This is a genomic window from Haemophilus parainfluenzae (assembly GCF_003252755.1).
Lineage (GTDB): Bacteria > Pseudomonadota > Gammaproteobacteria > Enterobacterales > Pasteurellaceae > Haemophilus_D > Haemophilus_D parainfluenzae_N.
This window is the reverse complement of the sequence record NZ_QEPT01000007.1, coordinates 57672-103296: the sequence shown is the minus strand read 5'-3', so window position 1 is coordinate 103296 and position 45625 is coordinate 57672. Positions and strand designations below refer to the sequence as shown.

Sequence of the window (45625 nt, the reverse complement as noted above, 5' to 3'; positions counted from 1 at the left end):
GGACCGGAGTGGACGCACCACTGGTGTTCCGGTTGTGTCGCCAGACGCATTGCCGGGTAGCTAAGTGCGGAAGAGATAAGTGCTGAAAGCATCTAAGCACGAAACTTGCCAAGAGATGAGTTCTCCCTGTCTTTAAGACAGTAAGGGTTGTTTAAGACTAAGACGTAGATAGGCATGGTGTGTAAGCGGTGCGAGCCGTTGAGCTAACATGTACTAATTGCCCGAGAGGCTTAACTATACAACGCTCAAGGGTTTTGGGTGTTGAGAAGACGAAACAAACTCAGAGACGAAAGAGAAGAAGAAAGTTTTGAAGGTTATCAGCTTGTTTGGTTGTGAGCGCTAGAGATAGTGTGAGAGCAGAAAGAGAGAAAAGTTATTAAAGGAATAATCCTGGCGGCGATAGAGCGGTGGTCCCACCTGACCCCATACCGAACTCAGAAGTGAAACGCCGATGCGCCGATGGTAGTGTGGGGCTTCCCCATGTGAGAGTAGGACACCGCCAGGTACTTTTTATTTCGTTAGTTTATTTTAAGAGTAAATTAACAAAATAAAAATTTTGGCAGCAACAGTGCAATGGTCCCACCTGAATCCATATCGAACTCAGAAGTGAAACATTGTTACGCCGATGGTAGTGTGGGGTTTCCCCATGTGAGAGTAGGTCACTGCCAATTATACCTTATTTAGCGGAGTGGTAGTTCAGCTGGTTAGAATACCTGCCTGTCACGCAGGGGGTCGCGGGTTCGAGTCCCGTCCATTCCGCCAATTCTTAATACCAATAGGGGCGTAGTTCAATTGGTAGAGCACCGGTCTCCAAAACCGGGTGTTGGGAGTTCGAGCCTCTCCGCCCCTGCCATTATTCCATATCAATTTATCTTTAATTTTTTATAAGAATATTGTCTATTTTGTTATTCGTTTTATACTAATTGCATTTTAGTGTTTCAGAGATATTCTTATGCGTTATTCTATTCAAGATTTTATTCAATTAATTGCACAATTACGTAATCCTAATGGCGGTTGTCCTTGGGACCTTAAACAAAATTATGACTCCATGATTCCTTGTTTAACTGAAGAAACTTATGAAGTCATTGATGCTATCCAAAAGAAAGATATTGCTAATTTAAAAGAAGAGCTTGGTGATCTTTTATTACAGGTGGTGTTTTTCAGTCAGCTTGCTTCAGAGGATGGTTATTTCACATTCGATGATGTCCTTAATGATGTTTCTGAAAAGATTGTACGTCGTCATCCTCATGTATTTGGTGATGCAACAGCAGGAAATGAAGAAGAAGCGTTAGCCCGTTGGAACAGTATCAAAGCACAAGAAAAATCAGCTCAAAAACAACAGTCTATTTTAGATAATGTTCCGAATGCTTTTCCTGCGTTGTTAAGAGCACAGAAAATGCAAAAACAGTGCTCAAAGATTGGGTTTGATTGGAATGAACTTGAGCCTGTATTTGCTAAAGTTGAAGAAGAATTGAAGGAAGTACGAGATGAGGTCAACCAAACACCTCGCAATCAAGAAAGAATAGAAGAGGAAATTGGGGATTTATTTTTTGCGACAGCCAATTTATCTCGTCACCTTAAATGTAACGCAGAAGAGGCTTTACGTAAGGCGAATAATAAATTTGAACAACGTTTTCGCAAAGTTGAAGGAAAGGCCTTAGAACGAGGCGTATCACTTAAAGATCTTTCTTTAATCGAAATGGATATTCTGTGGGATGAAGTGAAAAAAGAAGAAAAATAACCAAAATGGCAGAGGGCGTTTTCCTCTGCCATTTTTATTTTATGGAATGGATAAGTAACATATAAGCGCTGATTACTAATAAAATAATGCCTAATAGTTTTTTGACTAAGTGCGGTGATAATTTACCTCGGATTTTCATTGAAAAAAATCCGGTTACAAAAGCACTTAGCACAACAATAATCACAATCGAAAAATTGACATAACCGATTTGCCAACCAAAGCGATAAGTTGAGTTTTTTGAAAGATAGCCATAAAGGCTACCTAGCCCCCCAATAAACATCATCGCATTGGTATAAGGTGCAATTTGATGGGCTTTAACGGATTTTAATTGTCCAATTAAAGGTGCCATAATTGAGCCACCTCCAATGCCAGTCATGCCAGCAATAAATCCACCTATAGTTGAAAGACCTATCCCTTTAATCGTTTCATCCGCTGTAGATTGCTGAATTATTGCGGTTTCTTTACTAAAAATAGTACGAATTGCTAATAGGGAAAGTGTGATAACAAACACACTGATGATGGCAATATCGGGTACATAAAAACTGGATTCGAATCCTAGCTGCACACCAATAATCATACCCACAGACCAAATGAACATCGCTTTGTAATTAATCGATACTTTTTGTTTGTAAAAATAAATCAAGTTAATAAAGGATGATCCCATAACAATCGTCAATGATGTTGCGGCAATCATTTGTAAAGGAAACTGTGGGAATAAAGTGTAGAGAATAGGTACCATCAATACGCCGCCACCAATGCCAAAAATAGCGGACATTATATTTGTCATTACACCACATAAAATTAAAATAAAAATTAACTGTAAACTCATTTCAAACTCCTTTTTTGTGGGAGTACGGCATTATTATTCTTTTGGATAAATAAATAATTTATGATCTTGCTCATAATTATCTATAAAAACAGACTTTATTTTAATTTTGTGATCCCTCTCACACAATCAGTATGACAATTATCATATGCTCTTTATACACCTAGCAGTAGTCTATAAATGGAATTTAATAATGGCTTCTACAAGGAGGAGCGTATGCTATTAACGGTTTCGAGTTTCCTCATCGTAACGGCTTTAGTGGCCTATGTTTCATGGCTACGGACTAAAAACGATGATTTAACCACCTCGAAAGGTTATTTCTTAGCGGGACGAGGATTAAGCGGTATTGTGATTGGTTGCTCAATGGTTTTAACTTCACTTTCTACTGAGCAATTGATTGGCGTAAATGCCGTTTCTTATCAAAACAACTTTTCTATTATTGCGTGGACAGTGCCAACGGTGATTCCGCTTTGTTTCTTGGCGCTTTATATGTTACCGAAATATTTGCGTAACGGTTATACCACCATTCCAGAATTCTTTGAAAATCGTTTTGACCGACAAACTCGTTTGATTATGTCAGGGTTATTCTTAGTCTTCTATCTTTTAATCGTTATTCCGACCGCACTTTATACCGGAGCGATTGCATTTAATAAAATCTTCAATCTAGAAACTATTTTCGGATTAAGTTATGCGCAAGCAATTGTCTATACTGTAATTGCTATCGGTGTAGTGGGTGCGATTTATGCGATTTTTGGTGGGTTAAAAGCGGTAGCCGTTTCTGATACCATCAATGCCGTGATCTTAGTGATTGGTGCGTTGCTTGTACCTGTATTTGCATTGCTTTATTTAGGTAATGGCAGCATTTCAGAAGGCTTGAATATTATCACTACCACCCACGTTGAAAAATGGAACGCCATTGGTAGCTCAACAGATTCTACTCCTTGGCCGACAATTTTTACCGGTATTATGGTTGTTCACTTCTTCTATTGGACAACGAACCAAGCCATCGTACAACGTTGTTTAGGGGCGAAGGATTTAGCATCAGGTCAAAAAGGGATTTTAATTGCAGCGCTTTTCCTACTCACATTACCGATTATTCTTAATTTACCGGGTTTATTGAGTTTCCATATTTTAGGTGAAGGCTTAAATCCAATTGATACCTCTTATCCATTATTGGTCAATAAAGTGATGCCGACTGCATTACAAGGCTTTTTTATTGCCGCACTTTTCGGTGCAATTTTAAGTACCTTTAACTCATTCTTAAACTCTGCAGCGACCATTTATTGTAAAGACTTATTACCATCTATCAGTAAAAAACAACGTACCGATCAAGAGTTGATCGTCTATGCGAAAAAAGTCTCAACCATTATGGCGATTGTGACCATGATTATTGGCCCACTTTTGATGTTCGGTACAGATGGTATTTTCTTAATCACTAAACGCTTTGCTGGTTTTGTGAATATTCCAATCGTGGCGTTATTTGCTGTGGGTTTATTTAATAAAACTGTTTCTGGCTTGGCTGCACGTATTGCTTTACTTGTACACGTAGTACTTTATTTCAGTATTGTTTGGGTGTTCAATGTGAAAATCAATTTCGTGTATGTGATGGGCGGATTATTCGTATTTGATGTTGTTTTCATGTTGATTCTAGGTCAATTCTTAAAACGTGAACCTTATGTGGAAAATACCATCAATAAAGGCGATGTAGACTTGACCAATTGGAAATACATTAAAGTAACATCTGTTTCATTAATTCTTGGTTTAATTGCGCTTTATGCATTCTTATCACCAATTGGTATTGCTTCTCCAGATGGTAATCCAATGTTAGTGTTGGAAGTGTATGCGGTATTACAACTCATCGTATTGATTGTCTTTAGACCAAAAAATGAAAAAACAGAACATCAATTACATCTTTCTAACCAACATTAAGCAGTCGGGCGTACATCACGTACGCCCTTAAACCTTAAAATAGATAAGGATTGTGTATGAACATTATCTATATTTTACTCGACCAAGTGCGTAAAGATATGCTGGGGGCTTATGGTCACCAGATCGTTAAAACCCCGAATATTGACCGTCTAGCTAAAGATGGGGTGCGTTTTAATAACGCATTTACGCCTGCTTCAGTTTGTGGACCCGCACGGACTTCACTTTTTACCGGTTTAATGCCGTCCACTCATGGCATCATTCGTAATGGTGAAAAAGGCGGTACAGGTGAAGTGAGCGAAGCCGCCCCAAATATTGGTAAACTAGACGGCTATAACACCTATGTTGTGGGGAAATGGCACGTGGGTACAAAATCCGTACCGGAAGATTATGGCATTAAAGGGCATAACTTTGATGGCTATGGTTATCCGGGCAGTGGCGTGTATAAAAATTTAGTGTTCAACCAACCGCCGACACATTCCAATCGTTATAAAGAATGGTTAGATGAAAAAGGCTATGAAATTCCAGAAGTGAGTCGTGCTTATTTCGGGGATAACCCTCATTTACGCGTGCAAGAGCTTTGCGGTTTGCTTTCAGGCACAAAAGAACAAACCATCCCGTATTTCATCATTGATGAAGCGAAAAGCTATATTAGTGAATCACTTGCTGAAAATAAACCGTTCTTTACATGGATTAATTTCTGGGGACCGCATACGCCTTGTATCGTGCCAGAACCTTATTATTCTATGTATCGAAAAGAAGATGTGGTGCTAGATGAAAGCTTCTTCAAGCCACTAGAAGGCAAACCAGGACACTATCGTACCATCTCTAAAATGTGGGGAATGTGGGAAGCGAGTGAAGATCATTGGAAAGAGGTTATCACAAAATTCTGGGGCTACATTACTTTGATTGATGATGCGATTGGTGAGCTGTTTACTTTCTTAGAAAACAACGGCATTTATGACCGCACTTTTATTGTGGCAACCGCTGACCATGGGGATGCGATGGGTGCTCATCGAATGATTGAGAAAGGAGAGTTCATGTTTGATACCACCTACAATATTCCGATGATTATCAAAGATCCAAATTCAAACCGCGTTAATCAACAAGATGATAACCTCGTCTATTTACATGATTTAACTTCAACCGTTTATGATCTGGCTAATCAGCCGATTCCCCAAGCCTTTGAAGGGGAAAGTATTTTACCAATCGTTCGTCAACATCAAGATAATCAACGCAAAGGGATATTGGCACAGTTAGCGGGGCATTTCGTTTACTTTGAACAACGCATGTGGCACCGTAAAGACTATAAATTAGTATTTAATGCTTCGGATATTTGTGAGCTTTATGATGTGAAAAACGATCCGGCTGAAATGCATAATTTGTTCTACAAGCCAGAATATGAAGCGGTCAAAAAAGAGATGCTAGAAGAAATGCGTCAAGAAATGAAGCGCTTAAATGATCCATTAGAAAATTGGGTATATCGGATTATAAACGAAGTGTAAAACTAATAGAAAATTGACCGCACTTTTAAGGACGATTATGGAAAATTGCTCAATCAAGCCTACTGAATTGTCACATTGTCAGTTTACTGAGCTGCATCATTTGCCAAAAGGTTCCTTCTTGTATCAGCAAGGTGAGTCTGCACATGAATTTTATTATGTGCAAGCAGGCTTGGTTGGCTTATTTCATACCCTTGAAAATGGCAAGGAAAGCTTAGTGCGATTATATTCCAAGGGCGATTATTTTGGTTTTCGAACTTTGTTTTCGATGGCGGATAAACATTATCATTGCAATGCAAAAGTCTTAATTGATGCGGAGATTACTCGCATCAAACCTAATGTAGTGAGCGAATTTTTCACGCACAATACAGTAATGAGCCAATGTTTATTACAGATCTTGGCAGATGAATTACGCGAAGCAGAGGAACGTTTGGCAAAAAGTGCCTATTTGCGTACTTTAGATCGCGTGATGGATAGTTTGTATTTTCTCAAACAACATTTTCCTGATTATAATTGGACATATCGCGAAATTGCAGAATATGCCGGCTGTGAAACCGAAACAGCCATTCGCATTGCAAAAGAACTCAAACAAAATGGCGCATTAGACCGAATATCAGGTCATAAATAATGTTGTAACAAAGGATGGTTGATGTCTGTTTTTCCACCACAAGCTCATTTTCACTTAATGGCAAAACCAAGCAGTTTTCACTGTAACATTCAGTGTGAATATTGCTTTTATTTGGAAAAATCAGAACAGTTTGGGCAACATGCGCCTTTTATGTCGAAAGACACCTTAAAACATTATGTCAAAAACTATATCCAATCTCATGCTGGTAATGTGGTTGAATTTGCTTGGCAAGGGGGGGAGCCGGCTCTCTTAGGCTTAGATTTTTATAAACAAGCCGTTGAATATCAGCAGGAATTTGCCCAAGGCAAACAGATCACAAACGCCTTTCAAACCAATGGCATTGCTCTTAATCAGCAATGGGCTGCATTTTTCAAACAACATCATTTTCTCATTGGGCTTTCTATTGACGGTTTAAGTGCTGTGCATAATCGTTATCGTATTTCGGGTAACGGTAATCCCACTTTTGAAAAAGTCGTAAAAGCGTTAAATCTGCTACAAGAATATGGCGTGGAATTTAATACCTTAACCGTCATTAACGATCAAAACTGGCAAAAAGGAAGAGAAACCTATTTAGCACTCAAACAGCTTGGTTCGACTTATATGCAGTTTATTCCTATCGTTGAACGTCATGTCCAAATACAATCAGTAACCGATTTCTCGGTACCATCAGAAGGCTACGGGCAATTTCTCGTGGATGTCTTTCATGAATGGTATGCTCATGATGTGGGAAAAGTTTATGTGTCGCAGTTTGATAATTTACTAGGACAATGGCTCGGTTATCCTTCTACAACTTGTGTTCATCAACCCACTTGCGGTCAATCTCTTGTGGCAGAAGCCAATGGTGATGTGTATGCTTGTGACCATTTTGTGTATCCCGAATACAAGATGGGGAATTTAACTCAGCAACCTTTAACGGAGATTGTGCTTTCCAGTAAACAGCAACAATTCGGTTTAGAAAAATCACAAAAATTGACCGCACTTTGCCGTCATTGTGAGTTTCGTAAACTCTGTTATGGTGGCTGCCCGAAACATCGTTTTGTTTCTCTCGAAAATGAACCCAATCCACATAATTATTTATGTGCCTCTTACCGTTATTTCTTTGAACAAACGGCACTCTATATGCAAGCCATGGCTCGTCAAATTCGGTTACATCCATCCGCCGCTTAAGGTAGAATGGTGTTTTCTACTTTACGTTTTGATTGATATGAATCCTTGGATATTACTCGCTATTTCTATTTGTCTTGAAATTGTGGCAACAAATTTATTAAAAGTCAGTGATGGCTTTACCAAACTTTTACCCACCGTTGGTTCATTAGCGCTATATGCCATTTCGTTTTATTTTGTCTCCATTGTTTTCCGAACGCTTTCTGTGGGCTTGGTTTACGCCATTTGGTCGGGCGTTGGCATTGTTTTGACGGCCATTGTGGCGTATTTCGCTTTTGGTCAGAAAATCGATACCGCTGGGCTGATTGGTATGGCATTGATTATCAGCGGTGTTTTAGTGATTAACTTGTTTTCTCAAACAGGGCATTAATCCTCCAAATGAAATGTGGTCAAGCTCACAAATTTTATTTTTCTTCAAAATAAAATTATGTTGGTAATCAATTCATCGCTATAATTCTCCAGCATTTTTAACCGCACTTTGTGCAACTTTAAAGGAAATTCTATGAAAAAATTACTTTGCTCATTATTTGCGCTTTCTGCTGTGAGTACAGCAATGGCACAAGAAGTAAATATTAAAATATTGGGTACCTCTGATATTCATGGTCGCGTTGTACCTTGGAGCTATGGCGCAGACGTAGAAGACAAATCTGGTTCTTATGCGCAAATCGCAACTTATGTGAAAGATGTGCGTAAAAACAACAAAAACGTGGTGTTAGTGGATGTGGGCGATGCGATCCAAGATAACCAAGTTGATGTGTTCGCAAAAGATAAAAAATATTACAAAGATCACCCAATTCCAAAAGTATTAAACGAAATGAAATACGATGTTTTCGTACTTGGTAACCACGAGTTTAACTTTGGGATGAAAGCATTAGATGAAATCTTAAAAGACATCAAAGCGAAAAAATTAACGGCAAATTTCTATTATAAGAAAAACGATAAACGTTATATTGATGCAACAACCATCATCGAAAAAGATGGCGTGAAGCTAGGGATTATCGGTTTAAGTACCCCAATGTCAGCAAAATTTGAAGAAGACACGGGCAACTTAAAAGACATGAAATTTACTTCACCAACGGAAGAAGCACGTACACAAGTTGAGAAGTTAAAAGCGAAAGGTGTCGATGCAATTATTGTGATCGCTCACATGGGTATCGACAATGAAAACAAGATTCCAGACACAGGTATGCGTGATGTCATCAATGCAGTAGACGGCATTGATGTGGTAATCGCAGGCCACATGCACAAAGATGTACCAAGTGAAACTATTAAAAATACACTAATCACTGAACCACACCGTTACGGTACCGTGGTATCTGAAGTGGATCTCACTTTTGATATCAACGATAAAAAAGAAGTGAAATTGGTGAAGAAAGAATCCAAAACTGTTCCAGTTAAAGAACTTGAAGCGGATAAGAAAATTGCGGAAATCTACAAACCTTATCACGAGAAATTACGTGAATTAAACAACGTGGTGATTGGCCAAACCGAAAACGAAATGGTGCCACAAGAGACCAAACACGGTGTGTCTGCTGCATTCTCAAAAGATACTGGATTGTCTTCATTCATTAATGATGTTGAACAACATTACAGTGGTGCAGATGTGGTAACTTTCTCTTTCGACCACCAAAAAGCACGTATGAATAAAGGTGATATCAAGAAAAAAGACATCATCTTTAACTATCGTTATGCAGGTGGTGATGTCACCGTTTATGAACTGACCGGTAAACAATTGAAAGAATATATGGAATGGTCTGCGAACTACTTCGATACCATCCAACCAGGTGACACCGAATATCGTTACAATGCGGAACGTAAAAAATCAAAATATGTGACTTACGACATTTTCGGTGGCGTAAATTACAAAATTGACTTACGTAATCCACAAGGTAGCAAAATCGTTGATTTAACCCTTGCTGACGGCAAACCGGTAACTGATGACATGAAATTAAAAGTGGGTATGAACTCATATCGTTTCGCTCAGTTAAACGGTAAAGGTGGTATTTGGGAAGGCCAACAAATTCCTGTACTTTGGGAATCTAAAGTGGCAATGGGCCGTGAAAAAGGCACGATCCAAAATATGATGATCGATTACATCACCAACGTGAAGAAAGGTAAAATCGATGGTCAATCTCACAACCGTTGGGAAATCATTGGATTAAACTAATCGATCCTTTTAAAATACAATAAAAACCAACCGCACTTTGAGACAATTGAATCAAGTGCGGTTATTTTTTCTTTGTTTTCAGCTAAAACTTGTAAATAATCAAGGTAAAATTGAGCTCAACGTAGTAAACTACAACCACTTTTATCCTTTAGGAGATGACAAATGAAACCTTATTTAATCGCCCCTTCTATCCTTTCTGCAGATCTTGCTCGTCTTGGTGATGATGTGCAAAACGTATTGAATGCCGGTGCGGATGTAATTCATTTTGATGTAATGGATAATCACTATGTGCCGAATTTAACCTTTGGCCCCGCCGTGTGTAAAGCTTTGCGTGATTATGGCATTAAAGCACCTATTGATGTGCATTTAATGGTGAAACCGGTCGATCGTATCATTCCTGATTTTGCCAAAGCCGGTGCGGATTATATTACATTTCATCCTGAAGCCAGTGAACATATTGACCGCTCTTTACAGCTCATTCGTGATCACGGTTGTAAATCAGGTTTAGTGTTTAATCCAGCGACGCCATTAAGTTATTTGGATTATGTATTAGATAAAGTGGATGTGATCTTGTTAATGTCCGTGAATCCAGGATTTGGTGGGCAATCCTTCTTACCTTCCACATTGAAAAAATTACAACAAGCACGTCGTCTGATTGATGAAAGCGGTTTAGATATCCGTTTAGAAGTTGATGGTGGGGTAAAAGTGGATAATATTGCAGAAATCGCCGTAGCCGGTGCAGATATGTTCGTGGCAGGCTCAGCGATTTTTGGCAAACTAGATTATAAACAAATCATTGATCAAATGCGTGAGCAGTTAGCTTCAGTTAAATAGATGGTAGAGAGAATGAAGACTCAATTTAAAGTTATCGGTTTTGATTTAGATGGTACGCTTGTGAATAGCTTGCCGGATTTAGCGTTATCTGTGAATTCTGCTTTAGCAGACTTTGATTTACCCCAAGCACCAGAAGAGTTAGTGTTAACTTGGATTGGTAATGGGGCGCCTGTATTGATTGCTCGCGCTTTAGAATGGGCAAAAGTACAAACAGGTAAAGACTTTTCAGATGCAGAAATGGAGCAAGTGAAAGAGCGTTTTAATGTGTATTACGCGGAGAATCTTTGCAATGTGAGTCGTTTATATCCAAATGTGAAAGAAACATTGGAAACTTTGAAAGCTCGTGGTTATACCTTAGCCGTGGTAACGAACAAACCAACTCGCCATGTTCAGCCAGTATTGGCGGCATTTGGCATCGATCATTTATTCAGTGAAATGCTTGGTGGGCAATCATTACCCGCGATTAAACCACATCCAGGCCCATTGTATTATTTATGTGGTAAATTTGGCGTAGAACCTCGTCAAGTGTTGTTTGTAGGTGACTCTCGAAATGATATTCTCGCAGCACATTCAGCAGGTTGTCCTGCTGTGGGTTTAACTTACGGATACAACTACAACATTCCAATTGCTGAATCAAACCCAGATTGGGTGTTTGATGACTTTGCGAAGTTATTAGAGATTCTTTAATCTATCTAAAAGCGTAAAATGCGGTCAAAAATGACCGCTTTTTTTCTTAAACCTCCCACCAAATTAACGCCCATTTACGTTGTCCGTGTTTTATTGGGTCGTTATTAGTTTGTTTTTGTTGATAGAATTGAGCCAAATCTTGTTTTTCTTTTTCAGTGAGATTACCGAGAGAAAACTCCACAGAATTTAATAAATCCTCAAAGGTGTCGCCTTGGAAATGGCCTGATTCAGTTTCAATAAAACTCACATTCGCGTGAATGCCTTTTTGGTAAAGGCGATTAACTAAATAAATATAAGTTGGAAAGCCCACATCATCACGACCAATGGCTTCAAATACGCCTTCATCGAGAAAATGGCGTTGTGTCACCGAGGTTAAAAAGACCCGTTTTTTCGCCTTACTTTGCAGTTTTTCAATCATGTCATCCAAATCATCCACAAGTGTCGAGCGAGAGGCGAGTATTACATCTGCTTGAGGTACATCATCCCAGTTATCCGACCATGATTTATGTAGAAGCGTAATATTATTCAGTTGATACTTTTCTTTATATTGCTGAACCATCTCTAACATGCCTTGGCTGTAATCGAGGGCATACACAGCTTGGCATTGTTGGGCTAAAGGAATCACAGAGGTGCCGGGGCCACAGCCGATATCTAACACGGTTTCATTGGGTTGCACATTCATGGCTTTAAGTAAGATCTCGTTATAACGGCTTGGTTTGCCCACTAAATTTTCGGCCATTTTAGGGGCTTTTTTATCCCATTTTGTTGGTGGAAGATTATAGTGATTACAGGCTTTCAGATGTTGTTGATAGAGATCGTTGAAATTGATGTCATTGATGATCATAGTAGCGCCCCAAAGTGCGGTTAGTTTTCGGATTGTTTTGAAATAGCTTGATGATTATATGCTTTCTCCCACTGAAAATCATTTGAAAATGATTGACGCAAACGTTTTCGTTTTGGCGTGTTTTCCTTTATAATAGCCCGCGATTTTCATCTCAAACACAACTCAAAGGTACCCGTATGTTTCAAACTTTTCGTGGCTCCCCCGCCCTTTCTGAATTCCGTATTCAAGGTCTAATGCAAAAATTCCAACAAAATCAATTACCGGTAAAATCGGTTTACGCGGAATACTTGCATTTTGTGGAATTAAATCGACCGCTTGTTAGCGAGCAGGAAGCAAAACTAAAAGCATTGTTACATTACGGCCCAACCTTGGCAGAACACGATGCTAAAGGTGAAACCTTTATCGTGATTCCTCGCGTTGGCACGATTTCTTCTTGGTCTTCTAAAGCGACGGATATCGCGCATAATTGCGGTTTAAATGAAGTAGAGCGCATTGAGCGTGGTTTGGCGTATTATTTTGAGTTAAGCCAACCGCTTGATGAAAAAACAACAGAAAAATTGACCGCACTTTTACATGACCGAATGATGGAAACCGTGGTGCGCAATCCGCAAGATGCAGAGATTTTATTCCGTCATCAAGATCCGAAACCGTTTAAAACCGTGGATATTTTGAAAGGCGGACGTGAAGCCTTAGTGACAGCCAATGTAGAATTAGGCTTGGCACTGGCAGAAGATGAAATTGATTATTTGGTGGAAAACTTTACCCAATTAGGGCGCAATCCACACGATATTGAACTTTATATGTTCGCGCAAGCCAACTCTGAGCACTGCCGCCATAAAATCTTTAATGCGGATTGGATTATTGACGGCAAAAAACAGGATAAATCCCTGTTTAAGATGATTAAAAATACCTTTGAGAAAACCCCTGATTTCGTGCTTTCAGCCTATAAAGATAATGCTGCGGTGATGGAAGGCTCAAAAGTCGGCCGTTTCTTTGCGGATCAAGATGGACAATATCGCTATCACAATGAAGATGCGCATATCTTAATGAAAGTGGAAACCCATAACCACCCAACCGCGATTTCGCCATTCCCTGGTGCTGCAACAGGTTCGGGCGGTGAGATTCGTGATGAAGGCGCAACGGGTCGTGGTGCAAAACCTAAAGCGGGTTTAACCGGTTTCTCCGTATCAAACCTCGTGATTCCTAACTTTGAACAACCTTGGGAAAATCCACTTTCTAAACCAAACCGTATTGCTTCAGCCTTAGATATTATGATTGAAGGCCCATTAGGTGGCGCAGCATTTAACAATGAATTTGGTCGTCCTGCGTTATTGGGTTATTTCCGTACCTATGAAGAGAAAGTCAACAGCTTCAACGGTGAAGAAGTGCGAGGTTATCATAAACCGATTATGTTAGCCGGCGGTATTGGTAATATTCGCGGCGAACACGTTCAAAAAGGTGAAATTCCAGTCGGTGCGAAATTGATCGTATTAGGCGGCCCAGCCATGAACATCGGCTTAGGCGGTGGGGCAGCGTCTTCGATGGACAGCGGGAAATCAAAAGAAGATTTAGATTTTGCCTCTGTTCAACGTGAAAACCCAGAAATGGAACGCCGTTGCCAAGAGGTGATTGATCGCTGCTGGCAATTAGGTGATGAAAACCCAATTCTCTTTATCCACGATGTGGGTGCGGGTGGTTTATCCAATGCAATGCCTGAATTAGTTCATGATGGCGAACGTGGCGGTAAATTTGACTTACGTTCCATCCTTTGTGATGAAAAAGGGATGTCGCCATTAGAAATTTGGTGTAACGAATCGCAAGAACGTTATGTATTAGCGGTTGCACCAGAAAAACTCGAATTATTTACCGCACTTTGTGAGCGTGAGCGTGCGCCGTTTGCGGTCATTGGTGAGGCAACGGAAGAGAAACATTTAACCTTGCACGATAGTCATTTTGATAATAATCCAATTGATTTGCCAATGAATGTGTTATTGGGCAAAACCCCGAAAATGACGCGCGAGGTTTCGTCAAAAACTGTCGAAAATCAACCGCTTGCAACAGAAAATATTCAATTAAAAGAAGCTTTTCATCGTGTATTACGTTTACCGGTGGTGGCAGAAAAAACGTTCTTAATCACCATTGGCGACCGTTCGGTAACAGGTATGGTAGCGCGTGATCAAATGGTAGGCCCATGGCAAATTCCGGTGTCTGATGTGGCCGTCACAACCGCTTCATTAGACAGCTATCACGGTGAAGCCATGGCAATGGGCGAGCGTGCACCTGTGGCATTATTAGACTTTGGTGCTTCTGCACGTTTATCGGTGGCTGAATCCATTACCAACATTGCGGGCACCAACATTGGCAATATTAAACGCATCAAACTGTCTGCAAACTGGATGTCTGCAGCAGGTCATGGTGGTGAAGACGCTGGCTTATATGAAGCGGTAAAAGCAGTGGGTGAAGAACTTTGCCCTGCATTAGGAATCACCATTCCAGTGGGTAAAGACTCCATGTCGATGAAAACCACCTGGGAAGAAAATGGCGAGAAAAAATCAGTAACAGCTCCGCTTTCTTTAGTGATTTCATCTTTTGCTCGCGTGGAAGATGTCCGCAAAACCGTGACACCTCAATTACGCACAGATAAAGGCGCAAGCCGTTTATTATTGATTGATTTAGGCGAAAGAAAAAATCGCCTAGGTGCGACCGCACTTGCGCAAGTGTATAAGCAATTAGGTGACAAACCGGCTGATGTGGTAAACGTAGCTAAACTGAAAAACTTCTTTGATGCAATGCAAGCACTAGTAGCAGAGCGCAAATTATTGGCTTACCACGACCGTTCAGACGGTGGTTTAATTACCACGCTTGCAGAAATGGCGTTTGCGGGTAACTGCGGTGTGGATGTGGATATTTCTGCATTAGGCGACAATGATTTAGCCGTGTTATTCAATGAAGAATTAGGCGCAGTGATCCAAGTATCAGAAAGTGAATTAAGCACCGTGCGTGAGGTATTAAAAGCCCATGACTTGCTTGGTTTAACTTATGAACTCGGTTCTGTAAGCTTAGAAGATCGTTTTGAAATCACACGCGGTAGCAAAAAATTATTAAGCGAAAAACGCTCTGAATTACGCAGTATTTGGGCAGAACTCACTCACCAAATGCAACGCTTACGTGATAACCCAGAATGTGCTGACCAAGAATTTGAAGCGAAAAAAGCAATAGACAACAAAGGTTTATCTGCTCACTTAACTTATGATGTGAATGAAGATATTGCTGCGCCTTACATCAGCAAAGGCGTGAAACCAAAAGTAGCGGTATTGCGTGAACAAGGCGTAAACAGCCATGTTGAAATGGCGGCGGCTTTTGACCGTGCAGGCTTTGCGGCGATTGATGTTCACATGAGTGATTTAATGGCAGGCCGTTACAACTTAAACGACTTCAACGCGATGGTGGCCTGTGGTGGCTTCTCTTACGGTGACGTATTAGGTGCAGGCGGCGGCTGGGCGAAATCTATTTTATTTAACCCACAATTACGCGATCAATTCAGCCAATTCTTCGCCAATGAAAACACCCTTTCATTAGGCGTATGTAACGGCTGTCAATTTATCTCCACCCTTGCGGAAATTATCCCTGGTGCAGAAAATTGGCCACGTTTTGTGCGTAATAAGTCAGAGCGTTTTGAAGCCCGTGCCGCGATGGTGAAAATCAACGACACCAACTCATTGTGGTTTAAAGGGATGGCGGGGTCACATATGCCGATTGCGGTTTCTCACGGTGAAGGTCGCGTAGAATTCAAAACACCTGAGAATTTGACCGCACTTCAAACCCAAAACTTGATTGTGGCGCAATATATCGACAGCCATTTAAATGTGACTGAAACCTATCCTGCTAACCCAAATGGTTCAGCATTAGGGATTACCGCAATTTCTAACGTGGACGGTCGTATTGCCGCGATGATGCCACACCCAGAACGTGTATTCCGTGCCGTGAGCAACTCATGGTATCCAGAAGATTGGTCTGAAGATGGCGCATGGATGAGAATTTTTAGAAATGCGAGAGTGAATTTCAAATAATGTGAAATCGATCACGGAAAATTAATTAAAAATAAGAGATACTAAGAAATTGGTATCTCTTTTTTTATTGCATAAATCTGATCAATAAAAAAACACCAACAATATTAGTGAGTAATATTGTTAATGATTTATATAAATATTTTATATAAAAATTCTTGGGCATTATGCCTGTAATATCAATTGAACTATATGAGGAGTTCTACATGAGTGCATTAGTTACATTGCTAGCTAATATTGTTGCGCCATTGCAACGTCAATTTATTAACTTTATCCGCATTGCGATTTGTGTTGTGATGGTTTGGATTGGAGGTTTAAAAGTTTGCCAATATGAGGCAGATGGTATTGCACACTTTGTGTCAAATAGTCCTTTCTTAAGTTTCCTTTACAAAAACGGTGCAAATGAAGTGACAAATGATAAGGGTGTTTTAGTAAAAGAATATACCTTATATAAAAACCCTGAAGGCAAAATGGTCGCAAAAAATATCGAATGGCATAAAGCCAACGGCACCTATACCGCTTCTTATATTATTGGCGCAATCATTGTGACAATTGGTATTTTAGTATTAGCAGGCATTTGGTCACCAACACTAGGGCTATTTGGAGGCTTACTCACGTTTGGTATGTCGATAGTCACGCTGTCCTTCCTGATATTTACGCCAGAAACCTGGGTGCCGAATTTAGGTGGGGACTTCCCAACACCTAATTATGGCTTCCCATATCTCTCAGGTGCTGGCCGACTCGTGATTAAAGATATTATTATGATGGCAGGTGGCTTAGTTGCTGCAGCAGAGTGTGCGAAACGCTATTTAAATAATAAAAAACAATTTGCGTAATAGCTAGATTTTAAAAGGCTTGCTGGGATAAACGGCAAGCTTTTTTACTAAGATATAAAAAACTTAGTAGTAAATAAGCAGTGATAATATTTATATACTGATAGTTATATCGTCATGATGAAGGATATACAGAACTCACGCACCTAAAAATTTGATTACAACCTCCTCTGCTAATCAGAATGGCTTGGAACTGGTTGTCGCTATAATTGCTAATAAATTAATATCATGTCTAATAATTGTAAATCTAACACTAAAAAAGAAGATGTATTAAAACTTATTTTTGGAAATTTGTCTAGCCTGGCTATTATTCTATCTATTCTAGGCTTTATATTTATTTGGATGTATTTGAGAACTATAGATAAATTGTATATTTTTTCGCAAGCAAGTTTTTCTTCTCATGGGGTATTATCTATTCCATTTTTTTTTGTAATGTTATTTACTGCTTTGAATTTGCCATCTTTAATTATTAAGGTATTATTATCAGATAAATCTGATAAATCTGATTTTGCAAATTTTTTAAGATCTAAAAAATTTTTGTACATCACAGCTCATCCTATTATAATATCGTCTTTTTTATCTTTTATGCTTTTATATTCTAACGTTCTGGATAATGTGCTTTATGGTTATATTTTGTTTGCAGTTTCCTTTGTTTTAATTAGGTTGTTGATTTATTCATCAGAAATAAGTGAATTATTTTCAAAAAAATTTAGTTTTATAGTTTTATATTTTTTTTGTTATTTTATATCTTCTTCATTCTTTATTATTCCAACATATATATTTATTGAAATGTCAAACAATAGCACTTCTGTATTTTTTTGGTTGGTCATTTTATATTTAATATTTTTAATTGCTGGGAATTTAATTTTTTTTAATCTAGATATTGATATAGTTAAATATTTATGGGGTTCTTTTTTATTTTATGTTGCATTATTTATCTGTCTATCTATGATAGGAGATGAATTCAAATTACAAAGAATGATATTAAAGCCTATTGGTGTTGCACAAAGCCCATCAGAAAGCGGAGGATATCTTTTGAAAAATGGAGATTTTCTAGAGTTAATAGAACGTAATAAATTCGAAAAATATGTGAATACTATTAATAAAAGAACTTATACTTATATTCATGGATATCTTATTCTGAATGTAGGGAATGTGAGAGTTATCTGCCCGCATGATTTTGAAAAGGAAGATAATCAGAAGTTGAATGATCAAAAATTAGATTTCTCTAGATGTTTGAGTTTTACATCTGAAGATATTAAATTTATGAAAAGAGGTTTTCCTAAGAACTATAAAAAAGCTGATCTCAGTAAAAAAGCCAATGATAGTAAAAAAGCCAATGATAGTAAAAAAGTTAATAATAGCAAAAAGACTGAAAATAATAAAAAATAATGACCATAAAATTTTATAGTAGTTGATTTTTTCAGAGGATTTAAACTTAGTATCAGAGAATAGTAATTTTATAAGATGGAAGACGTTTCTATTTTAGAATATTTATAATATAAATGTTAAAAAAGCGGTCAAAAATCACAACGAATTTTGACCGCTCTTTTTATTACTTTTACTTACGTATTATTTTTGTTTTTTCAAAAACTCAACGCCAGTGTCTGGGAAGTCGGTGAATACCCCGGTTGCACCAGATTTATTCAATAACGCATCGTACATTTGATTTACGTCAGTGAAGAATTCAGGTAACGCATCTTTACGCACGGTGTATGGGTGTAATTCCACTTTGTATTGTGCGAGTTCTTTCACTAATGGGGTGTATACGATGTTACCTGGTTTAGATTTTTCTTTATCCACTAACATGTACCAACCTGGGCCAACGCCGTCAGCATATTTCACCACTTCTGCCATTGCACCTGGTTTGAACATCCAATCGTAATCGTAGTTCACCCATTTGCCTTTTGCATCTTTTTCTTCAGTTTCATGCCAGTCGGTGTATGCCACTAATTGAACAAGTTTTAAATCCATGCCCATTTTTGGTAGCAATTCGTTTTTGATTCGTTTTAACTCATTGAAGTCGAAGGTTTGTAAGTAAACCATGTCAGATTTCTTATCGTAACCGTATTTTTTCAACACTTTAAGGGTTTCAACTGCAATGTCTTTGCCATTTTGGTGGTGGAACCAAGGTGCTTTGATTTCAGGATAGATACCCACTTTTTTACCAGTCGATTTTTCTAAACCTTGGATAAATTCTAACTCATCTTCAAAAGTATGGATTTTGAAGTGTGATTTCCAAAGTGGGAAACGGCCCGGATATACTGCAACTTGTTTACCGTCTTTAGTTTCAAAGTTTTCAGTCATATTTAAACTTTGAATTTCTTTTAAGGTGAAGTCGATTACATAGTAACGACCATCTTTACGATGACGATTTGGGAATTTTTTCGCCACGTCAGTTAAGCCGTCTAAGAAGTGGTCATGGATAACCACTAAACGACCATCTTTTGTCATCGCTAAGTCTTGTTCTAAGTAGTCTGCGTGTTGTGCGAATGCAAGCGCTTTAGACTCAAGTGTATGCTCTGGTAAGTAACCACTTGCACCACGGTGAGCAATGATAATTTTGTCTGATTTCATAGTGTCCACAGAAGAGTGTGCGCTACATCCTGCAAGTACGCCTGCAGCTAATAAAGAAAGCGCTAAAGTTTTGAGTTTCATAAGCATTTCTCCTTGAAAGTGCGGTTAAAAATTCAGTTGTTTTTTGTAATAAAAAAGGCGGCAAGCCTTCGCCTGTCGCCTTTAATTTATAGATTATTTACCGTAGGTATCGCCTAATTTCGCTTTGTGTTTACCTTCTTCAACCATTACGATGAAGAGTAATAACACCGCTAAGACACCACCACCGATCATGACGTAGAAACCGCCGTCCCAACCATAGTGTTGTGCTGCCCAACCGATAACAGCTGACGCTGATACAGTACCACCTAAGTAACCGAATAAACCGGTGAAACCTGCTGCTGTACCTGCTGCTTTTTTCGGTGCAAGCTCAAGAGCGTGTAAGCCGATTAACATTACAGGACCGTAGATTAAGAAACCGATTAAGGTCATTAATACGAAGTCAGTTAATTGATATGGGTTTTCATACCAAGCTGAGTAGTTTGCAAGCTCTGCTTCTGGTGTAGCTGGGTTCATCCAGTATGCTACAACTGCGGCTGTAGTTAAGATCATGAAGATGAAACCGGTTAAGCCACGTTTACCTTTGAAGACTTTATCTGATACCCAACCACATAATAATGTACCTGGAACCGCTGCTAATTCATAGATTGTGTATGCCCATGCGGTACCTTTGATGTTGAAGTGTTTTACTTCACTTAAGTAAACCGGAGACCATTTTAATACGCCGTAGCGGATTAAGTATACGAATACGTTAGCAATCGCGATGTACCATAACAATTTGTTTTTCAATACATAAGTTACGAAGATTTCTTTTGTGCTTAAATCGTTTTCGTAAGTTTTTTCGTTATAGTCATCTGGGTAGTCATTACGCCATTTTTCGATTGATGGTAAACCACAAGATTGTGGAGTATCACGCATCACGAAGTAAACTGGAATTGCACAGATCATTGCAGCAATACCCGGATAGTAGAGGGATTGTTGCCAAATATCTTTTGCTTGTGCTTCGACACCATGAGTGCTGAAGAAGACGGCACTTGCTAATAGCACCATTGCACCCGGCATCATACCACCGATGTTGTGCGCGGTATTCCAGATAGATACGATAGTACCGCGTTCTGATTTAGACCACCAGTGTACCATTGTACGACCACATGGAGGCCAACCCATACCTTGGAACCAACCATTTAAGAAGATCATTACCCACATGATGGCAATGCCTGAAGTTGCCCATGGGAATAAACCCATCATGGTCATACAAAGACCAGAAAGCAATAAACCAAATGGTAAGAATACACGAGGGTTCGAACGGTCAGACATACCTGCCATGACGAACTTAGATAAACCATAGGCAAGACCGGCCGCTGAGCCGATAACACCTAATTCCGCTTTTGAGTACAAGCCGGCTTGAATTAAACCAGGTTGTGCCAAGTCAAAGTTTGCACGTACAAAATAGTAAGCGGCATAACCAAAGAAGATCCCTGCAAACACTTGCCAACGTAAGCGTTTATACGTGGAATCAATTTTCTCCGCTGGAAGTTCCGCAATATGCGGAGCGGGTTTAAATGGTCCAAACATAATTTCTCTCCAAAATCATTTTAATTATGAGTCCACCCCCATGATGGGGATAGCGTGCATGATAAAATAAAAATAGAAATTAAAAAGAGAAATAATTCAAAAATGTGATGCATTTCACAAAATATTTTTTAACAAATGAGCGAATTCGAAAATTGTGTGATCTATCTCACAAAACAGCTTTCTTTTTCGCTCAGAATGTTGTGAATTTAACCGCTCTCCCATACAATAGCCATGGAATTTGTAACAGTTTTTACGTTTCTTTTTATTAACATTTTGGCTTTGGGGGTAACAATGGGATTATCGCCTAATATGTATCGTGATGTGGGTGATTTTTCACCTATCTCGACGGATGTGATTATCATTGGTGGCGGTGCGACAGGTGCGGGGATTGCTCGTGACTGTGCATTGCGTGGAATTAACTGTATTTTATTAGAGCGTCGTGATATTGCGACAGGCGCAACAGGCCGTAACCACGGTTTGTTACATAGTGGTGCACGTTATGCCGTAAACGATCAGGAATCAGCAGAAGAATGTATTAAAGAAAATAAAATTCTGCGCAATATCGCTCGTCATTGTGTGGATGAAACAGAAGGTTTATTTATTACCTTACCTGAAGATTCCCTTGATTATCAAAAAACCTTCATCGAAAGTTGTACCAAATCCGGTATTGAAGCTGTCGCCATTGATCCTAAACTAGCCCAAATTATGGAACCATCGGTAAACCCAGATTTAGTGGGTGCCGTTGTGGTGCCAGATGGTTCAATCGATCCTTTCCGTTTAACGGCTTCTAACGTGATGGATGCCACCGAAAATGGCGCGAAAATGTTCACTTATTGCGAAGTGAAAAGCTTAATTCGCGAAGGTGGCAAAGTCATCGGTGTGGATGTTTACGATCACAAAAATCGCGTAAACCGTAAATTCTTTGCGCCATTAGTCGTCAATGCAGGTGGTATTTGGGGGCAAGGTATCGCAGAATATGCGGATCTCAAAATCAAAATGTTCCCAGCAAAAGGTGCATTACTTGTCATGGGTCATCGTATCAACAAAATGGTGATTAACCGTTGCCGTAAACCTGCGGATGCGGACATTCTTGTGCCAGGAGATACCATTTGTGTTATCGGTACAACCTCTAGCCGTATTCCTTACGATCAAATCGATAATATGGAAGTCACCCCAGAAGAAGTGGATATCTTATTCCGTGAAGGGGAAAAACTTGCGCCAAGCTTGCGTCATACTCGTGTATTACGTGCTTATGCCGGAGTGCGTCCGTTAGTGGCATCTGATGACGACCCATCTGGTCGTAACGTAAGTCGTGGTATCGTGTTACTTGACCACGCAGAGCGTGATGGCTTAGATGGCTTTATCACTATCACTGGTGGTAAATTAATGACTTATCGCTTAATGGCTGAATGGGCAACGGATCTTGTTTGTAAAAAACTCAACAAAACCGCACGTTGTACAACCGCTGAGCGTCCATTGCCTGGTTCAACCGAAAGCCGTGCAGAAACCAATCAGAAAGTGATTTCACTTCCAAGTACAATTCGTTATTCAGCCGTGTATCGTCATGGTTCTCGTGCCACTCGTTTATTAGATAAAGAACGTCTTGATCGTTCAATGGTGTGTGAATGTGAAGCAGTAACAGCGGGTGAAGTCCGTTATGCTGTTGATGAATTAAATGTGAATAACTTAGTGGATTTACGTCGCCGTACTCGTGTGGGTATGGGGACTTGCCAAGCTGAGCTTTGTGCATGTCGTGCGGCTGGCTTAATGCATCGTTTTGAAGTGGCAACACCTCGCCAATCGACCACACAATTAACCGCTTTCATGGAAGAGCGTTGGCGCGGTATTGAACCTATTGCATGGGGTGAGGCGATTCGTGAAGCGGAATTTACTTCATGGATGTATGGCAGTGTGTTGGGCTTAAACGATGTTCAACCGCTTGAAACTGACAAACAGCAAGGGACGGATAACAATGAATTTTGATGTAGTGATTATTGGTGGCGGCCTTGCAGGTTTAACTTGCGGCATCGCTCTACAAGAACAAGGCAAACGTTGTGTCATTATCAATAACGGTCAAGCGGCGATTGATTTTGCATCCGGCTCATTGGATTTATTAAGCCGTTTACCAAATGGTGCGTTTGTTAAAAATATCCCTGAAAATTTGACCGCACTTGCAGCTCAATTACCACAACACCCTTATAGCATTATGGGTGCTGAACGCGTATTAGCGAAAGCGCAAGATTTCGAAAAATTAGCGGAGTCGTTAAATTTAGATTTAGTTGGTTCAACCGCAGAAAATCATCTTCGTGTAACGGGTTTAGGCAGTTTACGCGGTGCATGGCTTTCACCAAATAGTGTGCCAACTGTGCAAGGCGAAACCCCATTCTCTTATAAAAAAATTGCGGTTTTAGGCATTGAAGGCTATCACGATTTCCAACCAGAATTATTGGCAGATAACCTCACGCTGAATCCACAGTTTGCACATTGTGAAGTAAAAACAGGCTTTTTAAATATTCCAGAATTAGATCAGCTACGTGCCAATTCGCGTGAATTCCGCAGTGTGAATATTGCGCAAGTTTTAGAATATAAACTGAAATTTGATGATCTTGTGGCTGAAATGAAAGACGCCGCGAAAGGCACAGAAGCAATTTTCTTACCAGCTTGTTTCGGTTTAGAAAATCAAGAGTTTATGGAGTCACTTCGTAAAGTAACTGGCTTACCATTATTTGAATTACCAACTTTACCACCGTCTTTATTAGGTATGCGTCAACGTATTCAATTACGTCATCGTTTTGAGAAATTAGGCGGACTCATGATGAATGGTGATAGCGCATTAAAAGCACATTTTCATGGCAACAAAGTTCGTGCTATTCAAACGCGTTTGCACGAAGAGGAAGAAATCACGGCTGAGCATTTCGTCTTAGCGTCAGGCAGCTTCTTCAGTAAAGGCTTAGTCTCTGAATTCGATAAAATCTACGAGCCCGTATTCCATTCTGACATTATCGGTGTGGAAGGCTTTAACGATACTGATCGTTTTACTTGGACAGATCACCGTTTCTCAAATCCTCAACCGTATCAATCTGCAGGCGTGGCGATTAATGCACAATGCCAAGTACAAAAGAGCGGTCAATTTTTAACGAATTTGTATGCGGTGGGTAATGTGATTGGTGGTTTCAATGCGTTAGAGCTTGGTTGTGGTTCAGGCGTGGCAGTGGTAACAGCGCTTGCTGTTGCTGATGAAATTCTTCACAACACACATTAAGGAGGCGTTATGAACATTCAACAATTAATTGATAATGCAAAACAATCCCTTAATGCACCACAGCATCATCATGCTTTTGATGAAAGCTTTGAGAGCTGTATTAAATGTACGGCATGTACAGCAGTGTGTCCGGTTTCGCGTCAAAATCCAAACTACCCGGGGCCAAAACAATCAGGTCCAGATGGTGAGCGTTTACGCTTAAAATCAGCCGAGCTTTATGATGAAGCATTGAAATACTGTACTAACTGTAAACGTTGTGAAATTGCGTGTCCGTCTGATGTAAAAATTGGTGACATTATCGTTCGTGCAAGAAACAAATACCTTGCTCAACAACATAAACCAGCCGTGCAAAAATTACGTGATGCGATTTTAAGTAACACCGATATTATGGGGTCACTTAATACACCGCTTGCTCCGATTGTGAATACGATTACGGGCTTGAAAGCGACAAAATTTGTGTTGGAAAAAGCGTTAAAAATCAGCCGTCATCGTACATTACCAAAATATGCTTTCGGTACGTTCCGTAGCTGGTATATGAAGAAAATGGTGGAAAGCCAACAAAAATTCGAACGTAAAGTGGCGTATTATCACGGTTGTTATGTGAACTACAATAATCCACAATTGGGTAAAGAATTTATTCAAGTGTTCAATGCCATGGATATTGGCGTGGTGTTATTGGAAAAAGAAAAATGCTGTGGCTTGCCATTGAGCGTGAACCAATTCCCAGAACGAGCGAAAAAAATCGCGCAATTTAACACCGATTATATCGGCAAAATGGTGGATGAAAATGGCTTGGATGTGATCAGCGAAGCATCAAGTTGTGCCTTAAATTTACGTGATGAATATCATCATATTTTAGGTATCGATAATGCGAAAGTTCGTCCGCATATTCACATGGTGACACCATTCTTGTATCAACTCTTTAAAGAAGGTAAAACCTTACCGCTTAAACCATTGAAATTGCGTGTAGCTTATCATACTGCATGTCACGTGGATAAAGCAGGTTGGGCACCATACACCTTGGAAGTGTTAAAACAAATTCCAGGTTTAGAAGTGGTGATGCTCCCATCACAATGTTGTGGTATTGCAGGAACATACGGTTTCAAAGAAGAAAACTACGAGGTTTCCCAATCTATCGGTAAAAACTTATTCGATAACATCAATGCAGGCGGATTTGATTACGTGATCTCTGAATGCCAAACTTGTAAATGGCAGATCGATATGTCATCTAACGTGACTTGTATCCATCCATTGACGTTATTGTGTATGTCGATGAATCAAGCTTAGTGAAAAGAGCGGAAACTGATAAAAAAGTGACCGCTCTTTTTGTTATTTAATCCAATATGGAGAACTAATTATGCAAAAAATCTTCAAGGTTTCCTTGTCTTGTGATTGAAACGGTCGCCGCATTAGATAAACCGTTAGATCAGCTACAAAAAATTACAGAGAAAGATTTGCTGGGTATTTATCGTGACAGCTTAAAAACCATGGGATTGCCAATGTTTAACAGTGGGCCATTGCAAGATTAATTAATCTTTCCAAAAACAAAAGTGCGGTGAAATTTCACCGCACTTTTTTATTTTCTCGTTCGATTAAAGAATGTGTTGATATTGTTCTAACATTTCTTTCGGCCATACGCTTGATTGCACTTCACCAATGTGTTTTTTGTGAAGTAAAAGCATTGCCATACGAGATTGACCGATACCGCCCCCGATGGTGAGAGGTAATTTACCGTTTAATAAATCTTGGTGCCAATCCATTTTTAAGCGATCTTCATCACCGGTTAAACCAACTTGTAAACGTAACGCGGATTCATCCACACGAATACCCATTGAAGAAAGCTCAAACGCTTTACCTAACTCAGCGTTCCACACCAAAATATCACCGTTTAAACCTTTGTAGCCGTTTTCAGATTCTGTTGTCCAGTCATCGTAGTCTGGTGCACGGCCATCATGTGGTTTACCGTCTGACAATTTGCCACCGATACCAATTAAGAACACGGCGCCATATTCTTTACAAATGGCGTTTTCACGTTCTTTACTGCTTAAATCCGGGTAGCGTTTCACTAAATCCTCACTGTGAACGAAGGTGATTTCTTTCGGTAAGCTTGATGGAATGTCAAAGCGAGCTTCTACCGCTAATTCAGTTAAACGGATTGCGCGATAGATAGAACGTACCGTTTCTTTTAAATAAGCAAAGTTACGACGACCTTCAGGAATCACTTTTTCCCAGTCCCATTGGTCCACATAAACAGAGTGAGTTTGATCCAATGAATCTTCATCTGGACGTAATGCTTTCATATGAACAAATAAGCCTTCACCTTCTTTAAAGTGGAAACGAGCGAGAGTATGGCGTTTCCATTTAGCTAATGAGTGAACCACTTCATAAACCGCATTTGGGATACATTTCACGTTTACTTGAACCGCTTTCTCAATGCCTGATAAGTTATCTTGCATACCGTTGCCAACTTCACTAAGGATTGGACCTTGTACTTCGATAATGCCAAGTTGTTCAATCAAGTTTTGAGTAAAGGTGTTCTTTACAAAGCTAATTTCTTGTTGTTGTAAAATAAACGTCTTTTTCATATTTATCCTTCTTTTTATAATAACTGGTAAGATTTGTTATGCATTATTCAATAAAATGACAAATTATTTCAAGTAATTTCTTTACATTGTTTTAAATGTTGAATATTATCAAAAATAAAGAAGATATTTTGAAAAAGATCTAATAAGGAGTGTTTTATGAACAATATCGATACACTTGATCGCCAAATTCTCCGTGTGCTGACTAAAGATGCGCGTACACCTTATGCCGAAATGGCGAAAAGCTTTGGCGTGAGCCCAGGTACGATTCATGTTCGTGTAGAGAAAATGCGTCAGTCTGGTTTGATTGAAGGCACAAAAGCGATTATTGATGAGCGTAAGCTGGGTTATGATGTGTGCTGCTTTATTGGCATTATTTTGAAAAGCGCAAAAGATTACGAAAAAGTGATTAAAAAGCTCGACACCTTTGATGAGGTGGTGGAAGCCTATTACACCACGGGGAATTATTCGATTTTTATTAAAGTAATGACACACACCATTGCGGAATTACATTCCGTGCTGGCGACTAAGATCCAGTTAATTGATGAGATTCAATCAACGGAAACCTTGATTTCCATGCAAAATCCAATTTTACGAGACATTAAACCTTAAATGTCATCGAAACAATAAAGGCGTGTTTGATACACGCCTTTGCTTTTTTTGATTAACGATAACGATCGAGGAATTTGTAATAGAGTGTGCCGATCTTGGTGGCTAATTTTTTGAGGGATTTTCCACCGTAAAACGAAGGCACTTTCAACCCTTCAAAAATTCTCAAACGTTCGTCATTACCTAAAATCGCTTCGGCAATAATGCGTCCAGCAAGTCCAGTGAGTGCGACGCCGTGTCCAGAATAGCCTTGTGCGAAATAAATGTGCGGTGAGATACGACCAAAATGCGGACTTGCGTTGAGTGTCATATCAATCGGTCCTGCCCAGCCATAGTCAATTTTGACGTTTTCCAATTGAGGGAAAACATGCAACATATTACCGCGCATAATCTGTACCATATCTTTTTCAGAACTCGAGTCACTACCAAATAACAAACGGTTATCCGCACTCAAACGATAGTAATCGAGCAAGATATTATTATCGCAAACCGACATGCCATTATTGATCACGGAATCAGCTGTAGCTTGATCTAAGGGTTCGGTCGCAATAATAAAGCTTTCTACTGGCAAAATTTTACGATTAATGCCTCGATGAATGGATTTTGGTAACGCATCAATATAAGCGTTGGTAGCTAAAATAACATCTTGAGAAATGACCGCACTTTTATCAGTTTTAACTTCAATACAACCTGATTTTTCTACTAAATCCACAACAGGCGATTGTTCGTAAATCTGTACGCCTAAATCTAGGCAGGCTTTTGCTAAACCTAAGCAATAGTTTAATGGGTGTAAGTGGCCTGAATTGCTATCGTATAACCCGCCTACATAAATATCACTGCCTAGATGTTGTTTTAGTTTGGCTTTATCCCAAAGTTGCATCTTGTCATAGCCAAAAGTCGCATGGCTAGCTTTTTCCATTTCAATGAGATCGTCCATACGACGTTCATTTAACGCCAATGTGGCATAGCCTTTTTTCCAATCACATTGAATGCCATATTTCGCAATGCGTTCATCAATAATATCAATAGCTTCTAGCGACATATCCCAAAGTTGTTTTGCTTTATCAAAGCCCACTTGTGCAATATATTCATCAATGCCTTCTTCAAAACCGTTGATGGCTTGACCGCCACTTCTGCCTGAAGCGCCAAATCCCACTCTTGCACCTTCTAACACAATGACTTTCTTGCCTTTTTCTGCTAATTCAAGAGCGGCTGATAAACCGAAGAAACCCGCACCAATAACACAAACATCCGATTCTTCTTGCTGAGTGAGAGGCGGCAATTCGAAGGTTTGGTTTCGACTGTCGAAATAATAAGATTTGATATGTTCTTGATGAGCGAATTCGAGCATGATTGATGCCTAATTAATTAACATAAAATTGAAATTGAGGGAATCTTACCCTGATGGGAAAATATGTCAAACCTTTTGCTAAAAAGGTGCTATACTCCCCCAAGTTTATACAAGTAAACGATTACTTAAGGTTTATTTTGATTGTCCTGAGGAGGTCAATAAATTGAAAAAAAATGCTGTTCAATACATCAAATCACTTTGTCTTTCTGCCGTTGCATTTGCTGCAACTTCTGCTGCTCTTGCTGCTGAAAAATTGTATGTTTATAACTGGACTGACTATGTGCCATCTAATTTGGTTGCGGAATTCACCAAAGAAACGGGCATTGAAGTGATTTATTCTACCTTTGAAAGTAATGAAGAAATGTATGCTAAATTGAAGCTGACCTCTAGTACAGGTAGTGGCTACGATTTAGTTTTCCCATCAAGCTATTACGTCAATAAAATGGCGAAAGAAGACATGTTACAAGAGCTTGATCACAGCAAATTAAGTAATTTTAAACAAATTCCAGCAAATTTATTAAACAAGGAATTTGATCCAAATAACAAATATTCTTTACCTTACGTTTATGGCTTAACCGGTATTGGCGTGAATGCGGATGATATTGACCCAAGCAAAATTACAAGCTGGGCTGACTTATGGAATCCAGAATTTAAAGGCAAAGTGTTATTAACCAGTGATGCGCGTGAAGTGTTCCACATTGCATTACTTTTAGATGGTAAATCACCAAACACCACGAATGAAGAAGATATTAAAGCGGCTTATGAGCGTTTAGTGAAATTGTTACCAAATGTGGTGACTTTTAACTCTGACTCGCCAGAAGTTCCGTTTGTTCAAGGTGAAGCCTCTATTGGTATGTTATGGAATGGTTCGGCTTATTTAGCCCACAAAGAAAATCCAAGTATCCAATTTGTGTATCCAAAAGAAGGGGCGATTTTCTGGATGGATAATTACGCGATTCCAAAAGGTGCGAAAAATACAGAGGGCGCTTATAAATTTATCGACTTCTTACTTCGTCCTGAAAATGCGAAATTAGTCGTTGAAAAAATGGGCTTCTCTATGCCAAATGAAGGTATGAAAGCGTTACTTTCACCTGAAATGGCGAATAACCCAACCTTATTCCCATCGGCTGAAAACATTGAAAAAGGCATTATGCAAGGCGATGTGGGCGAAGCAGTGGACATTTACGAAAAATATTGGAATAAATTAAAAACCAATTAATCAAATATTGATAAAAAGTGCGGTGAGTTTGACCGCACTTTTGCTTTGTAAAGGATGACAAATGAGTTTTCTTGAGCGACTTTTTCACGCAATCTTGTTTGAAACCACGGTTGTGTTGCTTTCTGTTTTCGCTTTGTATTTCTTTACAGAAGAAAGTGTTTCTATTCTCTTTGGATCCATGGTATTGGTTTCCTTAACCGCCATGCTATGGAATCTCGTTTTTAATTATTTTCTTGATAAAGTGTTTACGGGGCCGAGAGAAAAGCGAGGCGTCATATTTCGTACTTTACATGCCATTTCATTTGAGGGCGGTTTGCTTATTTTCACCATGCCGATCATTGCTTACTTTTTAAAAGTGGATTGGATTACAGCTTTTATGATGGATTTCAGCTTAACGGTGATGGTGACCGTTTATACCTTTATTTTTAATTGGGTGTATGATCACGCACGATTGCTGTTTATTAAGCATGAATGATGCAATAGGTAAGAGAAGAAATAAAAAAGTGCGGTCAAAATATAAGATGTTTTTGACCGCACTTTGATTTTTTAAGGGCATGAAAAGATGCCCTTTTGTTTTTTAAAGTTTTTCTACTAACTTAATAGCCGCACCGATGTAGGTGGCAGGGGTAAGTTGTTGTAAACGTGCTTTTTCATCTGCAGGGATATCCAGTTTCTCGATGAATTCACGCATTGCTTTTTCATCAACACGTTTACCGCGGGTGAGTTCTTTTAATTTTTCGTATGGTTTTTCAATACCATAGCGACGCATCACCGTTTGAATTGGCTCAGCTAAAACTTCCCAGTTTTGGTTGAGTTCATCACGGAGATGTTGTTCGTTCACTTCTAATTTGCTGATACCTTTACGCGTTGCAGCATACGCAATTAAGCAATAACCTAAGCCCACACCTAAGTTACGTAATACAGTGGAGTCGGTTAAGTCACGCTGCCAGCGAGAAATTGGTAATTTTTGACCAAGGTGAGTCATCACAGCATTGGCTAAACCTAAGTTACCTTCTGAGTTTTCGAAGTCGATAGGATTCACTTTATGTGGCATGGTGGATGAACCAATTTCACCCGCGATAGTGCGTTGTTTAAAGTGATTTAACGCAATGTAGCCCCATAAGTCACGGTCGAAGTCGATGATGATGGTATTAAAACGAACCACGGCATCAAAGTATTCAGCAATGTAATCATGTGGCTCAATTTGAGTAGTGTATGGGTTCCAATCTAAACCTAATGAGGTGACAAACTCTTCGCTGAATTTGTGCCAGTTGATATTTGGATAAGCCGATAAATGCGCATTGTAGTTACCCACAGCACCGTTGATTTTACCCAAGATTTCATTTTGTTGGAGTTGTTTGAATTGGCGTTTTAAACGGTAAACCACGTTCGCCATTTCTTTACCCACAGTACTTGGTGAAGCAGGTTGGCCGTGTGTACGAGAAAGTAATGGGATGGTTTTGTATTCGTTTGCTAGGCGGGTGATTTCATCAATCAGTTTTTGCCATTCCGGTAAGATTACTTCTTCACGCGCCGTTTTTAACATTAAGGCATGAGAAAGGTTGTTAATATCTTCCGAGGTACAAGCAAAGTGAATAAATTCAGAGACTTTGGCTAATTCTGGTAAAGCTTCACTTTTTTCTTTTAAGAAATACTCAACCGCTTTTACGTCATGATTCGTAGTGCGTTCAATTTCTTTGATACGTTCAGCATCTTGAAGACTGAATTCTTCCACAATTTTATTAAGGTAATCGTTTGCTTCTTTGGACAAAGAAGAAACTTCTTGGATTTCAGCGGTCGCCGCCAATTTTTGTAACCAACGTACTTCCACGGTGACACGGAATTTGAGCAAGCCAAATTCACTGAAAATACCACGCAATGCAGTGGTTTTATCTTGATAACGACCGTCAATCGGGGAAAGAGCGGTTAATGCGGAAAGTTGCATAAGAGTTCTCCAAGGATTAATTTAAAGTTAAGTAGAGTTGTCGTGCCGCTTGCACTAATTTTTTACGATGAAATAACAGCTGCCATTTGCTGCCGCCGACTTGACGCCACAAAACGGCAGAACGAATGCCGGCAAGTAAACACGCACGAATTTTGTCTTGCACGTTTTGTTGCTGTAAATGATATGCCGAACCAATAATGTGGATGCGTTTACCTAAAGGGCTAATCGTATCGACATAAATATTTGCCATGATAGAAAACATCTCATCATCAAATTGATTGTCGTGATAAGCAAGTTGTTCCGGTAAACGAGCAATACGGCGGCCAAGTTCTTGTTTAATTTCAGGTTGTTTGTTTAATTTGCTCTCTAACGCTAACAAGCTGCCCCAATAATTTAATAAATTTTTGTCATTCAATTGGGTGAGTTGCTCGATAAGTGTGTTTAATCCCACTTTAAGATGTTGAATATCACCGCCAAATACGGCTAATGTATCTTCGGGTTGAGTAATGAGAAGAGAATGAATGGTGGTTTGGAATGCATCTTGGTTATCAACTTCGCCTTTTTGAGCTAATTGACTGATTAATAAGACTGATTGACAAACACCGGCAAGTGCCAGAGCCATATCATTATAATTTTTCATTGGGATTATAAATTGTGAGCTGCAGAAATTTTTGGCGTAATATAGCATTTTTACACATTGTTTTGAACTCAATCATTAAAAAACGCCCTATCTTTTGTTATCATAGCGCCAATTCAGTTTATAGAATAAAAGGATAACCAATGACAAAACCAATTGTATTCAGTGGCGTGCAGCCTTCCGGCGAATTAACTATCGGGAATTATTTAGGTGCACTTCGCAACTGGGTGAAAATGCAAGACGATTATGAGTGTATTTTCTGTGTGGTGGATTTACATGCCATCACTGTACGTCAAGACCCTACGGCACTTCGCAAGGCAACTCTTGATGTGCTCGCCCTTTATTTGGCTTGTGGCATTGATCCGAATAAAAGCACGATCTTCGTGCAATCTCATGTACCAGAACATACTCAACTAAGCTGGGTATTAAACTGCTACACCTATTTTGGTGAAATGAGCCGTATGACTCAATTTAAAGATAAATCAGCACGTTATGCCGAAAATATTAACGTGGGGTTATTTGATTATCCGGTTTTAATGGCGGCAGATATCTTACTTTATCAAGCAAAAAGCGTGCCGGTAGGGGATGACCAAAAACAACATTTAGAAATTACCCGTGATATTGCGGCTCGTTTTAATGCCCTTTATGGTGATATTTTCACGATCCCTGAAATCTTCTTAGGCAAAGCCGGTGCGCGTATTATGTCTTTGCAAGATCCTGATAAAAAAATGTCTAAATCTGATGATAACCGTAATAACGTGGTGACTTTGCTTGAAGATCCTAAATCGGTAGCGAAAAAAATCAAACGTGCGGTAACAGACTCTGATGAACCACCTGTTGTACGTTATGACGTGAAAAACAAAGCGGGTGTGTCTAACTTATTAGATATTCTTTCTGCGGTAACAGATAAATCTGTGGCAGACCTTGAAAAAGAATTTGAAGGCAAAATGTACGGACACTTAAAAACAGCCGTGGCTGACGAAGTGTCAAATTTACTTGCGGGTTTACAAGAACGTTTCTATCAATATCGTAACGATGAAGCACTTTTAGACGAGATTTTACGTCAAGGTGCAGAAAAAGCCCGCGCAAGAGCGAAAGAAACCCTTGCCAAAGTGTACGAAGCCGTCGGCTTTGTTGCAGCAAAATAATTTTAAACTTAATAAGCCGTGTTATATCACGGCTTTTTTAGATAAGGAGAAAAAGATGGCCATTCAAACTGAAAAACCAATTGAATGCGTAGGCTGTAATACTTTCGATATGAAATCATTGTTTGATAACAGTGATTGTAGTTTACCTATCGAACAGTTTTACGCGACTCGTCAAGATGCAGAAGGCGCATTGGAATATTTCACATTAAAAGCGCGTGATGTAGAAAGTGAACCTTGTCAAATTCAATCTGAAATTCAACAGGTTGAAGAGGGATATGTACTTAAAGCGGTTTTCACATTCTGCTGCCAAGCGGAATTAGTGATTTTCCAAATGAAGCTTGTGTAAGTGATAACTTACTTTAGAAAATAGCGTTTTTTGTGACCGCACTTTCTGATATTTATGTTCCCCTGCATCGTATTATTCCTTTTTCTAATGTAGAAGGGCAGGGGAATCGCACCAGTATTTTCTTACAAGGTTGTAAGTTAAACTGCCTTTATTGCCATAATCCAGAAACCATTCCTCGCTATGCAGAAGGCGCTCATCAAGTCAGCCTGCAGTATTTGTATGAGCAAGTAATGGATGCAGTTCCTTTCATTCGTGGTGTGACAGTTTCTGGCGGGGAACCTACTATTCATCATAAAAAGCTTGTTCCATTGTTTCAAAAACTACGTGAGGAAGGGCTAACTTGCTATTTAGATAGCAGTGGTTTCTTTGAATTTGACGCAATTCGTCCTTTAATTGAGGTTACAGACAAATTTCTCTTTGATTTGAAAGGAGAAGGACTTGGCCTACAACATTTGTGCTTTGATAGACAAAATCGTCAAGGCATTGTCCCGAAAAACATCATCCCCACTCATCAACATATCAAGCAAGAAAACTTAGATCGCAATTTGAAGAACTTGGCGCAATTATTACCATTGAATAAAGTGGAAGAAGTGCGGTTAGTTTATGTGGTGAATTTTTTTGATGCAGAAAAATTGGTGGAAAAGGTCGCAGCCTTATTGAAAGACTATCCGGATGTCTTGTTGAAAATTATTCGAATGCACACAAAAGGTGCACGAGATGCCGAAGGACTCACGCCTTATGTCCCAACTGTTGAACAGACCCAAACGCTTGAAAACTATGCGAAATCTTGTGGTCTGACCAAAATTGTGACCATTTTATAAGCAAACATGACAAAAAGGAGTAAAAATATTCCGACTTTTTACCGAAAAACAAGTAGAATAGGACAATTTTATTCACTTACTTATCTAACCAACCTAGGGGAAAAAAATGGGTATTTTAGGTAGCGTTTTAGGCATTGTCGTATTACTGATCATTGCCGTATTATTTTCAAATAATCGTAAGGCGATTAATTTACGTACTGTATTAGGGGCTTTGGCGATCCAAATCGGATTTGCGGCCCTTATTTTGTATGTGCCGTTTGGTCGCGATGCATTACAAGCGACAGCAAATGGTGTATCAAATGTTATCGCCTATGGTAATGAAGGGATTAACTTCGTCTTTGGTGGCTTAGCGGATCCTTCAAATGCCGGCTTTATCTTTGCGGTGAAAGTGTTACCAATCATCGTCTTTTTCTCTGGTTTAATTTCTGTGCTTTATTACTTAGGCATTATGCAAGTTGTCATCAAAGTGATTGGTGGTGCATTGCAAGCGGCGTTAGGTACATCTAAAGCAGAATCAATGTCTGCAGCAGCGAATATCTTCGTTGGTCAAACTGAAGCACCTTTAGTGGTTCGTCCTTACATTAAAAATATGACCCAATCTGAATTGTTCGCTATTATGGCGGGTGGTACAGCTTCTATCGCGGGCTCAGTCATGGCAGGTTATGCAGGAATGGGCGTGCCGTTGACTTACTTAATCGCAGCATCTTTCATGGCTGCACCAGCAGGTTTATTATTTGCGAAAATTTTATTCCCACAAACTGAACAATTTAACGATAAACAACCTGAAACGGATGATAGCGAAAAACCAACCAACGTGCTTGAGGCCATGGCGGGTGGTGCTAGTGCCGGTATGCAATTAGCGTTAAACGTAGGTGCGATGTTAATCGCGTTCGTGGGTTTAATTGCTTTAGTTAATGGTATTTTAGGTGGTGTAGGCGGCTGGTTCGGTTACGGTGATTTAACATTACAATCAATCTTTGGTTGGATCTTCAAACCATTAGCCTACTTAATTGGTGTATCTTGGGATGAATCTGCAATCGCGGGTCAAATGATTGGTATGAAATTAGCCGTAAATGAATTCGTGGGTTACTTAGAGTTCGCGAAATACTTACAACCAGATACAGCAGTTGTATTAAGTGAAAAAACTAAAGCCATCATTACTTTCGCATTATGTGGTTTTGCTAACTTCAGCTCTATCGCAATCTTAATCGGTGGTATCGGTGGTATGGCACCAAATCGTCGTGGTGATGTTGCGCGCTTAGGTTTAAAAGCAGTTGTAGCGGGTACATTAGCTAACTTAATGAGTGCGACTATCGCAGGTTTATTCATCGAGTTAAGCGGCGTAGCAATGTAATTAAAATGTGGTGAATTTTGACCGCACTTTATCTCTCAACACCACGAATCATTCGTGGTGTTGTACTTTAAAGCAAGCGAAAACGTTTGCTTAAATGACTTTTTATTTATCAACAAGAGGAAAAAACAATGACTCCACATATTAACGCTCCTGAAGGCGCATTTGCAGATGTTGTGTTAATGCCAGGCGATCCGCTTCGTGCAAAATATATTGCTGAAACATTCTTAGAAGATGCGAAAGAAGTGACTAACGTTCGCAATATGTTGGGTTATACCGGTACTTATAAAGGTCGTCGTATCTCTGTTATGGGTCACGGTATGGGTATCCCATCTTGCTCAATTTATGCGAAAGAATTAATTACTGAATACGGCGTGAAAAAAATCATCCGTGTTGGTTCTTGTGGTGCCGTACGTATGGACGTTAAAGTACGTGATGTTATCATCGGCCTTGGAGCATGTACTGATTCAAAAGTAAACCGTATCCGTTTCAAAGATAACGATTTTGCTGCAATTGCTGATTTTGATATGGCACAAGCAGCGGTTCAAGCTGCGAAAGAAAAAGGTAAGCAAGTTCGCGTAGGGAATCTTTTCTCTGCAGACCTATTCTACACGCCAGATTTCGAAATGTTTGATGTGATGGAAAAATACGGCATCTTAGGCGTAGAAATGGAAGCGGCTGGTATCTATGGCGTAGCAGCAGAATATGGTGCAAAAGCACTTTGTATCTGTACCGTTTCAGACCATATTCGTACACACGAACAAACTACAGCAGAAGAACGCCAATTAACCTTCAATGATATGATTGAAATTGCGTTAGAGTCTGTATTAATTGGTGATAAAGCATAATTTATCCGATTGATAGAATAAAAAAGAGCGGTCAATTTTGACCGCTCTTTTGTTTTTCTACTTCGCTATTTTTCATACCAAATTCGGTTCACATAGAGCACCACTTTGCCTGAGGGGGTTTCCACATGAATTTCATCATCAACGCCTTTTCCGATTAAGGCACGTGCGACGGGAGAATCAATGGAAATCCAGTTTTTAGCGGGATCGAATTCATCGCAGCCGACAATGCGGTATTGCTTCACTTCACCTTCTTCATCTTCTAGCTCAACCCAGGCACCGAAAAACACTTTGCCTTCTTGTTTCGGGTGGTAATCCACGATTTGTAACACTTCTAAGCGTTTGGAAAGGAAACGCACACGGCGATCAATTTCACGTAAACGACGTTTACCGTAAATATATTCTGCGTTTTCACTGCGGTCACCAAGCGCAGCAGCATCTGAAACCGCTTGGGTAACTTTAGGACGTTCTTCTTTCCACAAAAATTTAAGTTCTTGGTCAAGCGCAAGCCAGCCTTGACGGGTAATGTAATTTGATTTTGCCATGATAAAAATAAAAGAAATTTTTTTGAATTATATTTGAGCCTGTTGTCTAAAACCAGTATTCTATTCCCGTTTTTATCGAATCCTTTAATAACAAAGAAGTATGACAATGTTAAATCAACAAATTAGCCAAATTATTGCGGCAGAATTAACCGTTCAACCCCAACAAATCCTCGCCGCTATTCAATTATTAGATGATGGCAACACCATTCCATTTATCGCCCGTTATCGTAAAGAAGCCACAGGTGGCTTGGATGACACTCAACTTCGTCATTTTGAAACTCGTTTAATTTATTTACGTGAATTAGAAGATCGTCGTCAAACCATTTTGAAATCTATTGAAGAGCAAGGGAAATTGACCGATGAATTACGTGACAAAATCCATGCGACACAAAGCAAAACTGAATTAGAAGATTTGTATTTGCCATACAAACCAAAACGTCGCACCAAAGGGCAAATTGCGATTGAAGCAGGTCTTGAGCCATTGGCTGATTTACTTTGGAACGAGCCGAAGAATGATCCTGAAACAGCAGCAGCTGAATTTGTAAATGCTGATAAAGGCGTAACAGACACCAAAGTCGCGCTTGATGGTGCACGCTATATTTTAATGGAGCGTTTTGCTGAAGATGCGGGTTTATTAGCGAAAGTCCGTGATTATTTAGCGAAAAATGCCGTTATTGTATCCAAAGTGATCGAAGGCAAAGAAACGGAAGGCGCAAAATTCCAAGATTATTTCGACCACCAAGAATTATTGAAAAATGTGCCTTCTCACCGTGCATTAGCCATGTTCCGTGGACGTAATGAGGGCATTTTACAATTAAGCTTAAATGCGGATCCTGATGCAGAAGAGGGAAGTCGTCAAAGTTATTGTGAAGAAATTATTCGTGATTATTTAGGTGTCCGTTTCACGGGGCAGCCTGCAGATAAATGGCGTGAGCAAGTGATTGCGTGGACATGGAAAATCAAAGTTTCGTTGCATTTAGAAACGGAATTAATGGCAAGTTTACGTGAAAAAGCGGAAGAAGAGGCCATTGATGTTTTTGCTAGAAATCTGACCGCACTTTTAATGGCGGCACCGGCTGGCGCGAAAAGCACCATGGGCTTGGACCCAGGCTTACGTACAGGTGTTAAAGTCGCTGTGGTGGATAACACAGGTAAATTATTAGATACCACCACCATTTATCCACACACGGGGCGTGAAGCCGAAGCGCAAGTGGCTATTTTCAGCTTGATCCGTAAACATAACGTGGAATTAATTGCCATTGGTAACGGTACGGCTTCTCGTGAAACTGAACGTTTTGCGAAAGAAGTGATTAAAGAAATTAAAGAAAATAAACCACAAACTGTCGTGGTGAGTGAAGCGGGCGCATCGGTTTATTCAGCTTCTGAATTTGCGGCAAATGAATTCCCGAATTTAGATGTATCTTTACGTGGTGCGGTCTCTATTGCACGTCGTTTACAAGATCCATTGGCAGAATTAGTGAAAATTGAACCGAAAGCCATTGGTGTAGGGCAATATCAGCACGATGTAAACCAAACCCAACTTGCGCGTAAACTTGATGCGGTGGTGGAAGACTGTGTAAACGCGGTGGGTGTGGATTTGAATACAGCATCCGCGCCATTGCTTGCTCGCGTGGCGGGAATGACGAAAACTTTAGCGCAAAATATTGTGGAATACCGAGATGAAAATGGTCGTTTTGAAAGCCGTAGCGAATTGAAAAAAGTGCCGCGTTTAGGGCCAAAAGCTTTTGAGCAATGTGCGGGCTTTATGCGTATTGCAGGCGGGAAAAATCCACTTGATGCTTCGGGTGTTCACCCAGAAGCTTATCCTGTGGTTGAAAAAATCTTGCAAGCGACGGCACAATCTATCCAAGATTTAATGGGCAATGCCGGTGTAGTACGTCAGCTTGATGCAAAACAATTCATTGATGAGCAATTTGGTTTACCAACCGTTCAAGATATTTTCAAAGAGTTGGAAAAACCGGGGCGCGATCCGCGTGGTGAATTTAAAACTGCAGTATTCGCAGAAGGCGTGGAAGAAATCACTGATTTAAAACCAGGTATGATTTTAGAAGGTACCGTCACCAATGTGACTAACTTCGGTGCATTTGTGGATATTGGTGTTCACCAAGACGGTTTAGTACATATTTCATCATTAAGCGATAAATTCGTAGAAGATCCACATCAAGTGGTGAAAACGGGCGATATCGTGAAAGTGAAAGTGTTGGAAGTGGATGTACCGCGTAAACGTATTGCGTTGACGATGCGATTAGATGAAAGTGCGGTCAAAAATGACGGCAAATCTGACCGCACTTTAAGTGCAAAACCAAGAAGTAATGCACCTCGCCAAGATCGTCATCCAAGAGGAAATAGTGCAATGGGTAATGCCTTTGCCGATGCGTTGAAAAATTGGAAAAAATAATTTCGTCATTTAGATGAACATTGTGGCCAAATAGGCGTACAATGAAGGGGATTTGGTCAATCATCCAATCCCCTTTTTTATTTCAACGAAAGGAATATTCTTATGGAAAAAGGTATTCTTGGGCCGCATGAAGGCAAGGAGCTGGAATTAATGTTAAGGGGCGAAAAGCAAGTGGCATTATTCAATCAGGAGCTTGGTATTCCTGATGCCTTTCTCCCTTATCTTGAGCTAGGAATGCTTCATTCAAAAACAGTACAACGTCATGTAAATGATGTTTGCTTAACTGATTTTATTGTCTATTTACCTCAATCTCTTGCACTCGCTGAACAGATGGAAGTGTTACTTCCTGCAAGCACTGTGAATGGTTTTGATCCTAAAGTTGAACGTGAAATCGGTCGAATTCTTGGCTACCGAGAAAAAGATATCGAGTACTATATTCAGCATTTTCAAGATAATTTAGAGAAGTATCGGCAGCAGTATAGTTGATAGATAAAATAAAAAGTGCGGTCAAAAACACAAGCGATTTTGACCGCACTTTCGTATTTTCAACGATGCTTATGTTAAGTGAATCAACTATTATAGCAGGTGTAGATAAATCAAATGGTAAAGTTGTGTTATTACCAGTTAGAATTCCTAATAAGAAGTAGTCATACGAGGTCAATATGGAAAAATATAAAGTGTTTTTAGGTAGTGAGATTGCTAAAACCTATGATGAAGCTAAGAATTTTACTCTAGCTAGAGTTGAGGAATATGTTAAATTCAATCATAAAGAATTGTTTTCAACGTTAGCTCCTATAGATAATTTTACAGGTAATGTTTTTTCTTTAATTCATTATTTAAATGATTTCCATCGTGCATTAGCCTCTAAGTATTTATTAGAAAATAATATTTCAGGATTTAAAGAAAATGCTTCTATTGCTGGTTGCTTGGGGATTCTGTCTAAATATGATTTTCAATGGGCGTACAACGGAATTAATACAAATTTCTTTTTTATGAGTTTGCTTTCAGATAATCAAAAGTTAATTGATTATTTAATTAAACATCGTGATGAAATTGTCGATATTTCAGTTCCCTATAAACGAACTGATACCAGACCTTTTTTTAATGCGAACACTTTATTGGCGTTAAGTGGCGATTGGCAATTATTAAAAGAACGCGCACTCACGTTCTTAAATGATGAGAAAAAAGCCCGTAGCGATTTAAAGCGTATTCCTGATCATGAATTTTATGTGGCATTAGCAGATAAAAATATAAAAGGAATGCAAGAGGCTTTAGATAAATTACTCGACCTTAAGTTTGCTAAACGAGCAGCAAAAGACACGCTTTTACATTTTGATTTTTACTTGCAACCGCAAGTTTTAATGTATGCCAAAATCGCAGCAATCCACGGTTTTGATTTGGGTATTGATAGCCCTATAGCGCCCAAAGAATTGATTGATATAAATCCATTAGCAGAATATAAAATTCCTTATGATTTTATGAAATCATTTGATTTTGATGCCCCTCATCAAGTTTGGGTAAATTATGTCAAACAAAGAATGGAAGAAGCGAAGAAAAAGAACGTTGAAAATAAAAAAGGATTTTGGGCCTCATTATTTGGTCGATAGACAAGGTAGACGGATATACCTCAGATAGTACACACCTCCTAATGCGTGCTTGTATCTCACTAAAAATAGATAAACTGAATAAAGTTATTCATGAAAATAGTAAGAACCTTAATTGTGAAATTGATGTTTTAGGCACGTGTTAGGAGACGCGTGCCATTATGGGGATTAACAATGATCGTAACTAAAGAAGATATTATGAACTTAATTTTCCATAAATGCTTTTACGGAGTGGCTATAGGAGAGACAAAATCGAAAGTTGTATCTTTATTTGGAGAGCCTATACATTTCGAACCGCAGAGAAAAAATAGAGAGATATTATTATATGATGGAATTAATATCTATTTATATAATTCACTTGTTATGGAAGTTAGTATTGATTTTTCAAAATCGTCATCATTTAAGTTAAAAGATAATATTTCAATCCATTCTCTTATTAATATTTTAGATGATCAATGTATTGAATATAAGATTGAGTTAAATGAAGAGGAAGAGTATGACTTTATCTCATTTAATAGTATTCAAGTTGGTTTTTTAGATAATAAATTATCTTATATATGGCTATCCTGATTAGCAAGGTAGCTACTGTGTTTCTCTAAAAAACTATAAATGGTGCAAGAATCTACGCTTGTGCTAATTAACAAGGCGATTTAAAAATCGGGCAATTTAGTCGTGTAAAATCGCCAATAATCGATTTAATTAACACAGTTGAAAGTGCGGTCAATTTTCAAAGAGTTTTTAAACCTCTCAAAAAGTGACCGCACTTTATTATTGCTCAGGAAGGATTATTCCGCATCTTCTTTTGCCCATTCTAATGAGCGTTTAACGGCTTTTTTCCAACCTTTATAACGACGTTCACGTTTTTCTTCATCGTTGTCTGGTGTGAAGGTACGTTCTACACGGGCTTTATCGTGAAGTTCGTCTAAATCTTTCCAGAAACCAACCGCAAGACCAGCAAGATAAGCTGCACCAAGTGCCGTCACTTCTTTCACCACTGGACGTTCTACGTTCACATCTAAAATATCCGCTTGGAATTGCATTAAGAAGTTATTGTTGGTTGCACCGCCATCAACACGTAAATATTGTAAGCGTTGACCTGAGTCAGATTGCATTGCTTCTAATACATCACGAGTTTGGTAAGCGATAGATTCAAGGGTTGCGCGTACAATATGGTTGCGGTTAGAACCACGAGAAAGACCGAAAATTGCACCACGAGCATACGGATCCCAATAAGGTGCACCTAAACCGGTGAAGGCTGGAACAACATACACGCCATTGCTATCTGGGACTTTTTGTGCGAAGTATTCGGAGTCATGGCTGTCATGTACGATTTTGAGTTCATCACGTAACCATTGGATTGATGCGCCAGCGATAAACACAGAACCTTCAAGTGCGTATTCAGGTTCACCTTTGGCGTTACATGCGATGGTGGTTAATAGGCCATTTTTAGAGGTAATAGCTTTATCACCGGTGTGAAGCAACATAAAGCAGCCTGTACCATAGGTATTTTTCGCTTGGCCTGCGCGTGTGCAAAGATGGCCGTAAAGTGCCGCTTGTTGGTCACCCGCGATACCTGCAACTGGAATACGTACACCGCCTTTACCCCCGATGTTGGTTTGGCCATACACTTCGGAAGAATTACGCACTTCAGGCAACATTGAGCGTGGAATATTTAATAATTCCAACATTTTGTCATCCCATTTTTTCGTATGGATGTTAAATAACATGGTTCGGGATGCGTTGGTGTAATCCGTTACGTGAACACGACCTTGGGTTAATTTCCATACAAGCCAGGTATCTACAGTACCAAATAGAAGCTCGCCACGTTCCGCTTTTTCGCGCGCGCCTTCTACATTGTCCAAAATCCATTTCACTTTTGTACCCGAGAAATAGGGGTCTACCACTAAACCCGTGGTGTTGCGGATATATTCTTCATGACCATCCGCTTTCAGTTTGTCTGTAATATCTGCGGTACGACGACATTGCCACACAATCGCATTATAAACCGGTGTGCCGGTTGCTTTTTCCCACACAATGGTGGTTTCACGTTGGTTAGTAATACCAATTGCCGCGATTTCATCTGAGGTAATGCCTGCTTTTGCAACCACTTCGTTTAATGTTGAACTTTGTGTTGCCCAAATTTCCATTGGATTATGTTCCACCCAGCCTGCGCGTGGATAAATTTGTGTAAATTCACGTTGGGCGATTTCGACAACATTCGCATTGTGATCTAATAATACTGCACGAGAGCTTGTGGTACCTTGGTCCAAAGCGATGATGTATTTTTTGTCTGTCATGGTGCTATTCCTTAGAGTGCTCGGCACTCTCATTAAATGAATGAAGAAATTTTGAGCTTAAACGAACAAATTGCGAACCTAACTTAATTGAATTCGAATCTAATTGGAACAAGCAATGTTGGGTTTTGTGATTGCTATCACAGATTTTCCCCTTAAAAAATATGGATACTCGTATTAACGCACAAAATAATGTGATCTTTGTCGCATTTTTAGAAAATAGATCGATTTCATCTATTGAATTAATTGGTTAAAACTAGATAATGGCGCCACTCACTTTGAGTATCTCAATATTTGATCAAACAACGAAACGAATTGCAAAGCAAGATTTCTTTAATGAAATCATTAAGTTAATCATTATTTGGAGATTCTCTTATGAATGCCTATTTTGCAGAATTTTTTGGCACAGCACTTCTCATCCTGTTAGGTAACGGTGTGGTGGCCAACGTATGTTTAAATAAAACGAAAGGGCAAAGTTCTGGTTGGATTGTGATTACTACCGCGTGGGCATTTGCGGTGTATGTGGCCGTTGTTGTGACAGGTCCTTACAGCGGGGCGCACTTAAATCCAGCGGTAACACTTGGTGTGGCAATGAAGGGTGTATTTGCTTGGGAACTGGTACCAGGCTACATCGCGGCACAAGTTGTGGGGGGCATGGTAGGTGCATTGTTGGTTTACATTATGTATAAAGATCACTTTGCAGCGACCGAAGAAGAGGGCTTAAAACGCGCTTGTTTCTGTACTGAACCAGCAATTCGTAACTATCCAATCAACTTAGTGAACGAAATTGTTGGTACCTTCGTACTTGTCTTTGTGATTTTCTACCTTGCAGGGGCAAATATTACGTTACCTGGCACAGCAGAAAGTACGCCAATTGGTTTAGGCTCTATCGGAGCATTACCAGTAGCCATTCTAGTTTGGGCAATTGGTTTGAGCTTAGGTGGTACAACCGGTTCTGCGAACAACCCAGCTCGAGATCTTGGTCCGCGCTTAACCTTAGGTCTTTTCCTGGGTGGTACATTAAAAACTAAAGCTGACTGGGGATACAGTTGGGTTCCAGTTATAGGGCCATTTATCGGGGCGGCTTTAGCAGCAGTATTCTATAATGCCATTATGTAATTTATTCAAATAGAAAGAGCGGTCAAAATTCATGATGTTTTTTGACCGCTCTTTTTATATTTAGAGGTTTGATTAAATACAATAATCTTCGAATTCCATTGGCATTTTAGCTTGCAAT

At 39.5% G+C, this 45625-nt stretch carries 39 protein-coding genes, 2 tRNA genes, 3 rRNA genes and 1 pseudogene (1 of these 45 running past the window's edge); 34 read left to right on the top strand and 11 right to left on the bottom strand.

What is annotated here, in order from left to right:
• The 6 genes from DPV95_RS08865 to mazG all read left to right on the top strand — a co-directional run.
• Window positions 1-238, top strand: a 23S ribosomal RNA gene (locus DPV95_RS08865); the annotation flags it as partial.
• A gap of 151 nt (window positions 239-389) precedes the next feature.
• Window positions 390-505, top strand: a 5S ribosomal RNA gene (gene rrf / locus DPV95_RS08860).
• Window positions 506-555: 50 nt separating this feature from the next.
• Window positions 556-671 (top strand): 5S ribosomal RNA (gene rrf, locus DPV95_RS08855).
• A 14-nt stretch (window positions 672-685) separates the two neighbouring features.
• Window positions 686-762 (top strand) — tRNA-Asp (locus DPV95_RS08850).
• 15 nt (window positions 763-777) lie between these two features.
• Window positions 778-853, top strand: a tRNA-Trp gene (locus DPV95_RS08845).
• Window positions 854-952: 99 nt separating this feature from the next.
• The gene (mazG, locus tag DPV95_RS08840) at window positions 953-1741 is read left to right on the top strand and encodes a nucleoside triphosphate pyrophosphohydrolase (RefSeq protein ID WP_005697446.1); all 789 of its coding nucleotides are present in this window, start codon (window positions 953-955) and stop codon (window positions 1739-1741) included.
• 34 nt (window positions 1742-1775) lie between these two features.
• On the opposite strand, the gene DPV95_RS08835 is transcribed toward mazG, so the two are convergent.
• The gene (locus DPV95_RS08835; protein ID WP_005697368.1) at window positions 1776-2570 is read right to left on the bottom strand and encodes a sulfite exporter TauE/SafE family protein; all 795 of its coding nucleotides are present in this window, start codon (window positions 2568-2570) and stop codon (window positions 1776-1778) included.
• A 213-nt stretch (window positions 2571-2783) separates the two neighbouring features.
• Here DPV95_RS08835 and DPV95_RS08830 point away from each other — a divergent pair, with 213 nt between their 5' ends.
• The 8 genes from DPV95_RS08830 (at window position 2784) to DPV95_RS08795 (ending at window position 11475) form a co-directional block, all read left to right on the top strand.
• Window positions 2784-4496, top strand: coding sequence for a solute:sodium symporter family transporter (locus tag DPV95_RS08830; protein WP_005697383.1), 1713 nt, complete (start codon window positions 2784-2786; stop codon window positions 4494-4496).
• Window positions 4497-4552: 56 nt separating this feature from the next.
• Window positions 4553-5998 (top strand): sulfatase family protein, encoded by a 1446-nt coding sequence (locus DPV95_RS08825; protein ID WP_005697443.1) that lies wholly within the window; start codon window positions 4553-4555, stop codon window positions 5996-5998.
• 37 nt (window positions 5999-6035) lie between these two features.
• Window positions 6036-6623, top strand: a complete 588-nt coding sequence (locus DPV95_RS08820) for a Crp/Fnr family transcriptional regulator (RefSeq protein ID WP_005697379.1) — start codon at window positions 6036-6038, stop codon at window positions 6621-6623.
• Window positions 6624-6644: 21 nt separating this feature from the next.
• Window positions 6645-7790: an anaerobic sulfatase maturase gene (locus DPV95_RS08815; protein WP_005697444.1), complete on the top strand. Its 1146-nt coding sequence runs from the start codon at window positions 6645-6647 to the stop codon at window positions 7788-7790.
• Window positions 7791-7827: 37 nt separating this feature from the next.
• Complete coding sequence (locus DPV95_RS08810; RefSeq protein ID WP_005694801.1) at window positions 7828-8157, top strand: DMT family transporter; 330 nt, start codon at window positions 7828-7830, stop codon at window positions 8155-8157.
• 132 nt (window positions 8158-8289) lie between these two features.
• Window positions 8290-9954: a bifunctional metallophosphatase/5'-nucleotidase gene (locus tag DPV95_RS08805; RefSeq protein WP_005697430.1), complete on the top strand. Its 1665-nt coding sequence runs from the start codon at window positions 8290-8292 to the stop codon at window positions 9952-9954.
• 162 nt (window positions 9955-10116) lie between these two features.
• A complete protein-coding gene (gene rpe / locus DPV95_RS08800) occupies window positions 10117-10788 on the top strand; it encodes a ribulose-phosphate 3-epimerase (protein ID WP_049367611.1) in 672 nt (223 codons plus the stop codon).
• 12 nt (window positions 10789-10800) lie between these two features.
• Complete coding sequence (locus tag DPV95_RS08795; RefSeq protein ID WP_005697409.1) at window positions 10801-11475, top strand: phosphoglycolate phosphatase; 675 nt, start codon at window positions 10801-10803, stop codon at window positions 11473-11475.
• 46 nt (window positions 11476-11521) lie between these two features.
• Here DPV95_RS08795 and DPV95_RS08790 read toward each other — a convergent pair whose 3' ends face one another.
• Window positions 11522-12319 carry a class I SAM-dependent methyltransferase gene (locus DPV95_RS08790; protein ID WP_049367609.1) on the bottom strand — a complete coding sequence of 266 codons (798 nt, stop codon included), beginning with the start codon at window positions 12317-12319 and terminating at the stop codon, window positions 11522-11524.
• Between the two features lie 176 nt (window positions 12320-12495).
• Between DPV95_RS08790 and purL the strand changes: the two genes are divergently transcribed.
• From purL to DPV95_RS08775, 3 genes are all read left to right on the top strand, one after another.
• Entirely contained in the window at window positions 12496-16389 is a 3894-nt protein-coding gene (gene purL / locus DPV95_RS08785) for a phosphoribosylformylglycinamidine synthase (protein ID WP_111406967.1), read from the top strand.
• 203 nt (window positions 16390-16592) lie between these two features.
• Entirely contained in the window at window positions 16593-17222 is a 630-nt protein-coding gene (locus DPV95_RS08780; RefSeq protein ID WP_111406966.1) for a YkgB family protein, read from the top strand.
• Window positions 17223-17447: 225 nt separating this feature from the next.
• Window positions 17448-18611: a hypothetical protein gene (locus DPV95_RS08775; RefSeq protein ID WP_111406965.1), complete on the top strand. Its 1164-nt coding sequence runs from the start codon at window positions 17448-17450 to the stop codon at window positions 18609-18611.
• Window positions 18612-18791: 180 nt separating this feature from the next.
• Here the strand turns inward: DPV95_RS08775 and glpQ are convergent, their stop codons facing one another.
• Both glpQ and glpT read right to left on the bottom strand, forming a co-directional pair.
• Window positions 18792-19877, bottom strand: coding sequence for a glycerophosphodiester phosphodiesterase (gene glpQ / locus DPV95_RS08770; protein ID WP_005697412.1), 1086 nt, complete (start codon window positions 19875-19877; stop codon window positions 18792-18794).
• A 93-nt stretch (window positions 19878-19970) separates the two neighbouring features.
• A complete protein-coding gene (gene glpT / locus DPV95_RS08765; protein WP_049367601.1) occupies window positions 19971-21410 on the bottom strand; it encodes a glycerol-3-phosphate transporter in 1440 nt (479 codons plus the stop codon).
• A gap of 291 nt (window positions 21411-21701) precedes the next feature.
• Between glpT and glpA the strand changes: the two genes are divergently transcribed.
• The 4 genes and pseudogenes from glpA to DPV95_RS08745 form a co-directional block, all read left to right on the top strand.
• Entirely contained in the window at window positions 21702-23393 is a 1692-nt protein-coding gene (glpA, locus tag DPV95_RS08760) for an anaerobic glycerol-3-phosphate dehydrogenase subunit A (protein ID WP_111406964.1), read from the top strand.
• Window positions 23383-24672, top strand: coding sequence for a glycerol-3-phosphate dehydrogenase subunit GlpB (glpB, locus tag DPV95_RS08755; RefSeq protein ID WP_111406963.1), 1290 nt, complete (start codon window positions 23383-23385; stop codon window positions 24670-24672). The genes glpA and glpB overlap by 11 nt, the downstream gene beginning before the upstream one ends.
• A gap of 9 nt (window positions 24673-24681) precedes the next feature.
• Window positions 24682-25959, top strand: coding sequence for an anaerobic glycerol-3-phosphate dehydrogenase subunit GlpC (glpC, locus tag DPV95_RS08750; protein WP_111406962.1), 1278 nt, complete (start codon window positions 24682-24684; stop codon window positions 25957-25959).
• 104 nt (window positions 25960-26063) lie between these two features.
• Window positions 26064-26201: pseudogene (locus DPV95_RS08745) on the top strand (transporter); the annotation flags it as partial.
• 63 nt (window positions 26202-26264) lie between these two features.
• Here the strand turns inward: DPV95_RS08745 and asnA are convergent.
• A complete protein-coding gene (gene asnA / locus DPV95_RS08740; RefSeq protein WP_049365717.1) occupies window positions 26265-27257 on the bottom strand; it encodes an aspartate--ammonia ligase in 993 nt (330 codons plus the stop codon).
• Between the two features lie 156 nt (window positions 27258-27413).
• Here asnA and asnC point away from each other — a divergent pair, with 156 nt between their 5' ends.
• Window positions 27414-27866 (top strand): transcriptional regulator AsnC, encoded by a 453-nt coding sequence (gene asnC, locus DPV95_RS08735; RefSeq protein WP_049367595.1) that lies wholly within the window; start codon window positions 27414-27416, stop codon window positions 27864-27866.
• Window positions 27867-27918: 52 nt separating this feature from the next.
• Here the strand turns inward: asnC and DPV95_RS08730 are convergent, their stop codons facing one another.
• Window positions 27919-29214, bottom strand: a complete 1296-nt coding sequence (locus DPV95_RS08730; protein WP_111406961.1) for an NAD(P)/FAD-dependent oxidoreductase — start codon at window positions 29212-29214, stop codon at window positions 27919-27921.
• 187 nt (window positions 29215-29401) lie between these two features.
• Here DPV95_RS08730 and DPV95_RS08725 point away from each other — a divergent pair, with 187 nt between their 5' ends.
• Window positions 29402-30433: an extracellular solute-binding protein gene (locus DPV95_RS08725; protein ID WP_431834737.1), complete on the top strand. Its 1032-nt coding sequence runs from the start codon at window positions 29402-29404 to the stop codon at window positions 30431-30433.
• Window positions 30434-30494: 61 nt separating this feature from the next.
• Window positions 30495-30908, top strand: a complete 414-nt coding sequence (locus DPV95_RS08720; protein ID WP_005694775.1) for a PACE efflux transporter — start codon at window positions 30495-30497, stop codon at window positions 30906-30908.
• Window positions 30909-31010: 102 nt separating this feature from the next.
• On the opposite strand, the gene purB is transcribed toward DPV95_RS08720, so the two are convergent.
• Together purB and hflD are read right to left on the bottom strand one after the other, a co-directional pair.
• Complete coding sequence (gene purB / locus DPV95_RS08715; protein ID WP_111406959.1) at window positions 31011-32378, bottom strand: adenylosuccinate lyase; 1368 nt, start codon at window positions 32376-32378, stop codon at window positions 31011-31013.
• Between the two features lie 16 nt (window positions 32379-32394).
• On the bottom strand, window positions 32395-33018 hold the full coding sequence (hflD, locus tag DPV95_RS08710; RefSeq protein WP_049373820.1) for a high frequency lysogenization protein HflD: 624 nt from the start codon (window positions 33016-33018) through the stop codon (window positions 32395-32397).
• A 140-nt stretch (window positions 33019-33158) separates the two neighbouring features.
• Here hflD and trpS point away from each other — a divergent pair, with 140 nt between their 5' ends.
• The 5 genes from trpS (at window position 33159) to deoD (ending at window position 37529) form a co-directional block, all read left to right on the top strand.
• Window positions 33159-34163: a tryptophan--tRNA ligase gene (gene trpS / locus DPV95_RS08705; RefSeq protein WP_111406958.1), complete on the top strand. Its 1005-nt coding sequence runs from the start codon at window positions 33159-33161 to the stop codon at window positions 34161-34163.
• A 55-nt stretch (window positions 34164-34218) separates the two neighbouring features.
• On the top strand, window positions 34219-34509 hold the full coding sequence (locus DPV95_RS08700) for a YfcZ/YiiS family protein (protein WP_005697358.1): 291 nt from the start codon (window positions 34219-34221) through the stop codon (window positions 34507-34509).
• Between the two features lie 32 nt (window positions 34510-34541).
• Window positions 34542-35330, top strand: a complete 789-nt coding sequence (locus tag DPV95_RS08695; protein WP_049373801.1) for a 4Fe-4S cluster-binding domain-containing protein — start codon at window positions 34542-34544, stop codon at window positions 35328-35330.
• A 106-nt stretch (window positions 35331-35436) separates the two neighbouring features.
• Window positions 35437-36684, top strand: a complete 1248-nt coding sequence (locus DPV95_RS08690) for a NupC/NupG family nucleoside CNT transporter (protein WP_049369746.1) — start codon at window positions 35437-35439, stop codon at window positions 36682-36684.
• Between the two features lie 128 nt (window positions 36685-36812).
• Window positions 36813-37529: a purine-nucleoside phosphorylase gene (gene deoD, locus DPV95_RS08685; RefSeq protein ID WP_005697435.1), complete on the top strand. Its 717-nt coding sequence runs from the start codon at window positions 36813-36815 to the stop codon at window positions 37527-37529.
• A gap of 65 nt (window positions 37530-37594) precedes the next feature.
• Here deoD and greB read toward each other — a convergent pair whose 3' ends face one another.
• Window positions 37595-38071, bottom strand: a complete 477-nt coding sequence (gene greB, locus DPV95_RS08680; RefSeq protein WP_049375836.1) for a transcription elongation factor GreB — start codon at window positions 38069-38071, stop codon at window positions 37595-37597.
• A 106-nt stretch (window positions 38072-38177) separates the two neighbouring features.
• Between greB and DPV95_RS08675 the strand changes: the two genes are divergently transcribed.
• From DPV95_RS08675 to DPV95_RS08660, 4 genes are all read left to right on the top strand, one after another.
• On the top strand, window positions 38178-40490 hold the full coding sequence (locus tag DPV95_RS08675) for a Tex family protein (RefSeq protein ID WP_111406957.1): 2313 nt from the start codon (window positions 38178-38180) through the stop codon (window positions 40488-40490).
• 102 nt (window positions 40491-40592) lie between these two features.
• Window positions 40593-40976 (top strand): hypothetical protein, encoded by a 384-nt coding sequence (locus tag DPV95_RS08670; RefSeq protein ID WP_005694761.1) that lies wholly within the window; start codon window positions 40593-40595, stop codon window positions 40974-40976.
• A gap of 176 nt (window positions 40977-41152) precedes the next feature.
• Window positions 41153-42097 (top strand): Imm49 family immunity protein, encoded by a 945-nt coding sequence (locus DPV95_RS08665; RefSeq protein WP_111406956.1) that lies wholly within the window; start codon window positions 41153-41155, stop codon window positions 42095-42097.
• Window positions 42098-42268: 171 nt separating this feature from the next.
• On the top strand, window positions 42269-42664 hold the full coding sequence (locus DPV95_RS08660) for a hypothetical protein (RefSeq protein WP_049371374.1): 396 nt from the start codon (window positions 42269-42271) through the stop codon (window positions 42662-42664).
• 215 nt (window positions 42665-42879) lie between these two features.
• Here DPV95_RS08660 and glpK read toward each other — a convergent pair whose 3' ends face one another.
• The gene (glpK, locus tag DPV95_RS08655) at window positions 42880-44391 is read right to left on the bottom strand and encodes a glycerol kinase GlpK (protein WP_005694750.1); all 1512 of its coding nucleotides are present in this window, start codon (window positions 44389-44391) and stop codon (window positions 42880-42882) included.
• A gap of 372 nt (window positions 44392-44763) precedes the next feature.
• Here glpK and DPV95_RS08650 point away from each other — a divergent pair, with 372 nt between their 5' ends.
• Entirely contained in the window at window positions 44764-45507 is a 744-nt protein-coding gene (locus tag DPV95_RS08650) for an MIP/aquaporin family protein (RefSeq protein WP_111304861.1), read from the top strand.
• Window positions 45508-45579: 72 nt separating this feature from the next.
• On the opposite strand, the gene DPV95_RS08645 is transcribed toward DPV95_RS08650, so the two are convergent.
• Window positions 45580-45625 carry the end of an amino acid ABC transporter ATP-binding protein gene (locus DPV95_RS08645; protein WP_070592545.1) on the bottom strand. Its footprint extends 725 nt past the window's final position, so the window shows 46 of its 771 coding nt (coding positions 726-771); its start codon lies beyond the right edge, outside the window; it ends in the stop codon at window positions 45580-45582.

Bases quoted from the DNA above. Each gene is read 5' to 3' on its own strand.
- glpT (WP_049367601.1), bottom strand. From the start codon at position 21,410: ATGTTTGGACCATTTAAACCCGCTCCGCATATTGCGGAACTTCCAGCG.
- glpA (WP_111406964.1), top strand. From the start codon at position 21,702: ATGGGATTATCGCCTAATATGTATCGTGATGTGGGTGATTTTTCACCT.
- purL (WP_111406967.1), top strand. From the start codon at position 12,496: ATGTTTCAAACTTTTCGTGGCTCCCCCGCCCTTTCTGAATTCCGTATT.
- DPV95_RS08815 (WP_005697444.1), top strand. From the start codon at position 6,645: ATGTCTGTTTTTCCACCACAAGCTCATTTTCACTTAATGGCAAAACCA.
- DPV95_RS08780 (WP_111406966.1), top strand. From the start codon at position 16,593: ATGAGTGCATTAGTTACATTGCTAGCTAATATTGTTGCGCCATTGCAA.
- DPV95_RS08670 (WP_005694761.1), top strand. From the start codon at position 40,593: ATGGAAAAAGGTATTCTTGGGCCGCATGAAGGCAAGGAGCTGGAATTA.
- DPV95_RS08795 (WP_005697409.1), top strand. From the start codon at position 10,801: ATGAAGACTCAATTTAAAGTTATCGGTTTTGATTTAGATGGTACGCTT.
- asnC (WP_049367595.1), top strand. From the start codon at position 27,414: ATGAACAATATCGATACACTTGATCGCCAAATTCTCCGTGTGCTGACT.
- DPV95_RS08835 (WP_005697368.1), bottom strand. From the start codon at position 2,570: ATGAGTTTACAGTTAATTTTTATTTTAATTTTATGTGGTGTAATGACA.
- DPV95_RS08700 (WP_005697358.1), top strand. From the start codon at position 34,219: ATGGCCATTCAAACTGAAAAACCAATTGAATGCGTAGGCTGTAATACT.
- DPV95_RS08730 (WP_111406961.1), bottom strand. From the start codon at position 29,214: ATGCTCGAATTCGCTCATCAAGAACATATCAAATCTTATTATTTCGAC.
- DPV95_RS08720 (WP_005694775.1), top strand. From the start codon at position 30,495: ATGAGTTTTCTTGAGCGACTTTTTCACGCAATCTTGTTTGAAACCACG.
- glpQ (WP_005697412.1), bottom strand. From the start codon at position 19,877: ATGAAACTCAAAACTTTAGCGCTTTCTTTATTAGCTGCAGGCGTACTT.
- DPV95_RS08675 (WP_111406957.1), top strand. From the start codon at position 38,178: ATGTTAAATCAACAAATTAGCCAAATTATTGCGGCAGAATTAACCGTT.
- DPV95_RS08820 (WP_005697379.1), top strand. From the start codon at position 6,036: ATGGAAAATTGCTCAATCAAGCCTACTGAATTGTCACATTGTCAGTTT.
- DPV95_RS08790 (WP_049367609.1), bottom strand. From the start codon at position 12,319: ATGATCATCAATGACATCAATTTCAACGATCTCTATCAACAACATCTG.
- DPV95_RS08825 (WP_005697443.1), top strand. From the start codon at position 4,553: ATGAACATTATCTATATTTTACTCGACCAAGTGCGTAAAGATATGCTG.
- DPV95_RS08830 (WP_005697383.1), top strand. From the start codon at position 2,784: ATGCTATTAACGGTTTCGAGTTTCCTCATCGTAACGGCTTTAGTGGCC.
- mazG (WP_005697446.1), top strand. From the start codon at position 953: ATGCGTTATTCTATTCAAGATTTTATTCAATTAATTGCACAATTACGT.
- glpK (WP_005694750.1), bottom strand. From the start codon at position 44,391: ATGACAGACAAAAAATACATCATCGCTTTGGACCAAGGTACCACAAGC.
- DPV95_RS08665 (WP_111406956.1), top strand. From the start codon at position 41,153: ATGGAAAAATATAAAGTGTTTTTAGGTAGTGAGATTGCTAAAACCTAT.
- trpS (WP_111406958.1), top strand. From the start codon at position 33,159: ATGACAAAACCAATTGTATTCAGTGGCGTGCAGCCTTCCGGCGAATTA.
- DPV95_RS08650 (WP_111304861.1), top strand. From the start codon at position 44,764: ATGAATGCCTATTTTGCAGAATTTTTTGGCACAGCACTTCTCATCCTG.
- greB (WP_049375836.1), bottom strand. From the start codon at position 38,071: ATGGCAAAATCAAATTACATTACCCGTCAAGGCTGGCTTGCGCTTGAC.
- hflD (WP_049373820.1), bottom strand. From the start codon at position 33,018: ATGAAAAATTATAATGATATGGCTCTGGCACTTGCCGGTGTTTGTCAA.
- DPV95_RS08775 (WP_111406965.1), top strand. From the start codon at position 17,448: ATGTCTAATAATTGTAAATCTAACACTAAAAAAGAAGATGTATTAAAA.
- glpB (WP_111406963.1), top strand. From the start codon at position 23,383: ATGAATTTTGATGTAGTGATTATTGGTGGCGGCCTTGCAGGTTTAACT.
- DPV95_RS08810 (WP_005694801.1), top strand. From the start codon at position 7,828: ATGAATCCTTGGATATTACTCGCTATTTCTATTTGTCTTGAAATTGTG.
- asnA (WP_049365717.1), bottom strand. From the start codon at position 27,257: ATGAAAAAGACGTTTATTTTACAACAACAAGAAATTAGCTTTGTAAAG.
- deoD (WP_005697435.1), top strand. From the start codon at position 36,813: ATGACTCCACATATTAACGCTCCTGAAGGCGCATTTGCAGATGTTGTG.
- DPV95_RS08690 (WP_049369746.1), top strand. From the start codon at position 35,437: ATGGGTATTTTAGGTAGCGTTTTAGGCATTGTCGTATTACTGATCATT.
- DPV95_RS08660 (WP_049371374.1), top strand. From the start codon at position 42,269: ATGATCGTAACTAAAGAAGATATTATGAACTTAATTTTCCATAAATGC.
- rpe (WP_049367611.1), top strand. From the start codon at position 10,117: ATGAAACCTTATTTAATCGCCCCTTCTATCCTTTCTGCAGATCTTGCT.
- DPV95_RS08805 (WP_005697430.1), top strand. From the start codon at position 8,290: ATGAAAAAATTACTTTGCTCATTATTTGCGCTTTCTGCTGTGAGTACA.
- glpC (WP_111406962.1), top strand. From the start codon at position 24,682: ATGAACATTCAACAATTAATTGATAATGCAAAACAATCCCTTAATGCA.
- purB (WP_111406959.1), bottom strand. From the start codon at position 32,378: ATGCAACTTTCCGCATTAACCGCTCTTTCCCCGATTGACGGTCGTTAT.